General features: G+C 41.0%; 65 protein-coding genes, 8 tRNA genes and 1 other RNA gene (1 of these 74 cut by a window edge). 13 read left to right on the forward strand and 61 right to left on the reverse strand.

What is annotated here, in order from left to right:
• The 10 genes from U9M98_02725 to U9M98_02770 all read right to left on the reverse strand — a co-directional run.
• A partial coding sequence (locus U9M98_02725; protein MEA2020611.1) for a hypothetical protein occupies window positions 1–1018 on the reverse strand: 1018 nt, incomplete at its 3' end.
• A gap of 230 nt (window positions 1019–1248) precedes the next feature.
• The gene (gene thpR, locus U9M98_02730; protein MEA2020612.1) at window positions 1249–1797 is read right to left on the reverse strand and encodes an RNA 2',3'-cyclic phosphodiesterase; all 549 of its coding nucleotides are present in this window, start codon (window positions 1795–1797) and stop codon (window positions 1249–1251) included.
• A 42-nt stretch (window positions 1798–1839) separates the two neighbouring features.
• Complete coding sequence (gene recF / locus U9M98_02735; GenBank protein ID MEA2020613.1) at window positions 1840–2970, reverse strand: DNA replication and repair protein RecF; 1131 nt, start codon at window positions 2968–2970, stop codon at window positions 1840–1842.
• A 49-nt stretch (window positions 2971–3019) separates the two neighbouring features.
• Window positions 3020–3835, reverse strand: coding sequence for a bifunctional DNA-formamidopyrimidine glycosylase/DNA-(apurinic or apyrimidinic site) lyase (gene mutM, locus U9M98_02740; protein MEA2020614.1), 816 nt, complete (start codon window positions 3833–3835; stop codon window positions 3020–3022).
• A gap of 28 nt (window positions 3836–3863) precedes the next feature.
• Entirely contained in the window at window positions 3864–4991 is a 1128-nt protein-coding gene (locus U9M98_02745) for a glycosyltransferase (protein ID MEA2020615.1), read from the reverse strand.
• A gap of 17 nt (window positions 4992–5008) precedes the next feature.
• Window positions 5009–5941: a 5'-3' exonuclease H3TH domain-containing protein gene (locus U9M98_02750; protein MEA2020616.1), complete on the reverse strand. Its 933-nt coding sequence runs from the start codon at window positions 5939–5941 to the stop codon at window positions 5009–5011.
• Window positions 5934–7826 carry an ATP-dependent zinc metalloprotease FtsH gene (gene ftsH / locus U9M98_02755; protein MEA2020617.1) on the reverse strand — a complete coding sequence of 631 codons (1893 nt, stop codon included), beginning with the start codon at window positions 7824–7826 and terminating at the stop codon, window positions 5934–5936. The genes U9M98_02750 and ftsH overlap by 8 nt, the downstream gene beginning before the upstream one ends.
• A 309-nt stretch (window positions 7827–8135) precedes the next feature.
• Window positions 8136–8212: transfer RNA gene (locus U9M98_02760), tRNA-Met, on the reverse strand.
• 94 nt (window positions 8213–8306) lie between these two features.
• A tRNA-Met gene (locus U9M98_02765) sits at window positions 8307–8384 on the reverse strand.
• A 185-nt stretch (window positions 8385–8569) separates the two neighbouring features.
• Window positions 8570–8938, reverse strand: coding sequence for a septum formation initiator family protein (locus U9M98_02770; GenBank protein ID MEA2020618.1), 369 nt, complete (start codon window positions 8936–8938; stop codon window positions 8570–8572).
• Window positions 8939–9139: 201 nt separating this feature from the next.
• On the opposite strand from U9M98_02770, the gene U9M98_02775 reads away from it, so the two are divergent.
• Window positions 9140–10015, forward strand: coding sequence for a tyrosine-type recombinase/integrase (locus U9M98_02775; GenBank protein MEA2020619.1), 876 nt, complete (start codon window positions 9140–9142; stop codon window positions 10013–10015).
• Between the two features lie 11 nt (window positions 10016–10026).
• On the opposite strand, the gene U9M98_02780 is transcribed toward U9M98_02775, so the two are convergent.
• From U9M98_02780 to U9M98_02820, 9 genes are all read right to left on the reverse strand, one after another.
• Entirely contained in the window at window positions 10027–10215 is a 189-nt protein-coding gene (locus U9M98_02780) for a GIY-YIG nuclease family protein (protein MEA2020620.1), read from the reverse strand.
• 217 nt (window positions 10216–10432) lie between these two features.
• Window positions 10433–10509 (reverse strand) — tRNA-Ile (locus tag U9M98_02785).
• Window positions 10510–10623: 114 nt separating this feature from the next.
• A complete protein-coding gene (locus U9M98_02790; protein ID MEA2020621.1) occupies window positions 10624–10911 on the reverse strand; it encodes a hypothetical protein in 288 nt (95 codons plus the stop codon).
• A 115-nt stretch (window positions 10912–11026) separates the two neighbouring features.
• Entirely contained in the window at window positions 11027–12070 is a 1044-nt protein-coding gene (locus U9M98_02795; protein ID MEA2020622.1) for an aromatic amino acid transport family protein, read from the reverse strand.
• Between the two features lies 1 nt (window position 12071).
• The gene (locus U9M98_02800) at window positions 12072–12290 is read right to left on the reverse strand and encodes a hypothetical protein (GenBank protein MEA2020623.1); all 219 of its coding nucleotides are present in this window, start codon (window positions 12288–12290) and stop codon (window positions 12072–12074) included.
• A 33-nt stretch (window positions 12291–12323) separates the two neighbouring features.
• Window positions 12324–12494, reverse strand: coding sequence for a hypothetical protein (locus U9M98_02805; protein MEA2020624.1), 171 nt, complete (start codon window positions 12492–12494; stop codon window positions 12324–12326).
• Window positions 12495–12524: 30 nt separating this feature from the next.
• Window positions 12525–12992, reverse strand: coding sequence for a YbaK/EbsC family protein (locus U9M98_02810; GenBank protein ID MEA2020625.1), 468 nt, complete (start codon window positions 12990–12992; stop codon window positions 12525–12527).
• Complete coding sequence (locus U9M98_02815; protein ID MEA2020626.1) at window positions 12993–13607, reverse strand: 2-oxoacid:acceptor oxidoreductase family protein; 615 nt, start codon at window positions 13605–13607, stop codon at window positions 12993–12995. It lies immediately after the preceding gene.
• Between the two features lie 85 nt (window positions 13608–13692).
• Window positions 13693–15540: a thiamine pyrophosphate-dependent enzyme gene (locus U9M98_02820; GenBank protein ID MEA2020627.1), complete on the reverse strand. Its 1848-nt coding sequence runs from the start codon at window positions 15538–15540 to the stop codon at window positions 13693–13695.
• A gap of 120 nt (window positions 15541–15660) precedes the next feature.
• Between U9M98_02820 and U9M98_02825 the strand changes: the two genes are divergently transcribed.
• Complete coding sequence (locus tag U9M98_02825) at window positions 15661–16203, forward strand: inorganic diphosphatase (protein MEA2020628.1); 543 nt, start codon at window positions 15661–15663, stop codon at window positions 16201–16203.
• Between the two features lie 3 nt (window positions 16204–16206).
• Here the strand turns inward: U9M98_02825 and trxA are convergent, their stop codons facing one another.
• The 12 genes from trxA to U9M98_02885 all read right to left on the reverse strand — a co-directional run bounded on the left by trxA (window position 16207) and on the right by U9M98_02885 (window position 26883).
• Window positions 16207–16527 (reverse strand): thioredoxin, encoded by a 321-nt coding sequence (gene trxA / locus U9M98_02830; protein MEA2020629.1) that lies wholly within the window; start codon window positions 16525–16527, stop codon window positions 16207–16209.
• 47 nt (window positions 16528–16574) lie between these two features.
• Window positions 16575–17687 carry a YibE/F family protein gene (locus tag U9M98_02835; protein MEA2020630.1) on the reverse strand — a complete coding sequence of 371 codons (1113 nt, stop codon included), beginning with the start codon at window positions 17685–17687 and terminating at the stop codon, window positions 16575–16577.
• 56 nt (window positions 17688–17743) lie between these two features.
• Entirely contained in the window at window positions 17744–19090 is a 1347-nt protein-coding gene (locus U9M98_02840; GenBank protein ID MEA2020631.1) for a hypothetical protein, read from the reverse strand.
• Between the two features lie 262 nt (window positions 19091–19352).
• Window positions 19353–20252, reverse strand: coding sequence for an ATP-binding protein (locus U9M98_02845; protein ID MEA2020632.1), 900 nt, complete (start codon window positions 20250–20252; stop codon window positions 19353–19355).
• 56 nt (window positions 20253–20308) lie between these two features.
• Entirely contained in the window at window positions 20309–21766 is a 1458-nt protein-coding gene (locus U9M98_02850; GenBank protein MEA2020633.1) for a hypothetical protein, read from the reverse strand.
• 40 nt (window positions 21767–21806) lie between these two features.
• Window positions 21807–22979, reverse strand: coding sequence for a cation diffusion facilitator family transporter (locus U9M98_02855; protein ID MEA2020634.1), 1173 nt, complete (start codon window positions 22977–22979; stop codon window positions 21807–21809).
• Between the two features lie 42 nt (window positions 22980–23021).
• Complete coding sequence (locus U9M98_02860) at window positions 23022–23939, reverse strand: P-loop NTPase (GenBank protein MEA2020635.1); 918 nt, start codon at window positions 23937–23939, stop codon at window positions 23022–23024.
• 2 nt (window positions 23940–23941) lie between these two features.
• On the reverse strand, window positions 23942–24265 hold the full coding sequence (locus U9M98_02865; protein ID MEA2020636.1) for a NifB/NifX family molybdenum-iron cluster-binding protein: 324 nt from the start codon (window positions 24263–24265) through the stop codon (window positions 23942–23944).
• Window positions 24262–24708, reverse strand: coding sequence for a NifB/NifX family molybdenum-iron cluster-binding protein (locus tag U9M98_02870; protein ID MEA2020637.1), 447 nt, complete (start codon window positions 24706–24708; stop codon window positions 24262–24264). Before U9M98_02870 ends, U9M98_02865 begins: the two co-directional genes overlap by 4 nt.
• A 244-nt stretch (window positions 24709–24952) precedes the next feature.
• The gene (locus tag U9M98_02875) at window positions 24953–25435 is read right to left on the reverse strand and encodes a DUF134 domain-containing protein (GenBank protein MEA2020638.1); all 483 of its coding nucleotides are present in this window, start codon (window positions 25433–25435) and stop codon (window positions 24953–24955) included.
• 81 nt (window positions 25436–25516) lie between these two features.
• Window positions 25517–25804, reverse strand: coding sequence for a DUF5320 domain-containing protein (locus U9M98_02880; protein ID MEA2020639.1), 288 nt, complete (start codon window positions 25802–25804; stop codon window positions 25517–25519).
• A 236-nt stretch (window positions 25805–26040) separates the two neighbouring features.
• Complete coding sequence (locus U9M98_02885; GenBank protein ID MEA2020640.1) at window positions 26041–26883, reverse strand: hypothetical protein; 843 nt, start codon at window positions 26881–26883, stop codon at window positions 26041–26043.
• A gap of 360 nt (window positions 26884–27243) precedes the next feature.
• On the opposite strand from U9M98_02885, the gene U9M98_02890 reads away from it, so the two are divergent.
• Window positions 27244–27585: a cupin domain-containing protein gene (locus U9M98_02890; protein MEA2020641.1), complete on the forward strand. Its 342-nt coding sequence runs from the start codon at window positions 27244–27246 to the stop codon at window positions 27583–27585.
• A 72-nt stretch (window positions 27586–27657) separates the two neighbouring features.
• Here U9M98_02890 and U9M98_02895 read toward each other — a convergent pair whose 3' ends face one another.
• Together U9M98_02895 and U9M98_02900 are read right to left on the reverse strand one after the other, a co-directional pair.
• A complete protein-coding gene (locus tag U9M98_02895) occupies window positions 27658–28251 on the reverse strand; it encodes a hypothetical protein (GenBank protein MEA2020642.1) in 594 nt (197 codons plus the stop codon).
• 109 nt (window positions 28252–28360) lie between these two features.
• Complete coding sequence (locus U9M98_02900) at window positions 28361–28675, reverse strand: hypothetical protein (protein ID MEA2020643.1); 315 nt, start codon at window positions 28673–28675, stop codon at window positions 28361–28363.
• 179 nt (window positions 28676–28854) lie between these two features.
• Here U9M98_02900 and U9M98_02905 point away from each other — a divergent pair, with 179 nt between their 5' ends.
• Complete coding sequence (locus U9M98_02905; protein ID MEA2020644.1) at window positions 28855–29472, forward strand: sulfotransferase family 2 domain-containing protein; 618 nt, start codon at window positions 28855–28857, stop codon at window positions 29470–29472.
• A gap of 84 nt (window positions 29473–29556) precedes the next feature.
• Here U9M98_02905 and U9M98_02910 read toward each other — a convergent pair whose 3' ends face one another.
• The 17 genes from U9M98_02910 to U9M98_02990 all read right to left on the reverse strand — a co-directional run bounded on the left by U9M98_02910 (window position 29557) and on the right by U9M98_02990 (window position 40493).
• The gene (locus U9M98_02910; protein ID MEA2020645.1) at window positions 29557–30561 is read right to left on the reverse strand and encodes a hypothetical protein; all 1005 of its coding nucleotides are present in this window, start codon (window positions 30559–30561) and stop codon (window positions 29557–29559) included.
• A gap of 212 nt (window positions 30562–30773) precedes the next feature.
• On the reverse strand, window positions 30774–31283 hold the full coding sequence (locus U9M98_02915; protein MEA2020646.1) for a hypothetical protein: 510 nt from the start codon (window positions 31281–31283) through the stop codon (window positions 30774–30776).
• Window positions 31284–31452: 169 nt separating this feature from the next.
• The gene (locus U9M98_02920) at window positions 31453–31977 is read right to left on the reverse strand and encodes a hypothetical protein (GenBank protein MEA2020647.1); all 525 of its coding nucleotides are present in this window, start codon (window positions 31975–31977) and stop codon (window positions 31453–31455) included.
• 309 nt (window positions 31978–32286) lie between these two features.
• On the reverse strand, window positions 32287–32694 hold the full coding sequence (locus tag U9M98_02925; protein MEA2020648.1) for a hypothetical protein: 408 nt from the start codon (window positions 32692–32694) through the stop codon (window positions 32287–32289).
• Between the two features lie 375 nt (window positions 32695–33069).
• Entirely contained in the window at window positions 33070–33438 is a 369-nt protein-coding gene (locus U9M98_02930; protein ID MEA2020649.1) for a hypothetical protein, read from the reverse strand.
• A 59-nt stretch (window positions 33439–33497) separates the two neighbouring features.
• Window positions 33498–33734 carry a GIY-YIG nuclease family protein gene (locus tag U9M98_02935; protein MEA2020650.1) on the reverse strand — a complete coding sequence of 79 codons (237 nt, stop codon included), beginning with the start codon at window positions 33732–33734 and terminating at the stop codon, window positions 33498–33500.
• Between the two features lie 156 nt (window positions 33735–33890).
• Window positions 33891–34133 (reverse strand): GIY-YIG nuclease family protein, encoded by a 243-nt coding sequence (locus U9M98_02940; protein MEA2020651.1) that lies wholly within the window; start codon window positions 34131–34133, stop codon window positions 33891–33893.
• Window positions 34134–34659: 526 nt separating this feature from the next.
• On the reverse strand, window positions 34660–35742 hold the full coding sequence (gene rpoD / locus U9M98_02945; GenBank protein MEA2020652.1) for an RNA polymerase sigma factor RpoD: 1083 nt from the start codon (window positions 35740–35742) through the stop codon (window positions 34660–34662).
• A complete protein-coding gene (dnaG, locus tag U9M98_02950; protein ID MEA2020653.1) occupies window positions 35739–37517 on the reverse strand; it encodes a DNA primase in 1779 nt (592 codons plus the stop codon). Before dnaG ends, rpoD begins: the two co-directional genes overlap by 4 nt.
• Window positions 37518–37577: 60 nt before the next feature.
• Window positions 37578–37668: transfer RNA gene (locus tag U9M98_02955), tRNA-Ser, on the reverse strand.
• 72 nt (window positions 37669–37740) lie between these two features.
• Window positions 37741–37816: transfer RNA gene (locus U9M98_02960), tRNA-Arg, on the reverse strand.
• Between the two features lie 90 nt (window positions 37817–37906).
• Complete coding sequence (locus tag U9M98_02965) at window positions 37907–38467, reverse strand: histidine phosphatase family protein (protein ID MEA2020654.1); 561 nt, start codon at window positions 38465–38467, stop codon at window positions 37907–37909.
• 74 nt (window positions 38468–38541) lie between these two features.
• Window positions 38542–38631 (reverse strand) — tRNA-Ser (locus U9M98_02970).
• Window positions 38632–38635: 4 nt separating this feature from the next.
• A tRNA-Arg gene (locus U9M98_02975) sits at window positions 38636–38711 on the reverse strand.
• A 42-nt stretch (window positions 38712–38753) separates the two neighbouring features.
• Complete coding sequence (locus tag U9M98_02980; protein ID MEA2020655.1) at window positions 38754–39296, reverse strand: hypothetical protein; 543 nt, start codon at window positions 39294–39296, stop codon at window positions 38754–38756.
• Between the two features lie 105 nt (window positions 39297–39401).
• Window positions 39402–39493: transfer RNA gene (locus U9M98_02985), tRNA-Ser, on the reverse strand.
• A 274-nt stretch (window positions 39494–39767) separates the two neighbouring features.
• Entirely contained in the window at window positions 39768–40493 is a 726-nt protein-coding gene (locus U9M98_02990; GenBank protein ID MEA2020656.1) for a ComF family protein, read from the reverse strand.
• Window positions 40494–40618: 125 nt separating this feature from the next.
• Here U9M98_02990 and ssrA point away from each other — a divergent pair.
• Window positions 40619–41035: a transfer-messenger RNA gene (ssrA, locus tag U9M98_02995) on the forward strand.
• Window positions 41036–41275: 240 nt separating this feature from the next.
• On the opposite strand, the gene smpB is transcribed toward ssrA, so the two are convergent.
• Genes smpB through U9M98_03025 form a run of 6 tightly spaced genes read right to left on the reverse strand, consistent with a single transcriptional unit; the run spans window position 41276 to window position 45637 of the window.
• Window positions 41276–41731, reverse strand: coding sequence for an SsrA-binding protein SmpB (smpB, locus tag U9M98_03000; GenBank protein ID MEA2020657.1), 456 nt, complete (start codon window positions 41729–41731; stop codon window positions 41276–41278).
• A gap of 23 nt (window positions 41732–41754) precedes the next feature.
• On the reverse strand, window positions 41755–42873 hold the full coding sequence (locus U9M98_03005) for a hypothetical protein (protein ID MEA2020658.1): 1119 nt from the start codon (window positions 42871–42873) through the stop codon (window positions 41755–41757).
• A 6-nt stretch (window positions 42874–42879) separates the two neighbouring features.
• Window positions 42880–43110 carry a DUF5657 family protein gene (locus U9M98_03010; protein MEA2020659.1) on the reverse strand — a complete coding sequence of 77 codons (231 nt, stop codon included), beginning with the start codon at window positions 43108–43110 and terminating at the stop codon, window positions 42880–42882.
• The gene (locus U9M98_03015; protein ID MEA2020660.1) at window positions 43103–43678 is read right to left on the reverse strand and encodes a PH domain-containing protein; all 576 of its coding nucleotides are present in this window, start codon (window positions 43676–43678) and stop codon (window positions 43103–43105) included. Before U9M98_03015 ends, U9M98_03010 begins: the two co-directional genes overlap by 8 nt.
• A 29-nt stretch (window positions 43679–43707) precedes the next feature.
• Entirely contained in the window at window positions 43708–44271 is a 564-nt protein-coding gene (locus tag U9M98_03020) for a hypothetical protein (GenBank protein ID MEA2020661.1), read from the reverse strand.
• A gap of 1 nt (window position 44272) precedes the next feature.
• Window positions 44273–45637 carry an O-antigen ligase family protein gene (locus tag U9M98_03025; GenBank protein MEA2020662.1) on the reverse strand — a complete coding sequence of 455 codons (1365 nt, stop codon included), beginning with the start codon at window positions 45635–45637 and terminating at the stop codon, window positions 44273–44275.
• A 62-nt stretch (window positions 45638–45699) separates the two neighbouring features.
• On the opposite strand from U9M98_03025, the gene U9M98_03030 reads away from it, so the two are divergent.
• The gene (locus tag U9M98_03030; GenBank protein MEA2020663.1) at window positions 45700–46203 is read left to right on the forward strand and encodes a hypothetical protein; all 504 of its coding nucleotides are present in this window, start codon (window positions 45700–45702) and stop codon (window positions 46201–46203) included.
• On the forward strand, window positions 46200–46679 hold the full coding sequence (locus U9M98_03035; protein MEA2020664.1) for a hypothetical protein: 480 nt from the start codon (window positions 46200–46202) through the stop codon (window positions 46677–46679). The genes U9M98_03030 and U9M98_03035 overlap by 4 nt, the downstream gene beginning before the upstream one ends.
• Here U9M98_03035 and U9M98_03040 read toward each other — a convergent pair.
• Window positions 46676–47617, reverse strand: a complete 942-nt coding sequence (locus tag U9M98_03040) for a decaprenyl-phosphate phosphoribosyltransferase (GenBank protein ID MEA2020665.1) — start codon at window positions 47615–47617, stop codon at window positions 46676–46678. The genes U9M98_03035 and U9M98_03040 overlap by 4 nt on opposite strands.
• Before the next feature lie 70 nt (window positions 47618–47687).
• Between U9M98_03040 and U9M98_03045 the strand changes: the two genes are divergently transcribed.
• Window positions 47688–48140, forward strand: coding sequence for a hypothetical protein (locus U9M98_03045; protein MEA2020666.1), 453 nt, complete (start codon window positions 47688–47690; stop codon window positions 48138–48140).
• On the opposite strand, the gene U9M98_03050 is transcribed toward U9M98_03045, so the two are convergent.
• From U9M98_03050 to U9M98_03065, 4 genes are read right to left on the reverse strand one after another with little or no spacing between them, the layout of a single operon-like run.
• Entirely contained in the window at window positions 48108–49595 is a 1488-nt protein-coding gene (locus U9M98_03050) for an MraY family glycosyltransferase (GenBank protein MEA2020667.1), read from the reverse strand. The two genes, U9M98_03045 and U9M98_03050, sit on opposite strands and share 33 nt — an antisense overlap.
• Window positions 49592–50899 (reverse strand): glycosyltransferase family 39 protein, encoded by a 1308-nt coding sequence (locus U9M98_03055; protein MEA2020668.1) that lies wholly within the window; start codon window positions 50897–50899, stop codon window positions 49592–49594. Before U9M98_03055 ends, U9M98_03050 begins: the two co-directional genes overlap by 4 nt.
• Before the next feature lie 15 nt (window positions 50900–50914).
• Window positions 50915–52423 carry a glycosyltransferase family 2 protein gene (locus U9M98_03060; GenBank protein ID MEA2020669.1) on the reverse strand — a complete coding sequence of 503 codons (1509 nt, stop codon included), beginning with the start codon at window positions 52421–52423 and terminating at the stop codon, window positions 50915–50917.
• Window positions 52424–52472: 49 nt separating this feature from the next.
• A complete protein-coding gene (locus U9M98_03065; protein MEA2020670.1) occupies window positions 52473–53882 on the reverse strand; it encodes a methionine--tRNA ligase in 1410 nt (469 codons plus the stop codon).
• 114 nt (window positions 53883–53996) lie between these two features.
• Between U9M98_03065 and U9M98_03070 the strand changes: the two genes are divergently transcribed.
• The 5 genes from U9M98_03070 to U9M98_03090 form a co-directional block, all read left to right on the forward strand.
• A complete protein-coding gene (locus U9M98_03070) occupies window positions 53997–54305 on the forward strand; it encodes a hypothetical protein (protein MEA2020671.1) in 309 nt (102 codons plus the stop codon).
• A 102-nt stretch (window positions 54306–54407) separates the two neighbouring features.
• On the forward strand, window positions 54408–55151 hold the full coding sequence (locus tag U9M98_03075; protein MEA2020672.1) for a glycosyltransferase family 2 protein: 744 nt from the start codon (window positions 54408–54410) through the stop codon (window positions 55149–55151).
• A gap of 261 nt (window positions 55152–55412) precedes the next feature.
• Complete coding sequence (locus U9M98_03080; GenBank protein MEA2020673.1) at window positions 55413–55742, forward strand: glycosyltransferase family 2 protein; 330 nt, start codon at window positions 55413–55415, stop codon at window positions 55740–55742.
• Between the two features lie 16 nt (window positions 55743–55758).
• Window positions 55759–56127, forward strand: coding sequence for a hypothetical protein (locus U9M98_03085; protein MEA2020674.1), 369 nt, complete (start codon window positions 55759–55761; stop codon window positions 56125–56127).
• Between the two features lie 14 nt (window positions 56128–56141).
• On the forward strand, window positions 56142–56614 hold the 5' end (the start) of the coding sequence (locus U9M98_03090) for a valine--tRNA ligase (GenBank protein ID MEA2020675.1). 1603 nt of this gene lie beyond the right edge of the window; the window shows 473 of its 2076 coding nt (coding positions 1–473); it begins with the start codon at window positions 56142–56144; the stop codon falls past the right edge of the window.

Genomic DNA, 56614 nt, shown 5'->3' on the forward strand with positions numbered 1-56614 from the left:
AATAATCGCAAATGTAATTTGCATTTGCTCCAATAATTGAAATGCGATCAAAAAAATACAGCGAGGCATCGTATAAATTCAACATATAACGAAAGGCTGCTTGGAAAGTACCAATTGTTAAATCTCGAACCAAAGTAAGAGCAACAAGACTTACTAAAATTGCACGAAAAACTAGCTGACCAACAAATGAGAAAGAGAAGCCCTTTATATATTGATCAAACTCTTTCCGTAAAACACCTTCACTAAGCTCTTCAGCAACAGAATTTCTAGATTTATAAAGAAAATCAAAAGTTTTATTTACCTTAAGTTCGGGAAAATTGCGAAGCCTTGTAACCTGCCGGTAAAGATTTTTAATAAACTTATTTTTTTCTACTACGCCTTCCAGAAAACCGCGCTTCTTCTTCTTTGTACCATATTTATAAACAACATCAGGAATAACTGGAACAATAGCACCCAGAGACAAAAGAGGATGAATTTCTACAATAAAAACCATTGCACTGAAAACTTTAATCAAACTGTGAATAACTTGCCGAGAGCGAATGTATGTATCCCAAATTCTACTAGCAGCATAGGTATTTACATTAGAAAAGAGATCTTGAAATTCAGAACTTTCCACGTCACCCATATTCAAGCTCGATATCTTCCTAATTATACTGTTTGGAAAAACTTGATTGTTAAAAATTGTTTGGAGTCTTTTTTGTAAGTATTGCTTGACAGACTTAAAGAAATTAACAAGCGTCCAAATCAAAAACAAAAAGAGAAAATACTTAAAAGACGAGGAAGCAAGATAGGTACGGAGGGAAAACTCTGCCTGTGAGGTCACATAGGTCACAGTTTCATCCAAAAAACGCCCAAACACTTTAATCTCATACATAACCAGGAAAGCATCTGCAAAGAAAAAGAGTGCTTCAAAAATTGCAGCCCTTGGCGCAGTATCATAAACTAATTTTAGAGCTTGAAAGGTATTCGCAATTTTCTTTTTTCGCTGGTGGGTAAGGAAAGGCAGATTATTTAGCACAATTTTAGGTTACGGGAATTATGAAAGAAATACAAGAAGGAAAAGTAATTAGTAATGGGTAGAAAGAAATTGGAATAGCAAATATGCTACGAATAAAGATGATTGCTACTTGTTGTTAATTGTTAATAATCTATAGTTGAAAAGAAAGATGGGAAGTCTCTCTTGAAAAAAGTAGATGGAATATCTCTGGTATTAAATTCCAAGTATTTTTAAATTCAAATTTCAAAATATCAAATCCCAAGCTGGAATTCAGCTAGAGTAGTATATTCCGCGCCCTTAGGAAGTAGTGTACTCTTTTTCAAAACAATTGTTCCAACGCCCAGAGAAAATGGAGCTACTTCAAAATCATCAGGAATATGTACAGGACCAGTTTTTACCCTGGCTAATGTTATATGAGGGGGGTTAGGATCCGCATGTTTAACACCAGCTTCGCGCAAAGATTTGGAAACAGCTTTTTGCAATTTTCTAAACTCTGCAAAACCTTTTCCTGCGTTAAGGACAATTACGCGAGGTTTTCTAGAAGTTGGAAAGCACTCAACTTTTGAAAAACGGATAGTAAAGGGATCAACCCCACTTACCGCAGTGGCAACAGCATTCTCCAAACACGCGAGTCCTTCCCTTTCCAACTCTCCCACAAAGACAACAGTAAGGTGAAGAGCGTTTACCTGCAACCAGCGAATATTTCCCCCACAAATAACAGCCTTACGAATCTTACTCTGAGTTTCAAGCAAAGTCTCCCTATTTTTTCGCAGAATATCAATAGCTAAGAAAACACGCATTAATAAGTAACTAATACTAACTTTCAAGGGAGGTTTTTCCCATCAACCTTCCAAACCAAGTTCTATTACCCTCGAACTATGCAATAAACCTGAGTTAAGCAGGTCTGGTTCTGCTGAAGTAACTAAAGATTGCTGACGAGGAAGCACCTGCAAAACTTTTTTCCGGTGTTTTTGGTCAAGCTCAGAAAAAATATCATCCAAAAGTAAAATTGGTTGCCTTTCTGTGTTTTGGGAAACTACAGCTAGCTCTGCTAAAAATAACGCTATCACAGCTTCTCTTTGCTCGCCGCGAGAACCGTAGATAGACAAGTCTCGAAGTTTGCTACCATTCACCTCTGAAAAATTAGGACGGACAAACAGAAAATCATCCCGGTGTGGGCCCCACAAACTTGTGGCTCGGGAAATTTCTTCAGCTAAACGGTCACCATAAACATCTTCTCGCAAGCGAGAAGGGTCGTACCTAAGTTGGATCTCCCAACCCAAGTTCTCCAACTCTCTGTTCAATAAACCAATCAGATGTTCCCTTTTCTGAAACAGAACTTTTCCCAAAGAAAAAAGTTTTTTATCCCAAAAGTGAAGTCTCTTCTTCGGCACGTCAAATTCTTTTATCTGCCAAAGCACCTTATTTCGATTACGGACAATCTTGTCATACTCCTTTAGAGATCGGTAATACTTGTAATCTAATGAAGACAAAACCCTATCCAAATAATCACGACGAACACTAGGGCTGCCGAGAATTAAATTCAAACTCTCAGGGCAAAAAACAACTGTTCGCAGCTTATTTTGAAAATCTGATTTAGATTTTTCTATCTTGTCTACTTTAAAAACCTTACGAGTAGCCCCCTCACATTTTTCAAGAAAAACTTCAAACTTAGTAGCAACTGAATCAGCAGCCACTTCACTCGAAACTGAAAAATCCACCCCTACTTCAGGAGGCTTATACTCAAAATTAACCCAACCTTCAACCCGAGCCCATTGTTTCCCAAACAGTATAAGCTCCTCACCCACAGTAGCCCGCAAGGGTTCGCCTTGAGACAATAAATAAATAGCCTCCAGAAGGTTAGTCTTACCTGCAGTATTAGGACCCACAATTACAGTAACATCGGGATCAAAGGAAAAAGATTTTCCCCCATAGTTTCTAAATTGAGTAAGAACTACTTCTTGCAAAAACATGTAATTAACAAAGCTAATAATACGGGTCTATAGCAAGACAAGCACAAGTTTATCCTTGTTGACAATGAGGACAGAAAAACGTACTCCTGCCCCCCACCTTAATTCGTTTTATCTTACCACCGCAACGGGAGCACGTTTCCCCCGCCCTTCCGTAAACTTTAAAATAACGCTGATACTTCCCCTTCCTACCATAAGCATCTCGATACCACTGATCAGAAGCACCGCCAGTCTCCATTCCTTCTTTTAGTACTTGTTCCAAAGATTTATAAAGGTTTTCAATCTGGGAATCTGTCAGTTGTTTAGCCTTTTTCTCGGGATTTATTTTGGCAAGAAAAAGCGCATCATTTGCATAAATATTTCCCACTCCTGCTATCTTCTTTTGATCCATTAAAAGGTTCTTTACTGCTGCCCCACTGTTGGAAACAATTTTCTTAAACTTTTTTAAAGTCAAATCTTTAAAAGGTTCTGGTCCGTAGTCATTTAAAATCTCCTCTACAGTCTGGTTATTTGCTAACTTTATATAGCCAAACTTCCGCGCACTTGCAAAACGCAATTCTTTACCTTTTGGTAATTTAAAAATGACTGAAACATATTTATCCTCTGGATCTGATTCGTCCCGAAAAAGCAATCTTCCTGACATCCGAAGATGGCACAAAAGATTTTTGGAGCCAGAAAGGCGGAAAATAAGCAGTTTTGCCCTTCTTCCAACTTTTTCAAACTTCTCCCCCACCACAACATCCCGCACCTCTTCCGGATCTGGCTTAAGAAGGCGTTCATCCTTACAAATAATTTCCCTTACCTCTAGCCCAGGAAGCTCCCTATCCAGCTCTCTTCTTATTGTCTCTACCTCAGGTAACTCTGGCATTGTTCTTGCAGTAACAGCTAAAATAACCCTAACCGTGGCTTTCTTGCAAAATCTCCTTCTCAACAAAAGAACTAAAAGTACTTTTGAATTTTTCCTTCGAGAACTTTTTTGCCTGGCTCAGACAGTCACCCACCCGACAATAAAACGACTCTATCTTTTGTAGTGCCTCAATTAAAGAATCCACACTTGGCTCTTCAAAGAAGATCCCAGTTTTTCCAGGAATCACAGTTTCTCTAAACCCACCACTCTTCAAGGCTACTACTGGCTTTCCGTAAGCCATTGCCTCTACTGGAGTTAAGCCAAAATCTTCATCAACAGCTGCCACAATCAAAGCTCTACAACCACCATATAGTAAAGACAATTCCTCCTCTGCCACCCTTCCCAAAATTTCCACTGTCGGACCAGCAATCCTCCTTAGCTTCTTCAACTCGCTGCCAACTCCCGCCACTTTCAAAGGTTTTTTAAGCTGATTACAAGCCTGAACAACAAGTTCAACATTTTTATAGGTTTCCAACCGAGACACAACTAAAAAGAACTTGCCATTAAGGTCTTTCCACCGTGCTCGTAACTCATCATTACTAGGGAAGTCCTTAGGCAATTCTACAGGAGGGTAAATCACCTTGGCTCGTCTCCGCCAAAACTTCCTTACACGTTGGGCAACATTCTCTGAATTAGCAACAATGTAGTCAGGACGCTGCGCTGAACAGAAGTCCCAAACCCGAAGTCTATGGTCAAGAGGAGAAACTAAAAGCTGACCCAAAGCAGACCTGCGAAGCCCAGTCTCAGTTCCATAACCATACAAAAATCTTGGAGGCGTATTACAGTAATTAACATGTGTCTGATTAGGTCTGGATAAAACACTTTTTGCAAAGTAGCCAGTAGATATAACCAAGTCAAAATTACTAAAATCCATTACTTCAAAGACATAAGGAACTAATGGTACACCTACTTTAGGAAAAGCGTTCCAAAACGGTAATTTTTGAAGAATAGATGTTCTAACATCTTTTTCTGCCAACGCTGAATCTGCTTCTAAAACAGATTTATCTGCTACTGAAGTATAAATAGGAGCATCTGACCAAATCTCTGCCAAGGCAGAAAGAACCCTTTCTGCCCCACCAAAACGATTTAAATAATCGTGAACTAAAGCGACATTCATAATATAAAGACGAGATTCTACAGTAAGTCCATCTGCTTGCCCCCATTTTCTTCTGGAAGCATTTTGAGAAGAGACTTAAACTCCAATTTTGAAAAAACCTCCCGAGCTCTAGCCGGATCATAACCACCAAGTCTACACTTTTTTAGATCCAAAGTTATGGGGACATCTACAACAATAGTTGCAAGTTGCTTAGACAAAACAGCTTGTTCCGCAGATTCTGCTAAAAGCTTTCGTACTCGCTTAGACTTTACCATTTCTAAGTTTTGATAAATTTCTTCCATAGAATCAAATTCGGAAAGAAGTTTCCTTGCTGTCTTTGGCCCTATCCCTCTAACACCAGGAATATTATCACTGGGGTCACCACGCAAGGACTTATAATCATCTATCTTCTCGGGGGGAAACCCAAACTCTTCTTTGACTTTGTCCCTAGTCCAAAGTTTATCCTTCTTTGGCATATAGACCCTAGTACCATTCCCAACCAACTGCAACATATCCATATCATCAGTCACGATAATGGTTTCTCTGATTCGCTTTGATTCGCTTTCTGATTCGCGTTCATTCGTGGAGTTCGCTTGCTCTGCAAGGCTCCCAATCACGTCATCAGCTTCGTATCCTGCTACCTCAAAAATTGGGATACCCAACGCCTCAACAACTTCATAAACTAGAGGAATCTGGTCAGCCAATTCTGGATCCATTTCCGGGCGATGCTCTTTATAAGGCGCAAATTCTTGGTGCCGAAACGTAGGTTCTGCTGTATCAAAAGAAACTGCTACAAAAGAAGGTTCAAATTTATTCAAAACAGAAAGGATGATCCGAGTAAACCCATACGCAGCATTGGTCTGTCTACCGTTTGAAGTAATCAAACTTTTAGGAAATGCGTGATAAGCCCGGTGGAGAATAGAGTGTCCATCCACAAGCAGCAATATTTTCCCAGTTTCTGCGCTATTCATCTTTCTTCTCCCCTACTAGTTTTTCAAACTCATCACCACTTAAAGTTTCTTTTTCCATAAGCTCATCCACTACTCGCTGCAGCTCATTGCTATACTTTTTTACCAAATCTTCTGCCTTTTCATAGCAATCCTCAATAATTCTCTTTACCTCCTTATCTACCTCTTTTCTCATCTCCTCCGAGTATTCTACCTTTCCCCCAACTGGAGATCTGTAAGGCCAGTTCCCTCCTTCTCCCAAATACTCCTCAAAGGACATAGGTCCCAACTTACTCATCCCAAACTTAGTTACCATTTCTCGAGCAAGCTGAGTGGCCTTTTCAATATCAGAAGAAGCCCCAATACTAAACTCAGAAAGATGTACTTTTTCTGCAGCTCGCCCTCCCAATAAGGCAATAATTTGCGCTAGAAGGCGACTCCGTGTTTCGTTGTACCGATCAATCTTAGGAGGAATCATAGTAAATCCAAGAGAAAGTCCCCGAGCTACTATTGAAACCCGGTGCACCGGATCCATCTTAGGCAAATGATGAGCTACCACAGCATGACCAGCCTCGTGAAACGCGGTAAGACGCCTCTCCTCTTCCGATTTCAACCTCTTTCGCTGCGGTCCTAATTTAACTTTAGTTGCAGCCTCTTCCAAATGCTCCGAACCTATCTTCTCTTTACCCCCACGCGCTGCTAGAATAGCAGCTTCATTAAGCATATTTTCAATATCTGCTCCAGAAAACCCTACTGTGCGCCTTGCTAACTCCTCTACATTTACATCATTTGTAAAGGGCTTACCCCTCATATGAATTTTCAAGATGCCTTTTCTCCCTTCTATATCAGGAAGAGTTAATATAATTCTCCGATCAAACCGACCTGGACGGACCAAAGCAGGATCAAGCATTTCAGGCTTATTGGTAGCACCAAGAACAACTACCCCCGCATTAGGTTCAAAACCATCCATTTCGGTAAGAATTTGATTCAAGGTTTGCTCTTGTTCGCCCTGAGACATAAAAGACATACCTCTATGTCTACCAATAGTTTCAATCTCGTCAATAAAAATTAAGCTGGGGGAATTTTGCTTTGCTGTTTGAAAAAGGTCTCGAACCCGCGCAGAACCAACACCTACCAACATTTCCATAAATTCGGAACCAGCCACAGAAAAGAAAGGAACCCCAGCTTCGGAAGCAACAGCTCTAGCCAGCAGTGTCTTTCCAGTTCCAGCTGGTCCTACTAACAAAACCCCTTTTGGAATGCGCGCACCTAACTTGCGGTACTTATCCGGATTTTCCAAAAAGTCAACCACCTCCCGGAGCTCTTTCTTTGCCTCATCAACACCAGCAGCATCATCAAAACTCACCTGGGGTTGATCTTTACCAAATAAGGTTGCTTTGCTTTTACCAATGGAAAACAATCCCCCCGAACTTCCCTTCCCTGCCTTACGAAAGAGAATAAAAAAGAAAACAAGCATTAGAACAACTGGGAGAACGTTAATAATAAAATCTAGCCAAGAAAACTCTGTTGGGGGTTCAACATTAATCTCACCAGAAATTTTATCTGGTGAGATATCTTGCGTTTCCAAAATCTCAAGAAAACTGCGACCTGCCTCCTTCCGAGAAACTACTATATCCCCATTTTTCAGCTCCAGCTCCAAGGTATCACCAGATACAGTAACCTGCTTTACTCTTTCCTGCCTAATCAAGTCTAGCGCTTGAGTAAGAGACTTTTCCTCCTGCGGTTGCAAACCACCGGATGAAAATGAGAAAAACAAACCTAACAGTACGAGTGCTAAAAACCCGTATAGGATAATGTTTTTTAGGTTTTTGTTACCCTTACTTTTATTTTTGAACAAAGGAGAGGAAATCTTTCTTTTCATATCTCCTAATGATGTGTCTTTTTCCATTTCAACTTTCTATTTTAGCAAAAATAAGGCGGGGGAACAATGTAATGTTGAGGACAACACCCTGAGCATTTGGTTTATCCAGGTCAGAGTTACCACCCCATTATGAATACCTCACTAACACTCGTTTCCCCAACAAAAAACTTTTGGCAGTTTTACAAAATACCTTTGCCCCACCTACGCTTCCGTCAGGGCACTCTCCACCGGGAGTTGGTCCGCCACCTCTGTATCTCGAGGATACACCCCGACGGGAATCGATCTACCGATTCTGTATGTCGGGTGGTGGGCACGCTTAGCGTGCCACGCCGAGCGTGGTGGCAGGGGAGGGAATCGAACCCTCGACCTCCACTTTATGAGGGTGGCGCTCTAGCCATCTGAGCTACCCTGCCCGGAATCGCTGCCCCGTTATCCAAAACTCGCTAGCGCTCGTTTTCAACAGGGCATCCCGACGGAAGTTGCCAAAGGCAACTTTGGATGTCGGGATGGTTGCGGGGAGAGGGAGTCGAACCCTCCGACCTCGAGGTTATGAGCCTCGCATGCAGACCGCTACACTACCCCGCACGTATCTGTAATTTTACCACTAACAAGGCTTTTTCGCAATAGTCCGGCACTAATTCTCGTTATAACAAAAGGATGGGGGGTCCTTTTGCATTTTTATTGCTGTCCTATATTCAATATCCCTTATTCCCTATTCTCCTATTGGCATTAATTCACGATATTAAATTTACATCTATTCGCCACCTCAATTACCACCCAAACACATGTAGCCATTCCCGCCAAAATTTCAAGCCTCCAGTCCCTCTTCTATCTTCAGGAACTTCTTCCTCTTGTTCCGAATCTGGATAAATAAAAACCCTTTCCCCCTCCTTTACCATACCTAAGCTTCTTCTTGCCTGTTCCTCCACATACTCCAAGCTTTGCTTTTCCTCAATTTCTGAATACAATTGCCTATCTTGCTCTTCCAAAAAGGCAGTTTCCTTCTGCAAACTACGTACGCGCCGCAAACTTTCCAAATTATCCCAAATAGCCCGAACCAAAGAAACCATTAACCCCAACAACAGAAGAACTATAAGCAAATCCTTCAGCATGGTTTTTGCATTCCTTTTCTTCCCCATAGTGAGCTTAAATTATCACTGCCGGACCAAAGATACAAGCAAACCAGGACTCTACAAAAAAGCAACTCATAAACTTCAAATTTGCTACTACGCACTACTAATTGCTAGTTACTAGTTGCTAAATCACTAACTATTCACTCAACTACCCTCTAAAATAGATTTATTGACATCTACCAGATACCTTGCTATAATTTTTGAGCAATGGCTAAATTACGAGAAGCCCGAAAAGAGTTCATAAACTACCTGGAAGAAAAAAATAGAGCAGAAGCAACCGTCTTGGCTTACGGAACAGACATCCGCCAACTTATAGAGTACGCTGAAGAGGAAGAAGATAAGGAAAACCCAGATGAGTTAACTTACGAAGACCTTACAGGATATCTAGATGATTTTCGTGACCAAGACTACACAAAAAAATCAATTTCCCGAAAAATTAATTCTATCCGAACCTTTTTCCAATTTTTAAAAGAAAAAGGATACATAACCCAAGACCCATCTAACAAGTTAACCCACCCCAAAATTGAACCAAAGCCACCAAACATCCTTTCCGAAACTGAGTACCGCGCTCTGCGCGATGCTTGCCGCAACGACAAGCGTATGTACGCTATTGTAGAATTACTCCTTCAAACCGGAATTAGAATTGGGGAATTACGCAAAATACAGCTTCAAGATATAGAATTTTCGGAAGAAAATGGGAAAGGTGTTCTACATATCCGACCTTCCCATCGAAAGCCAGCACGAAACATTCCTCTTAACCAGCGGGCACAGGACGCAATTAAAGAATACTTAAAGGTACGCCCAGAAGCAAACACAGATATCCTCTTTGTTACCCGCCCTGGAAATCCCTACCTAATAAGAAATATCAGAGCTGCCATGAAAAGATACTTCAAAAAAGCTGGTTTACCTGACGCTACTATTAATGACCTCCGACACACATTTATTGCCCACCAACTTAAACAAGGTGCAGATGTTTCATACATTTCAAAAATTGTTGGTCACAAGAGATTAACCTCTACTGAAAAGTACCTTCAATACATAGAAAGACCAGAGGAAGAGAATAATGAACTAGAAGAGCTTTAATTGTTGTCTTCTTATCCTTCCAAAAAATCTTTTAACATCTTTCGCAAAGTCCTCCTCCCGTAACCAGACTTCAAATACTTCTCGAATCTTTCCGCATCTGATTTCAAAGGAAGTGCTATATAACAAATCAATTGGTAGGGTCTATGCTGATTTGTATAGCGGGATTTTCCATCGTTGTGCTCTTTTACCCGTTTAGCCAATTTAGCTGTAGATCCAATATACAGGGGGAATAATCTTTTAAACTTCTCAAAACGTAAACGTAATACACCAGGTAACTACGAGGTATTATACAAAACTAAAATTGGCAAGGCCACGTTAAATTCGAAGGGACGTGAAATCCCTTGCGGGATTAACGTCCCACTGTGAAAATCAACGAATCGTTTTCGGACTACGTCCTCACCTCTTCGAATTTTCACGTGGTGGGCCTGCCTGGATTCGAACCAGGGACATCCATCTTATAAGGATGGCGCTCTAAACCACTGAGCTACAGGCCCTCAATGAGCCACCACGCTCAGCGTGGTTGGTCGAATTGAGCCCCGTACCTGAAAGGATGTACCCCACGTGGTACAAAACCCCTATGTGGTTCGGGGCGGTATTGGTTAATCTGTTCAAGGTGTGTCCTTTCTTTTCTCCCTTAACTCCTTCAACTTCCACATAAAAAGCTTGGCTTTGCTTTTTTCACCTTCCAAGTCCTCACAATCTAAACTCTTTACAAAAGCCAATGCATCTTCCAGTCTTGCACGAGGCTCCTCCTTTGCCAACTTCATATACAAAGAACGGTGCTCCAAATCGTCTAGTTCAGACGCTAACCGGTACCCAAAATCTTGAAACTCGTACTTAATGTGTTTGGATGGCTCAAGATCCTCTTTTTTTAGGATATCACCAACTTTTTCCACACTGCTATTATAACATAATAAACCAAGTAACTTCAGCTATTCTAACTCTATTCATATTACCTAACCCTTTGTTGAAAATTACTAGAACAGTATCAGCGCCCAAGTATATTGTTTATCAAGAGTTTAAACAGTAATAAATGAGGAGAACAAAAACCCAACTGAACCCTATTCCTACACTCCCAACAAAACTGAGAATTGAAATAAAGCCCAATCTTAACACAAGTGCCAAAACCAGAGGCGGAACAACTGCTAAAAGCCATGAAATACTAAGAGGCACCTCAAAATCACGGTAAAAGACCTCCCTCAGCGAATAGCTAAGCAGCAGAAAAGAACTACCCAAAGCTAGAACGCCAATTAAGGGGGCCATTACTAAAGAAGGACCTCCCACAGCAGCTGCCAAGCCGGCCAAGGCAGCAGGAGTAACCCCTTTTTTCGAGATAACAACCACAGCAGCTGTAAACAAAAAATAAAGAACAGTTACAACAACTGATGCCAAGTTTACAACTATAGACAACTGCTCCGGACGTTCTCTTAAAATTTCTTCAGCTTCAGGAACAGCTGAAGTGCCACCAAATGCAAAAATAATAACCCCGAGCAAGGAACCAAATTCTCCTATACTCAAAGAATTACTTTCCAGTAAAGCCTTTAAAGCTCCAACTGGGGGTTGAAAGCTAGCCATAGAAAAAAGAAAAAAAGAAACAATTAATCCAACAAGACAAAGAGAAATCACAAGTTGGCCCCAAGAAGCTACACGCAATCCAAAAAAGAGAAGTAATGCAAGCACCAACCAAAAGAGGAATACAGCTAAACCCCGGGTTACAGGAAAAATTGAAGTAAGAAACTCACCACCCTGCACTAAATAAGCAGTAAGAGCCCCGTAGAGTCCCAATATTAAAAAAACAAAAGAAAAATATTCTCCCCACTTTCCCGTATAAATAGCAGCATAACCAGGTAACTGATGATCCCCGTGGGTGCTATTTATAACGGAAACGTACAACTGATTTACAACAGTACTTAAAATACTTATTAGAAGAAGCAAAGAGGAAAAAACAAAAAAACCCAAATTGTAAGCAACATAAGGTAACGCAAAGATACCAGCACCAATAATAGTACCAACAAGAGCGCTTACTGCCCGGAGCTTAGCTGCCTTATTTTTCATCTTAAAGCTCCTCTTTCCTAAAAGCTTGATCTTGCTTTCGGTCAAACTTTCTCAAAAGATTCCATAGCTCGACTACATGCTCCTTTTTTTTATCTCGAAGCTTAGCTAACACTTCTCGAACCTCGTCATTTTCAGAAGCATCGACAAAATCCTGGTATCGATTTATAATCCCCAACTCCTGTCCTATACTTTCGCGTAAAAATCGGACATCAATATTCATTGATAGCATCACCTCCTCCCACCTTTAAAGTTCCTATTCCTCCATCCGTACATACACAGAAAACCCAACCAAAACTGCTGAAATTAGTAACCACTGGGTAGAAGCCAACCAGATATCCTGAAAGAAAGAACCAATAGTAGCAAAAATAACTCCAAGGATAGAAAGACCTATTAATAATCGAGAGAAAAATCTAATTTCACTCACAAGCTTTCACCTCCTTTCGAACCCAAACAATTAATCCGAGAAAACACTTTTGTTTATGTCATCCACAATATTTTTCAGCTCTTCCAAACCAATTTTGAAGTTAACATTACTAGCACCTGCTGCTGCCCACAAAGGTTCGTGCTTATCAAATCCTTCTAAAATAACCGTTCCTAACGGGCGTAGATGACCAAAAGGTGGAATTCCTCCAATAGAATGGCCAGTTGCTTCTTTTGCTTCTTCTGCCTTAGCCATTCGAACACTTTTCTTATTCAATATCTCCTTTAACTCTTTAAAATCAACTCTTTTATCCCCCGGACAAAGAACAATCACAAACTTATTATCTGCTTTAACAACCAAGGACTTAACAATATTTGAAACCGGCACCCCGTGTGCTTTAGCTGCTTGGGCTGCAGTCTTGGTAGAACTTTCTGACACAGAAAGTTCAAAATTCAACCCTTTTTGTTCCAAAAAATCCTCAAATAAATCTACAGACATCATTTAGTCCTGAACCGCAACCTCAAAGACTTTGCGGTTCAGATCCAAATATTTTCCCCTTAACTTATTCTCAATTACCTGCCAAACCGATTCTCTTTTTAAAGGCAAGAGAGACATTCCTAACGCCCTTGCCAACATATAAATATTTACTGAAAAAATATCACCAGTAAGAGCTCTAACTTTCTTATCAGCGTCAACCACCTCCATACCCTTAAGCTGCTCCGTCAAACTCTCTTCTGCCTGGATCAGATCCACACTAGATTTATTTCTTCCCTGGGCAGGGCTAAAAAACTTGCTGTTTGCAAGAAGAAATGTTTGGTTACTCCCATATTCTAATGCTACGCGAGCTGCCTCACCAAACTCCAAAGCTATAATTAAGTCTGCTCCCCCTTTTGAAACTAGGGGGGAATAAACACTTTTCCCCAGCCGAACATGAGTAGCTAAAGAACCTCCCCGTTGTGCAAGACCGTGAAGCTCAGCTTGGCGTACTTCATACCCCTCCGCTACAACAGCATAAGCTAAAATCTCAGCCAAAGTCAAAACACCCTGACCACCATAACCAGCAACGATTATGTTGAAAGCACTATTTACTTGTACTTCTTTGTCATCATGTTGCATGGTTCAATATTAAACGCGCGAACAATATCGTTGCCGAAAATTACAAATTACAAACATTTGGAGCTTGCAATTTATTATTTGGTGCTTACTTTGCTGGTTTAACTGAGTTTGGAGCTATCTGTTTACAATACGCGCAGCCCCAACAAAGCTCGGGATCAATATATAGCTTACCTTTATCCTCCCTTATTGCTGGGCAGTCAAGTTTTTTGAGCTTTTGGTTATCTTCCTGACTCACAATCTTAAACTTAGGAGTATCTTTGCCTGCCCTAGCCATCTCCCTTACTACGGCAAGCCTACATTTTCCTTTAGCAACCAACACAGACACTCCTGGCGTTGCGTAAAGCTCTTTTATCTTTTCCTTTGTGTCTTCAAAATTATAAACGTTTGCAACCTCCACCCTCTCAGCACCAACTGCCCTAGCTACATCCTCAATAAGAACTTCTTTACATTTCTCACCGCCTGCTCTTTCTCCAGTACCGGGGTGTGGTTGCTGTCCTGTCATAGCTGTTAACCGGTTATCCATTACTATTACCAAAGCATTGCTATTATTAAAAACCATGTTAGTTAGTGCTGGTATTCCAGCATGGAAAAAAGTTGAATCCCCAATAAAAACAAGGGGTTTTTCTTCACTCACTTTAGAAATACCATGCGAGATTCCCACACCTGCGCCCATTGCCACAATAAAATCTTGGTTCTTGTAAGGTTCTAGAGCTCCCAGCATATAACACCCAATATCACCACCACAAACTTTATCCTCGCCTAAAGCTTGTTTCACAGCCCAAAAAGTAGCCCGGTGAGGACAACCAGCACAAAAGGTGGGGGGTTTTGAAGCTGCATCAGCCAAAGTTTTAATTTCCGGGAACTTGTCCAGCAGCTCCCTAGTACTTTCTGCTAGAGATGCCCCCGCAAGTTTTACAACCGCTTCTTTAATCATCTCTGGTTTATACTCCCCTACTTCCGGAAGCCAATCTTTACCGTGTATTTCCAACCCAGAGTTGGAATCCTTTGCAATTCTTTTAACTTCGGATTCAATAATCGGATCCAGCTCTTCTAATACAAATACTTTCTCTTTTCCCTTCATAAACTCCGTGATCATCTCTTCAGGAAAGGGATAGCTCATACCAACCTTAAAGGCAGGTATCTCCACCTTTAAAATACTTAAAGCTTCTTGCAAATATTCCCAAGAAACACCACTGGCGACTACACCAACCTTACTACTGTTCCCAAAAGTTTTGTTTAAACCCTCCTGATTGGAAACCTCTTCCCGAATCTTACTAATTTTAGAAAGCAACTTCTTCTTCAACTCTAAAGTGCGAGCACTCCCAACCTCAAATCCTCCTTCCGGTTTTTCAAACCTTCCTTGAGACTCAAAACTACCTAAAGGTTTCAACTCTACCAAACTTCTAGTATGAGATACTCTTGTTGTCAGACGAACAACCACTGGAACCTCATAATCCCAAGCAATTTCAAAAGCTCTTTTTGTCATATCCTTCGCTTCCTGAGAATTTGCCGGTTCCAAAGTGGGAAGCTTCCCCATCCATGAATACCAGCGTGTGTCTTGTTCTGTCTGAACAGAGCTCCAACAACCGGGGTCATCTGCTACAACAACTACCAAGGGGCATCCAAAATAGGCAAGTGGGAGAAGTGTGTCAGAAGCTACATTTACTCCATAATGTTTCATCCCAACCATAGCCTTAACACCGGAAAAGGCTGCTCCTGCCGCAGCCTCCAAAGCCACTTTCTCATTAGTACTATATTCAAAATAAAATCCTAATTTTTGGAAAACTCTTGAAAAAGTATCGCCAATTTCAGAAGCGGGGGTGCCAGGATATGTAGAAGCAAAACCAAGCCCAGACTCTAATGCACCGCGAACCACAGCCTCATTACCTAAAAGCAATTCTTTATTTTTTTGGGATAGTACAGGTGTGGGCATCTATTCTCTAAAAGTATAACATGAACACCCCCACAAACAATGCTCTCTAGGCACGGGCATCTAGACCACCCTTACAATACTTTACCCGCAGGTAATTTTTTTGTTAAAATCAAGTGCATAATGGATAACCAAAACAATTTGTTTCATAAACTTTCTCCTGGACCAAACCCACCAAAAGAGATTCATTGTTTAGTAGAAATATCAAGGGGTGGCAGTAATAAATACGAATACGACGAGAGTATTGGAGTTTTTAAATTGGACCGCGCTTTATATGGATCCGTATTCTACCCTACTGAATACGGATTTATCCCCCAAACATGGGGAAAAGATAACGACCCTTTAGATGTAATGGTCCTCTCCACTTTCACAACTTTTCCCGGTTGTCTCTTAAACGCTTGCCCAATTGGACTTTTAGATTTAATTGACTCAGGAGAAAAGGATAGTAAGGTTATTAGTGTAGCTTCTTCCGATCCCCGCTTTAAAGACACAAAAAAACTGGAAGATCTCAGTTCTCATTTTAGAAAGGAAATAACCAACTTTTGGCAAAATTATGCTGAGCTACAGGCAGAAAAGAATATTAAAATTGAAGGATGGAAAAGTATCGAAGATGCTTACCAGGCAATCGAAGCTGCTATCAAAGATTACAAAAATAAATTCCAGTAAAAACTACTTCACCAGTTCATCAATAAGTGCTTTTATATTACTCCGAGAGTGTACACCCACTAATTGATCCACTTGCTCTCCATCTTCAAAGAAAAGCAAGGTAGGGATACTCATTATTCCGTAAGCCTCAGCAGCCTGAGGATTCTCGTCAACATTTAACTTTCCCACTTTTAACTGGTCACCACACTCCTCACCTAACTCTTCCACTACTGGGCTCATAATTTGACAGGGACCACACCAGGGCGCCCAAAAGTCAACAAGAACTAAGCCCTCAGCATCCAAAACTTCTTCTTCAAAATTTTCATCATTAAGTATTACAACCACTGCTTTACCCAATATACAAGCCTAAACTTATTTGTCAAGTACCTTTTTTAAGATTGCGAAGAAAAAGGTCGGGGAAATGCTTTTACAGCAAAAAAAGTAGTCACAGGCACAGCAAAAATTAGCCCAATACTGCCTACTAGAGTACGTACAATTTCTTCTGCCAAGAATTGGTTATTTATTACCAGAGACAAATCCTGAGAAGTATTGACAAAAAGTAAAAGAAGGGGAAGAGAAGCTCCTGCGTATACAAGTATTAGAGTATTTACCATAGAAGCAATATGATCCCGACCCACGTAAAGCGCATTGAAAAACAACTCATTACTTGGGAGCCGGGGATTTGCCTCCCGCAATTTTTGAACCACAGCAGCCTGCGCAACAGTAATATCGTCCAACACCCCTAAAACACCGACAATTATCCCAGCCAAAACCAATCCCTGAAAATTTATTTTTCCAGGAACCATAGTCTGAAGATAAGCTGCTTCCTCCGAAGAGTATCCTGTAAGATGCGCTATGTTTGAAAATAAAGATGCAAGCCCAATCGTAACTATCAAAGAAAGAACTGTGCTAGCTGCCGCAACTAAACTCTTCTTATTCATCCCGTGCGACAAAAAGAAGGTTAATGGAATTATAGCTAGAGACGCTCCTGCAACTACCAACACAGGATTAGCTCCTCCTAGAATAAGAGGACTAATCCCTTTAAAAATAACAAGGAAGGACATTGCCATACCTATAAGAGAGGTCAAACCACGCCAGCGAGCCACTAGGAGGGTAACTATTACAAAAATAACAAACAAGGAAAGCAAAGCATTGCGCCGCACAAAACCTTGAATATAAAATTCCGAGTCACCCGAAAGATTTGTTGTTTGGGCAACCAGAACACGATCACCTTCTTTGTACTCCGAGTCACCAATCCGTTGAGTAGAACCACCACCCAATACTTCTACCTCTTCTCCCGCCCGGTCCCCACTCTCTAACTTAACTACAAATATCTGGGCTTCCGGATCACCTTGGTTCTCTTCTTGATCCAAAACATTTACTACCCGACCCTCCAAAACAGTTTCTTGCGGTAGCTCATCTGCTGCTAATACAAAGGATGGTAATACAAGAGAAAAAATAAAAATTATAGTTATAAACCGGAGTAATATATTGCTTTCAAACATAACCTAATTATACACCTAAATAAATCTTAAATATTTTTAATTGTAAAAGGGACTTGTTAAGGGGAAATCTCGTTCAAAATTTCATTTTCAATTTCTGCATTAAAGCCGGAAAAAGCACGGTCGTTAACAAAAATAATAGGATAGTACCCAAAGGAGGGAGAAACACCTTCGCTCTGTTTGTACAAATTCTTCCACTTATTTAATTCTTCCCAAAAATCAGATTCAGAAGTAAGGTGTTCTTCCACAGAAACATCCAACTGCTCAAAAAATTCTACTGCATCCTTGCACATAGGTCCCTGATTATTGTGAAACATTATGACCCGTTCCTCTGTTCTTACTTCGGAACCACCGCGAGGCTTTTCTTCTACCCCACCATCCGAAAGCTCTTCCACTGCACAAGGGTTGCTTACCTTTTCCTCATCCTCATATGGTATTAAGGGACGAGTCTTTTCCGGTGTATAAGGAGCATTTTTGTTAATAGGAATCTGCCAAAGAGGTAATACCCAGTCTGGGTTTGCCATAATCTGATCTAGAGTAACCCAGTTAATATTAGCTTCAGCCCAGAAACTCTTCCACATATCTAGCCAAGGCTTTAAATACCCCCCAATATTAGTATGTGTTACAGGTGTAATCCGATGATAGGGACCATAACGCTCCTTTTCCTTTTCTTCCAAAGGAAGTAAAGCCCTTTCTAACTCCGCACGCATATTTTCAGGTGTCCCTGCCCGCTCAAAATAAGAGTAATCGCACAATGACCCGTACTTAAATTGGACAGAGGGGATGTTGGAGACAGAAAGGATCTTTACATTATAGCCTTCTGGTTGAAAAACCGTAGCCTTAGTATCAGTCACGCCTCGTGCTGTAATGTATGGAATACCTAAATCTTCCGCCGCCTTCACAGTATTCATATCCGAAGCAAAATACCGCGAGTTAACTATCCGTACTGGTTCACCAGTACATGCTTCAATTCTGTCAACCATGCCTTTAATTCTTGCCTTCTGTTCCTCATAAGAGACATCCCAAAAGGGTTCTTCAACATTACAACCCACAATCTCCACATTGTGCTTAATTATCTCTCTTATTTCAGAACAATGCTCTTCAACAAATTCAGGAGTAACCATTAAAAGACCTGTAACACCGTGCTTTTCCATTTCATTAACAAAATTAACCAAACCCACCGTGTCTTTGTATTCAATCAAAAACATTATTCCCTCCGGACTCAGAACTTCCTGACTTTCACTCAACTCCAAACTCGGAGAAGCATCCCCCTGCATACCTCCATCATCAGCAGTACTGCTCTCGCACGCAACATAAATAATAGAAAATATCGAAAGCACAAAAATAAGGATGGATAAAGATACTATAATTAAGAAGTTGTAATTGCGGTGTGTAGCATCCAACATTAGATTGGTAAGCAACTGCCTAAATTGCACAAACAATTAAGAATTATTACCCGTTTAAAATTTACTACTTGGGTTATCCTCTGTCAAGAATCTGACCCGTTTTCCGCGAACCGCCCGCCCACTGACGAGCTGCACACCGCTATATAATATAACTTTCGCCCCTTTTCGAACGGAGGTGTTTCTTAACACCGTAGTGAGAACTCAAAATAGGGCGGCGGGCACCTTTTTAGCGATGCGGAACGTCCCTTACGATAGATTTAGGTTATAAACATTTCGACAGCTTTTCAAAAATTCCTCTTAGCTCCCCCACCGTATCCAAACCTGTTTCCAAAACGGGGGTGATGTTAGAAATGGCTTTAAAAACGCCCTTATCGTAAGAAATTTTACCTAATATTTTACCTTCAAAGTCAGATTCAATCCGCGAACTAAGATCACTGTTAATATCCCACTTATTAACAACCACCCCGAAAGGTACACCAAAGTGATTAATAACTTCCAATACCCGTTTTAAATCGCTGAGTCCCGAGGGTGTTGGTTCTGTAACCAAAACAGCAAAATTTGCATCTTTAATAGCAGCAATTACTGGACACCCCGTACCTGCAGGAACATCAATTAACAACATTTCGTAATCATATTCCTCCGCCCTAGCCTTTATCTCATCCACAATTTTACCTGAACCCGTCTCCCCCGGTTTAAGCTGTGCAGAAACTAATGGGAATCCGTAATTCGTCTTTCCTTTAATGCGAATTTCCGCATTTTCCACTGGTTCCATTTGGATTGTCCCTTCCGGACAAACTTCCGCGCAAGCACCGCAACCCTCGCAAAAATATTTGTTTAACCGAGAGACAAGTCCCGTCCTCTCGGAAAGGACGGGACTTTCAGTTTGTGTATTTTCAAAAGAGAGAGCACCAAACTGACAAATATCAACGCATTTACCACAACCTGTGCATTTATCAGAATCAATTACTGGACGGCTATTAGTAGAAAGAGGCTCTACCAAATCCCAATCCTCCCCCTCCCCCAACCAAAGATGTAAATTAGGGGCGTCCACATCAGCATCAACAGCAACTACTTCTTCAATACGAGAAAAAAGAATCGCCAAGGAGGAGGCAACCATACTTTTTCCTACCCCACCTTTTCCAGATGCAATAGCAATTTCCATTAGAATTACAAAACAGAAAAATTAAAAAAACCAACTTCGCAAAATAAATCTAACAGTTATATCCAACCAAAGACCATTGCTAGCCCCAAAGCAAAAATTAAAATACCAGCAACCAAATGTAGGTAACGGATATTTCTATCTTTCCAGCCAGAAACATCCTCAACAGTAGCAAAGCCTTTATAGCAAACAAGCGTAATCAAAATCATTGGAAGAACGAAAATAAAATTGTAAAGAAGCATCCAAGGCAAGGCTTGTACAAAATCTAGAGTTGAAAGAATCCCCCCACAAATAATATAAGGGCCTACAGTACAGGGGAGCAGAAAAACAGTTACAAAAGCCCCAACCCCAAAAGCACCAGCAGGTGAGGTTAGCCTATCAACAAGTTCTTTTACCTTGGATCTTAGACCCAACGGCATCTCTGTACCAAAACTGCCCGGGGAATAATCAACAAAATCTTTAATCTGTAAAATACCAAGAAAAATAGCTACTCCGCCCAATATCTTGTAAAGCAAAAGCCGAATGTTAGTTAAAGCACTTACCAATTTGAAAAAACGGATAATAATCAGCCCATAAAAAAGATACATTACAAACACAGATGTAGTAAACGCCAGCCCAGCCCAAAGAACAGCTTTTCGATTTTTTGGATTGCGCGTAAGTATGGTAACAAGGACCAGCGTTAAAACTGCTAAAGCGCAAGGGTTAACTGCATCTGCAGCTCCCAATGAGGCTATTTTTGCTAATGTTAACGAACCGCCAGGATCTTGGTCCTCTACAAATTCACCCTGGACCTCGCCTGCAAAACTCTTAACCATGTCTTCGGTCGAATCACCAAAACTGATACTACCAAAATCTTTCCGGTCCCACTGAAAAACCCAACCGTCAACTTGAACAGCCTTACCAAACTGTACCGAAGCACCTGAAAGCGCGATAGGCGTAGGAATTACCTCTTTATAATTATAGGCATCTAGCACAACATTAATATCACCAGATAGCAACTCTAGAGGGACCCTATCAGAAGAGGATTTTTCAAAGCTTTTCCTAATCAGCACCCTATCTTTAGACCAAATTTTAACTAACCCAGGAAGATCTGAAGATTTAAGATTCGCTATCTCCTTCCTATCACCATTAAATAGGGGAACTTTTTCTTCAGCCTGTAGCCTTAACTGAGAGGACTCAATATTTGTAATGTTTCTATCGCCCAAAAAAACTGAACCGTCACCAAAAAGCAACGCAGGCACACCTGGACGAAACCCATAAAAATCAGCATATTTACTAAAGACAGGAGCGTTAGCTGTTCCCTGCTGATAAATCTCGTATTCAAAAACAATTAGTTGGGGATTTTCTTCCAGAAAAGAGCCTAAAACAACAGGGTCGGACTTTGCACAATGCGTACAGCCTACACCAGTAAAATAGAGGGCACCGGTAGCTTTCTCCTGTGCAAAAGCAGCCTGCCCCAAAAAAACAATTGCTAATGCCAATAAAAGGAACCCTTGTAGTAATTCTTTGTAGCTCATTTGTAAATAGTTAACTTCTCCTAAATTAAAATCTTAATTTCTAAAACTCCAAGTCCCGTACTATTATACCTAACTTCTTAAGCGCATCCAGGGCATTATCACCAATTTCCTTGGTTCTAACTTCATCTGCGCCTACTGCTCGTGCAAATTGCACACCATGACCACGCCCAATTTTGAAATAGGGATTCTCCACTACAACTCTTTGTATCTCCTTCCCATTTTTATAATCAGTCACCAAATACTCAGGAGCACCAAAATCTTCGTAAATCTCTCCTTCCCGGTAAGGTGTAAGAACTCGACGCCCTTGCTTGTCTGGACCAATCTTGTCCAAAGGCTCATCACACTTTCCTCTAAACATCCTTATCCTACGACCTTCTCCTTTGATTTGAATCGTCACATATTCTAAGCGCGAGACCTTATCAATCAAAGTTCTCTGCAAATCATGAATTAAATCATCTACCCGACCCATCTTTACATTCTCGGGAATCTTAATTTCCAGCTCTGCCGAAGTCCGAGAACCAATTTTTCTTGTTTTTAAATCCACCACCTCTACCTGCTCTTCCGCACAAATTTTTCGAATCTCCTTTTCTGCCTCTAAATCTGCTACATCCAAAAGGTTCTCTCCAACTTCTTTACCCAACTCAAATGTTTCATAAAGAATATAAATACCCACACCAAGTGCTGTAAGACTATCCGCAATTGGAAAATACCGTGCCAAGCCTATTCCAAGAAAAGCAGCCCCAGAAGAAAATACGTCTACACGAGAATGCTTGCCATCTGCAATAAGCGCTAAGGACTCTTGCTCCTGTCCAACACGAATCTTAAGCCGCGCCATCACCTCATTTACAACAACAGAAGCTGCCATTACAACTAAAGAGAGAAGTCCACTAATAGGCTCATATTCTCCTGCCAATAAAGAATTTACCGCTTCCCTAACAATTTCAACACCAGCCAATCCAATAAAAATAACCACGATTAAACTAGCCAACACCTCTGCCTGACCCCAACCGTATGGATGACGCTTGGTTGGCTTTTTCTCAGCCACTCGTATTCCCAAATAAGTTATTCCTGAAGAAACAAAATCAATACTAGAGTGTAAGCCCTCCGCAACCAACGCGGAACTCCCCGCTGCCAAACCCGTAACTGCCTTGGCTATGCCCATGACACCGTTTACAGCTGTACTAATTATAGAAACTGACTGTTTGCTTAACATTGTTTATCGTGAGCGACCCTTCGTCACTCGCAGGCCCGCTCCTCAGAATGATTGCATAAAATTTCCTAACTGTCCTTTAGAATACATTTCAACTAACTTTCTTGAATAAGGAATTTCGTATTCAACTCGGGCATCGAATTCTTCTGCAATACAATCGATAAGTTTGCGATTACCTAGATCAGCTTGGTTTAAAACTATTTTTGCAGGTACCTCTAATTTTTCCAAAAGTTCCAAAATGAGTTTCAAATCGTGAGCACCCAGTGGGGTAGGCTCAGTAACTGCATAAGCCTTATCCACTTCCCAAAGGGCTCTAATTACGGAACAGTGTAAGCCTGGCGCTGTATCTAATAGTAAATAATCTGCTCCTACTTTCTTCGCAAACTCCTCTGCATATTTCCTAACTTCAGCAACAACAGGCCCTGTTTCTTCTACTATTCCTACTGATCTTCCTGTAACTAACCAGTAAATTTGTTTTTCCAAACCAGCCGATTCCTCAACCTCCGAGGCTTCTGCAGATCCAACCTCGGAGGTTTTCCTCGACTGGTCTACAAAAACCTCTCCGGTTACCTTTTCTTCAACTTCAATTGCACCTACCGGACAAATGCTCCAACACAAACCACAGCCTGCACAAAGCTCCAACATAAAAACAGGGTAGCCTTTTTTTTCCTCTCCAGAATCTGACTTAGTTTGGGGCTGAAAAATCGCGTTGTCGGGGCACTTTTGAACGCATAACCCACATTTAGTGCACTTTTCCTTATCCAACTTAGGAAATTTTGCATAAACTCTTTTCTTCACATCTCCCAACTGCAACCCCAACAAGAGGTAATCGTTCGGACACTCAACATCCAAATCTGCAAGAACAACTTTCTTGCCAGCACTCCTTAATTTATTAGCTAACAAAATAGCAAAGGTGGATTTTCCAACCCCACCCTTGCCGCCTGTTATTGCAACAACTTCCATATTTAGAACCTAGAAAGAACGCTGTCTTTAAACCTCCTTATATTATCACGTATAAGCCCTTCTTCCGCTTTAAAAACGCTAATACTTAGTTCCTCGAACAATTTTGCTGCTTTATGCCCTAATCCAAAACAAACTACATCTGTCACCTCATGCTGATACAAAAATCTTGGTGGCAAAATTTCCTTCCCCGCTACTTCTGGGTTTGCGTATATTTCGTTACTACCACTTTCCATATCGTAAACCAAAAAGTTTTGAGCCCGCCCAAAGTGTTCCGCAATTTCCGCGTCAATATTATCACCATTAGTAGAAAACGCTACCCTAGTCACATATTCCCCCTCCTTCTACCAATATGTCCTTTTCCGCCCTTAGCAGCCGGACCCTGTCCCGAACCACTACCTGGGGGACCAGACCCACGACCCCCACGAGAAGAAGCAGGTTCCACTAACGTTAACTCCCGCGCATTAAAAGCCTCTAAAGCCTTCTCTCCAGTTTTACCCGCAGCACCTGCATACGCTTTTATTCCAAACCTGTCAAGAGCAAAAAGAGCATTTGGACCAACATTCCCAGTAATAACAATATCGCAACCTGCTTCTGAAACAATCTGAGCAGCACCCACACCTGCTCCCCGAGATGCTCGATTGCTTGGATTCTCAACAACCTTTACATCTTCACCTTCTGTGTCAACAATTAAGAAATAAGGACAACGACCAAACCGAGGGCTAACTGGCGCTTCTAAATTTTCACCTGTCGATGTAATACATATATTCAATGTAAATCACCTCCAAACTAACCCAAAAATCCTAAATTCGAAATCCTAAATACTAAACAAAGCTTAAAATTTCTAATTACACTAAGTGAACTAATTAACCTAATCAAACCACAATGACCCAATTTCTAGTTCTAAAGCTTTAAAAAAATAGTTTCGGTAACTAGAGAAATTGGCTATTGATCAGAATAACCTGTCTGCCGACAAGGCAGGTTAGGAATAATTAGACTAATTAGGTCAATTTATCCTAATTCTTCCTTACCATCTTTGTCCCACACTTTGGACACTCAACTTTAGGACAAGGAACTCCTGCTTTATGGGCAACAGTATGACCGCAACTAGGACACTCACAAGTTCCCCCCGGACCAGCAGCATAAGGACCACCCATTCGCCCACGACCACCACCTCTACCTCCCCGCCCTGAGCCTTGTCGAAGGGTAACCATCTTGTAATCACCCCCCTTCACACTAATAGCTTTTCCCTCTACAAGAGCTTCGGCAATTTTCCTTCTACCTTCCGCAAGCACACGATGTAAGGTACTTTGGGAAATGCCCATTTGCTCCGCTGCTTCAGTTTGGTTCGTTCTTTTTAAATCAGCTAGACGCAGCGCCTCCAACTCTTCTAAACTCAAATCAACCTCTTCCAGCTCCGACAAAGGCACACCCCGAGGTTTAAAATAAGTAACATCGGGATTAAACCTAATTTTCCTTACTTTTTTTGGTCTTGGCATATCAAAAGATCCCTATGACAAACTAATAATACCTACGCCCGCCAAGCCTTAAAAAATTTTTAAGGCTGAGGCGGGTTCTTTTTACTCCTTGTCTTGCAATTCGCTTTCGTATTCCTTAAGAGCCTTTAACTCCTCTTCCAAAAATCTCCTATACTCTCGAAGGTCTTCTAAACTTTCTTTCTTAGAATAAGCACGGCCTCGTCCAAAAAAACCTCCCAAACGCCCCATACCGTACCCCAACCCGCGCCGTAGCCCAAACCGCCTAAAACCAAAACCCCGCCGAAATCCTAAACCCCCACCGCATGGTCCCAAGCCTCTTCCAGTTAATGGGCCTTCTCCGCGAGGTCCTGTTCCATCAAATCCTGGCATATTTTTTTTCACCTCCTTATTAGAGCTTCTTAATGAGTAACACAAATTTAGAAGCTCTTATACCCCTCGAAGCCTTGGCGAAGTGGGGTTATGTCTCCACAAAGCGCCCAAAGCAACACGAGGAAATAACCAATAAATAACTACCAATATTATATTGAATAATTATTCACTTGTCAATTTGTTCCATAAGGTTTAAAAGAGGATTCTGCCAGGAAATCTCCGCTTGCCTACCCTTGTTAATCAAAACTTACAGTGTAGCCTCCAACACCATTAGCTACACGAAGGTAAAAGTAAGGAGAGTCAAAACTTTCACCAAAAGTAAAACTTTCATATGCTGTAGAACCAAGGTCATCTACATACCAAATTTCCTGCTGATCAGAATCTAAGATTTGAACAGCCATATCTTTAGAATCTTGTTCTGTAGCAAAGGTTAGTTCTTCCCCTGCTTCCGGAACTACTCGGTACCAGTCATCTTCATCAAAATCCCCTACCACCCCCCGAAAAAGATTCTTCTCAACCGCAACTGCAGTAGCTGCGTCTGTTCCAGCATCTCCCCCAGATTCCCCGTCATTCTGACTTTCAAAACTAATTTCCAATTCGTAAACACCAGGGCCAAAAGAAACTTGTAAATAATAGGTTCCTCCGGACTCACTACTCATTAACTTAGCAGCTTCTAAAGGTTCTCCCGGAAATATACCATCCTCAAACCAAATTTCTTCTTGTTCAGGATCCAAAAGTTGCAAAGCCATAGGCTGTGAACCCGCACTCGGGGTTAAAGAGAACCGCAGTAAATTTCCGTCGGGAACAGTAAACTTAAAACTATCTTTATCCCCATCACCTAAACTACCCTTTACAGTTCCGGAACTAATCTGGGTAGCATCAACGGGTTTGTCGTTAGGTTCCAATTCCTCCATATCTCGAGTGGATTCTGTGGTGGTAGGTTCCTGCTCTTCAAAATGCTGCGAAGGCTCGCGCAAGAAATACCAATAAACTAGAAAGGATGCGCTTAACAGAAGAAAGATAGCTACAAGTAAGCTAATAATTGGAGATCGCTTTTTCCCAGAAGTGGGAGAAGTCATAATTCGCTGTCCCCATAGTAACTGAGAAACAGCTTGGATGTCAAGCTAACAGCAAACCAAACAAAATGATTCTTAATTGAAAAAGTGAGCCAGCTCCAGTATTATCTAATTAATAAATATGGAAAAAGAAGCAGTAATTGGAGTGTGCGGTTTAGCATGCTCCGAATGTCCAAAATTCAAAGCAGACGAATGCTTCGGCTGTAGCCCAAAAATACCTGCAGATATTTGTCCTTTGCCCTCGTGCGCTAAAGAACGGGGAATTAATCTTTGTTTTAAGTGTAAAGAATTTCCGTGCAAAAAGAATTACAAAAAAGGACCAATAGTTTCTGAGCTTTTGGACTACTGGAAAGGAGATTAGCTGTGAAAGTCTTGCACAAGAATCAGTCTGAAAAGCACGAAAACAGTACAACATGCATTGCTTACGAATATCCATTAGGTGACAAAGATATCAACGGAGCTGTTATTGAGCTGTCTGGCCGGTACCCAGACGAGGGACGTGTTATAAACCACAAGTGCAAGGAGTTGGCGTATATCATAAAGGGTTCGGGGCGCGTTGTGGTAGAAAGTGATGAAGTAAAACTTCGACCCGGATCCTTGATTCTCTTTGAACCTGGCGAGAGATACTTCTGGGAAGGAAATCTAGTAATGTTTGTCCCCTGCACACCGGCATGGTACCCAGAACAACACGAAGAAGTTTCTTAATTCCCCTTAAAGCGTAACGAGGCAGGTTCCCTCAGTAGCCATAAGCCAACCTGAGGGGCTGCCTCTTTATAATCACATTCCTTCCGGCATTAAATCCTCAGCCTGGTTTTGCAAATCTTCCAAATTACCCTGCATCATCTCTTGCATATCCATAAACTCAACATTGCTTGGGGGGTTAAATTTGCCCGCAGAAACTGTTGCTGGGCGACAATTATATTGCACATCAGTTGGAGGCTTTACAGCACCGACCTCGGAAGTACTACCGTCACCAGTATCGCTTTCCCCTTCCGCATACATCGCTTCGCTAGTGTCGTAACACATCTTAATTCCTTTTGCCTGGCCTTCGCTCCAACTCCACATACAATCATCCTTTGCAATAACTTTGGCTACTTGGCCTTCAGCATTAACTTCCGTATAAGTCTGGTCTCCCTTTACCCAAGAAGTTCCCGAATTTCCTTCCGCCTCCCAAGTGCACTTAAGAGACATTCCTAGCCCCACCATTTTTTGAAGAGTTCCTGTATAAGTCTTACTTTCCTGTGCCCTTTCACTTTGGGAACTAGGACCTCTAACAGTAACAGGCTGCCCGCCCGAACGTCCCAGAAAATACCAAGCGCCAACACCAGCCACTACTAAAACAGGCACTAAAATTAATAATATTTTCTTCACTTTTGTTCACCCCCTTCCACACGAATTGAATATAATTTCTAACATAGAAACCAACATGTCAAATTTAAAAGGAAAATGGACATGGTGAGTCTCTACCAACCAATTCCCACTAAACAAACAGCAAGAGGGCAAGGAGGAATATCAAGAAAAAGAAAACCCATGCAGCTGAATAAGCAACTAAACGAAGTGCGCTTTTTGGCTCCCCCTTCTCCCAAAACAACTTAATAGGGTAACCTAAAACAATAAGCGCACAAATTAAAGCGGAAAGAACAAAAAGAAGTAAAACAAGGAGAGGTCCTAAATAATTTGGAGCTACCCCAAAAACCTCGTTACCTTTCCAGAAGAAAAGCGCAACTAGTCCACAATAAAAGAAAACACCCAGAGCTTGTAAAAACCCAATGAACGGTAAAGAAGGTTTTTTCATAACTTACTCACGAACTTCAGACAACCCTAACCGCAGAATAACTTAATTCTACTGGAACTTCAGGAGAAAAGCAACTGAAAAGGAATAAGACAAAGCCCTTCACCTTACCAAAGGAGGCTTCAATATCTCCACACTTGCTTAGCAAACAAGTCCTACGCAATGTGATAAGCTAACCAATAATGAATATCTTTTCCTTCTTCATTAAAAAGAACATCATCTTTGTTCATGTTCCAAGAACTGGTGGTTCATCGATCGAAAGACATATTTGTTGGAAAAACAACTTCCCTGTTGTTGGACACGACACTAGAAAACCAAATTATAAATACCTTAAAGACCGGCCAAGACTTTATAATAAAGACAACTTTATCTTTACATTTGTAAGAAATCCGTGGGATAGATTAGTTTCTGCTTTCTTTTATTTAAATGAGGGCGGAGGCAATCCAAAAGATGAGAAGGACAGAAAAAAATATCTTGCAAAATACGAAGGAAATTTTAAAAAATTTGTAAAAGATGCATTTGCAAACAAAAAAATCCTTGAGCAGATCCATTTCAAACCCCAATACAAATGGATTTGTAACAATAATAAAGAGCTATTAATAGATTTTGTCGGGAAATTCGAGAATTTTAATAAGGACTTAGATAAATTGTCAAAAAAATTAGAAATAGAGCTTGACTATCCTCCCGTTTCAAATAAATCAGATCATAAGTTTTACCGCGACTACTACGACGAGGAAACAAAAAGAATAATTAAAAATGCTTATAAAAAGGACGTAGCATTATTTAACTATAATTTTTAGAGGTGGCTAAATAAAGAAGGTAGGTTCATATAGTAAATGGGGTTTGGGTGTTCTCAGCAAAATTTAGTTAAACCGTGTTCAAGGTCAAGCTACGGAGGAGCTCTTGTTTAGGAGATTTTTCACAACAACAAAAAGAAGAAAAAGGGCAGAACCCGCAATAAATATAAGAGTAATGTTTGACGTATAACCCAAAAATGAACTTACAGTAACGGAAACTAAATCATCACGAACAGGATTCAAAGCAGCAGGTTCCGTCTTTGGCAAGGCCGGAAGGACTTGCAAAATATTAGAGCTCACCCAAGTTTGCACAGTAAAACTAACTACTGACCCAACCAAAAGAATAATACTTAAATTCTTCAAATAACCTAGCGACCTTTCTTTGTTCAAAAGCAAAAGAACAATAAACAATAAAGCAGTAATTGCCATTAGCCCCCACATTACAATCCGAAAGACCTGATAACCTCTTTGAATCCCCGCGAACTTATCCTCCGCTTCCGGGGGCAAATTTTCTGACAAATCAATCCGGTCGGGAACATTTGCTGTCATTCCCGAAATCTGCTGGTGGAACTCTGGCGGTAATCCGCCTTGTTTCAAATGCGGTGGAATGCATTCTAAACTCCCAACATTACTTTCCGACATTTTCATTAGCTGTTCCCTACTACAAACCGGTAGCTCTTGGAGCTTCGCCTCGAAAGCCCGAACAAAGTTCTGGCTCAGGCCCTCTTTAACAAGCGCTAGATTTATATTAACCGCAAGGTTCGCATCCTTACCCTTTAAGTAAGCAAAGATATTATCCAAATTCTTCTCTACTTCCCCTTCCAACCAGCTGGCGGGAATAGATTGTGCAATAACCTCCCCTAGAGCATCTTTGGGCAAGGGAATCTGTTCTGCCATTGGAGAGTCACCACTTTCTAAAAGCAAGCTGGGAATAACCTCCTTACCAATACTCTGATAGAAATTAATCTCCTTTAAATTCTTGGTGTGGAAAGAAGACTGGAGGAGAGTGTTTTCAACCGAAAAAGTTAAAATGCTTAAACCAAGGGCAACAAGAAAGAAAAAATTAAGAACAAAGGACAAAAACTTCCCCATTAATCAGTATTATAGTAGCTCAACAACACAGAACTATCAAGGTTAGATGCGAAGGAGGTTAGTGCCTGGTGTTCGGAGGTGTGTGGTGAAAAATAACAGTACAGTAATAATATACAAAATCGAGCGGGGGTATCACTCATTATGAATAATGAATACCCCCGCAGTGGGACGCAGAACACTCAATTAGCTATTATATTGGAGCCATCAATAGTTCAGGATAGTTTTCGCCGAATCCATGCGAAAACCTCTGTAGGAACACGATCGGAAGCGCCACCAATATGAGTCTCCAAAAGACCCGAGGCAAGCTGCAAGTCCATACGTTGTCCGTGTCCCAAACCTATCTTCTCATCCCCATCAAAGAATATATAAATAGGGTTGAACGCACTGGTCTGTGGATCAGGCACAATCCGTAACGAATAGGTATGCTCGTTGACTATAACTTCGATCTCACTAGGATATGCCTTAGAAGCAAACATCCCCTCTCCAACACCGGTATTTGCGTGAAAAACTACCAGTGCATCGTCCAGAACAATTTCCGTTCTTGTTGCCCTGCTTCCAGGATCTCCATAAACCTTTACAAGGCCATCTGCAAAAGTCTCCAAAACTTCTTCAACCTGCCGAGACGTGGGCGCAATAGCGTTTAAGGCTTCTAGATCCTTCCGAGCCTTGTCCACAGCAGTACCGTTATTCACAACACTACTCCTTCCGGGCATTGTACCCATATACAGCACATCACCAGTTATTACTGCTTATTGAGTTACACCGAAATTATAACAAATTTGGGGGCAACCCACAATTTTATAGGGTAACGGGAGCTGGAGCAAAAAACACGAGCGAGCATATCATCGCCATGGGACGAAAAACATACTCGCTCTACAAATATGAGCCGATCTAATGCGGACAGCGTCCGTGTCGACAGACCAGAAGCGTTGGTTCTTCCTCTACACCACGAGTAGGATAAGATTCAAACAGGTGAAGACGATGCGCCAGGTTAGGAGTCAGCCGCTCTTTCAACTCCTCCAAACCCCCGTTCTCCAGAACCTGATATTCTTCCAGTGTGAAAACCACATAAAAGAGATTGTTCACATAGGCAGCAGCCTCCATCTTCTCAATAAGTTCCGCAGTCCATTCACCGGGGAAAGCTTGAACCCCTTGACCAGGACCAATCACTAAAGACGCCTCCCACACCGCACAAGGCTTTCCCCTCACTGAGGGAGGGGCCGCTAATTCCAATACATCGTGAACAACAAGGTACGAGCGTTCACCGGCATACATAAGAAGGAGTATATCCCCTTCTGGAAGTCTAACTACGCTGTAAGCCTCATCCACTACACCCTCCCCAGAGAGCGCGTAGACCACATAGCTTCTGGTAGGATACTCGAAGAAAACTTTTCCCAGCTCATCCTTCGCGTGCATTTGGTTTCTCCTTACTCAAGATAGAAAGTTGCCACAACACCAGAAATGTTCTAAACAGTCCACCACACTCGTAACTTGTTCCCGGTTGGGTGTTCGACCAACACATATTCCGTCTCGGGTACGCCACGATCAGAAGGTGCACTATGCACCTCGCATCCTTCGAAAACGTAGCCTCACACAAACACGGTGGCTGTGCCATCTTTATTCCTCTCAACATCCCCGCCTTGTGCTTGCACCCAACGCGGTATATCAACATAACGAACGGCTACTTCCGGTTCCATAGAGACTCCTTTAACAAGACTGGTCTAACTAAGTCACGGGTTTTGGCGGTAAGCGTTTGGATGGGCCCCAACTTGCCGCAAAAAGAACATCCCTACGTTCTTCCGCACTCAATATAATCTGGGTGCGTTCTGAAAACACATCCCTCTGAGCTTCCCTCAAGACCTGCAGAACAACCCCCATCAGATCAACAACTTGATTTCTGTTCAAGTCGAAAGTACGGGAAGGATAGATGTGTACTGTAACAACTATAGCTGCCTCGGCAGAATAGATAAAAGGTTCCCTCCATTCAAAAGCAACCTCCCCTAAATCAATCCCCAAAGTATTAGAAACCACATTTCGGATCTTCAATCCTAGTCCTTCTTTCAGCGATGTTGAGACATCAACTACCTCCGGAGCAGAAACTAGTGAAACACAAACTCTTAATGAAGCGTGCATTTTTCCCAACTCCTTTCTCTAGACGTAGAAAGTTGCCCAACTGGGCAGCGTAGGAAATGAAACAAACTTGCAGTAACAACTATAGCAAATGGCAAGGTAGTTAGCAACTTTATAAGATATTTTAGCAGTTGGGCAGGTTACTAGCCAAACAATAAGAAGGAGGGAAAGAAGAGCAACTCCATGTGGTGACTAGTGTTCGAAACTATTTTGAGAAGCTTAAATTAGCAGTAGCTGAACAAAAAAGAGAACGGGGGTTCAAGTCTACATACGAAAGTAGACAAGATTTCCCCCGTTCGGGTTAAGTTTGTGCGCAATCGCGTGTTACGAGAACCAAAGGTATTTTCCTACTAGGCCATGGTTTCTGCTACAGTGGGCTCAGGAATGTGCCCGTAATTCAGGGACTCCCTCTCTTCTCCGCTTGAAGTAGTCTTCGCCGGATAGCTGGTGCGTATCAAGACACACTTTAAGCACATTACCTGTTGGGTGCGTAACGATCGCGTACCAACGTTCTCCACCAGTGAACAGGGTCCTCACAAGTTCTTGACGCACTTCACAGTTCCGGAAAAGAAAACCCCACACAAAAATATCCGCAGTGCCATCCTCATTTCTTTTAACATCGTTCTCGTGTGCTTCGATAAGTCGCGGGCTTTCCTCCGTATAACGAACTTCCTCAACCGGTTCCACTTTTCGCTCCTTTCTTAAATAACGAATCGATAAGCTCCAACCAATACGGGCTAAAAACACATATCTCTGGGGTAACAATAACAAATTTCGGGGTAATTTACAATTTTATGGGGTAGCGATTAGATTAGATGTTTGTTTCTAAAAGCTACCCCTGAACCTGTTTTGAGATAGGCTTCAAATGATTCTGCTTTTTCTTTCGATTCAAAAGCTGTATAGGAAACTAACCGGCAAGGTAAAAAATTCTTAGTAGAGGGGTTCTTGCCAGATTGATGCTCTTCCAATCTTCTATCAAGATCATATGTTGAACCGGTATAGTAATCTCCGTTGGAAAGGTTGAGGATATAAACGTAGTGCACAAACCTATTGTATCAGATGCCCTACTTCGTCCTCCTTCGCTAAAGCTTCGGACGACTACGTACGGCACTCATAATTCCTAAACTCGCAGACTCGTTAAGGAATTATGGTGGCTCCGGGGGTGGTATACTTCGGTCAGAAGCTACGTACTACCTGAATCACCCCCTACGACCGGAAGAGAAGTCCTTCTCCAAGGCTACGGAAACTAATCGTTTGTATGCAAAAGCTTTCCCTGACCCAGTCTTTAAATATTTTTCGAAGTTTCTTGCTTCTTTTTCCGTTTGAAAAGCACCATACCAAACTAAATCCCATGGCCTATGTGGTCTAGTAGATTCTACCTTCCCATCATTATGCAACTTGATCCTGCTTTTCAAATTATCAGTCGAACCGTAATAAAAAATAGGGGACTTTTAACTTAGAAGTATATAGCAATAAAACATTGGAAGGATGCAAAACCGTACTACATCAGAACTTCGTAATGGCATACCAGTTCGTAACGCCCTGTCGCTCAAAGCTTTGGAAGCGTAGTGGACCTTCTCAAAAAGATGGCATGCCAGTCCGTAGCCTTGGCGAAGGATGGCTCCGGGGGTGGGATTCGAACCCACAACCTAGGGCTTACACTTAACCTCCTGCTTTCACAAGAGAGTGGACTATCTCATTATCATATTTCGATATGTAATCGAAACGTAGATACTGGGCACTTGAAGGTGTAATCACCTAGTCTCTGAACCTTCTCTGTTTAAGAAAACAGAGCTTGGCTGCGGATTACCATAATCCCTATAAGGATCTTAGGCTTCCCGACAATTCACCCAGTTGGCATCTTGAAGTTTCCTTCAAGAGCTGCGCTTCTGCACAGGCCCGCGCGCTACCATTGCGCCACCCCGGAACGTACCTATATTTTACTTTAAATTAAGGCTAGAATCAACTTTAAGAAGAACTACGCAAAAAGCCTTTAAGCTTTTTTGCCCTAGAAGGGTGTCGGAGACGGCGTAGAGCTTTAGCTTCAATTTGGCGGATTCGTTCTCTGGTTACGTCAAATTCCTTTCCTACTTCTTCTAATGTTCGGGGTTTACCGTCTTCTAACCCAAACCGAAACTCCAAAACTTTCCGTTCTCTGGGATCCAATGTAGAAAGGACCTCCCGAATCTTATCTTTGAGTAAAGACTGAGAAGTAACATCTTCAGGAGAAATAACTGTTTCATCTGGCAAGAAATCCTTTAAGCGTGAGTCCCCCTCCTCACCAACTGGAGCTTCAATCGATGCCGGACGACGACGGATTCGCTCAATCTGCCGCGCCTTTTCAATATCAACATCTTCCATTTCTGCCGCAACCTCTTCTGGTTCTGGCTCACGATCTAACTCCTGCTCAAGTTTCCTAGCTACTTTCTTATATTTATTTATAGTCTCAATCATGTGCACCGGGATTCTAATTGTCCTTGCTTGGTCTGCAATTGCTCTAGTCACTCCCTGACGAATCCACCAAGTAGCGTATGTAGAAAATTTGTAACCCTTTCTCCAATCAAACTTTTCAACAGCACGCATAAGTCCAATATTTCCTTCTTGGATAAGATCCAAAAAGGAAAGGCCCCTTCCCGTATATTTTTTTGCAATAGAAACAACCAAACGGAGATTTGCCTGAGTAAGATGCTTACGAGCTTCCTCATCTCCTTTTTCTACTCGCTTTGACAACTCAACTTCTTCTTCAGCAGTAAGAAGGGGAATTCGTCCTATTTCCCGTAAATACATCTTCACAGGATCAGAGTAACTTTCATTTTTGACATCATCTAGAGAAAGCTCCTCCTCGATTTCCTCTCGGGTTTTCTCATCTTCAGGCTCTTCGAGGACATCAATTCCCTCCTGAACAAAGATTGTATACACGTCGTCTAAAAGCTCAATATCGTCCTCTGCCTCAGGAAATACAGCTAATACTTCTTCCTGAGTAACATAACCTTTTTCCTTACCTTCCTTTATTAATTCTTTTGCTCCAGTTTTTTCTCTTAAATCTTTCATTGTAATTTGCGTGAGTATTTACTTAGCTTTTCTTGTAGTTTTTCTATTTTGTCGTATTCTCCCGCCTCCTCCGCAACAGCAATTTCCTTACCCAGCTTCTTTATCTTTCTCCGAATCTTCTCTTGCTTCAGTTTATGCAAACCTACCTCTAATTCATCATCCAAATCTTCCAGTGCGAAATTAAAATCTTGCAAAACTAAATCTTCCAGCAATTCCAAAAGCTCTGAATCCTGCTCAATTTTAGCACGGAACCCCTTTAAAATAAAGTCCTCGTTGTCACGATGGTAACTTTTCAACCTTTCAAAAAAAGTGCGGAGACGAGGATGAGAAAAATCCTCCCGTCCCAAGCGATGGGTAAATGCTTCTGCACGATCCTTAGGGGCTCGTAAAATAAGAGCCAACATGTAAAATTCTTTTGATGGATACTCTCTTTGTTCAAAATATGGCTCTAAATCCGACTCCGACCTGTTTTTGTAGTCCTCGGACCGCGCAGAGGGGGCTTTGGCTAATGCCTGCTCTACAACCTCTAATCCCATCTCCAATTCAGAAGCTAGCTTTTGCACATAAGCAGCCCTTTGAATATCATCGAAAATATCTTTCAAAACAGGAAGCACCTCTGCTGCCACCTTTTTCTTACCTTCTGGTGTTTTTTGATCGTACTTTTGTAGTGCTTTCTGGATGTAAAAATCGTAAACCGCAACTGGCTGCTCAACTAATCGTGACCACTCAGAAGGCGCTTGACGCGCACAATCATCTGGATCTTTGTATTTTGGGGGAAGGACAACCACCGAAACATCCAACCCCTCTTTCTCTGCCAACTCAATACCCCGGCGAGTAGCTGCGTTACCTGCTAGATCTGTATCAAAACAAATGGAAATACTGTCCGCATATCTCTTAAACAAACCGATCTGACCCGGAGTAAGAGCAGTACCTTGCGAAGCTACAATATTTTTGGTACCGCGAGAGTAAGGCATTAAAAGATCAATAGGTCCCTCTACAACCAAAGCTTTGCCTGATTCACGAATAAATTTTTTACTTTGAAATAAACCATACAGATACCTACTTTTACTAAAAACTAGGCTTTCAGGAGTATTCATATATTTTGGACCTGTTTCCTCTTTAAGTGCCCGACCAGAAAAACCCACTACGTCCCCGCGGTAGTTATGGAGGGGAAACATAAGTCTACCACGAAACCTATCATAAAACTTACGGCCAGTATCCTTACGAATAACTAAACCACTTTCCACAATTTCTGAAAGAGTAAATCCTTTACTCAAGAGAAACCTACCTAGACTTTCCCAGGACTGCGGGGCGTATCCTAACTTAAAGTCCTCAATAATCTCATTTGGCAACTCTCTTTCCCCTCTTACATAATTTAGAGCTGCGGTTCCAACATCATGCTCTGTAAGGAGGTAATGAAAAAATTCTTGCGCTAACTGGTTAATCCGCAAAATCTTTTCTTTGCGACCCTCTTTCGGCGAGGGTTTGTAATCTTTAAGCTCTACACCTGCTTGGTCTGCTAAAGTTTTCAAAGCTTCACCAAAATCAACACCTTCCATCTCCATTAAAAAATTGTAAACATCCCCAGCCTTGCCACAGCCAAAGCACTTGTACATTTGTAACTCGGGGGAAACCATAAAAGAAGGAGTTTTCTCCTCGTGAAAAGGACAAAGCGTTTTATAGTTCTTACCAGCTTTTTCTAAATTCAAATAGCGGGACACAAAATCAACTATATCTATCTTTTCTTTAATTTCTTGAACTTGGTCTGTAGCCATCACAATAATATTGTATCAAAATCTGGTTTTTCTCAAACAAATCAAAGTTTACTCAAAAGCTGGCGGAGGGGGTGGGATTCGAACCCACGTGTGCTTTTAAACACGCTTGCTTTCCAAGCAAGTGCGATGGGCCAGACTACGCGACCCCTCCATAACACAACTTAATAATACCATAAAACCATACCAACTACGTGTTCACAGCAAAAAATCACGCGAAAAGTTATGGTGCGCTTGAGAGGGTTCGAACCTCTGACCTGCTGCTCCGGAGGCAACCGCTCTATCCACTGAGCTACAAGCGCCAAACAAACGCAATTTTTTACGAGGTTTCAAAGTTTTAGAAGTTAAGCACCCTTAACTAACAGGTTAATTTTATCAGTTGAATAATTAGATTACTCGTTGTAAATGTAAGGCTTACTATTAAAGAGTCTTAAAAGGTAATATCCCTGAGGTCTGTATTCCAAAACACTAAGACTTGCTGTATAAGTTTGAAGGCGAACTGCAGTTTCCAAACTCATTTTTAGTGTTAAAGCTAAAGTAGCCCGAATCATATTTCCGTGACAGACTAGCGCAACAGAGGAACCAGCATAATTCTCCCGAACATCTTCTAACACACCTTCTACACCTTCCTGAGCCTCCACCAGTATCTTCGCCATTTCCAAGCGGGTTTCATCCTCAGAAAGGTCTAAGGGATCTGTCCACAAAGGAATCTCGCGCAGACGTGAGTCTACCCTCACGGAAGAATCACCAGCCAAAACAGCGGCTGTATCGCGCGCTCTTTGATAGGGACTACTATAGTAAGCAACTATTGGGTAGTTGCTTAAAAATTGGGCAAGGTCTTGAACTTCTTTTCTACCATGCTCACAAAGACCATCTTCTGGCTTTTGCGCACGGGGGTCAACTCCAGTATCCCCGTGGCGAATCAAAAGTATTGTTGTTGAACCACTAGTCATCTATAAAAAAACTCCCCAATAAACAACTCTAAACATTAGTTAGCATCCAGCAAAATTAAGCTTATAAGCGCTGATGGCGGTGGGGGCGAGATTCGAACTCGCGTGGGGATAAATCCCCCCTCGGTTTTCGAGACCGGGCCATTTAACCACTCTGGCACCCCACCTAAATGGTGTCCCCGGTGAGACTCGAACTCACAACCTTTGGCTCCGCAAGCCAACGCTCTATCCATTGAGCTACGGGGACATCAAAATAAATCCAAACCACCCATTAACTACAAAAAACCAATCAACTCAAACCAGTCTTATCAGAAAGCCAATGAGCAGAACGCTCCATCCAGTCAGTTGGGGGCTCAGTGACAAACTTCAAGTGCTTAGCTAATACATTTTTTATGCGGTGCTCATCTGTCTCCCCCAAAAGCATTATTAACTGCCCAGGAAAACCTCTTTTCAAAGTAACAACAAGGACACGTTCCCCTCCTAGATCCCTAAACCAAAATTCATCTAAATCTTTCCACGGGTACAAGGTTCCAGAAAAAGAAACCCCGTCTACTGTAATTTTATGGTGCAAGGTCTGGGGTTCTTTTGTGGAAAGCAAATAACTTACAAATGTAATCGCAAATACAACTCCAAGTAAGATAAATTCGCGCAGGAAAAGAGCTACAAAGCTAACTAAAACCACAATCACAGCTACAGTAGTAAACCAACTTTTATCGCGCTGTTTAAACGGTCTTTCTGAGGCTTCCCAATCTAATAGTACATCATCCTCACCCTTTTCATGGGCAGAGAAACTTTCATAATTTTCACTTTTTTCTATGCTTTGTTCTTCCATCTATTAAACTAATCACCTCCTTCTGTTCAAATACCTTATCCCCACAAATCAGGCGCTGCAAAGTTCTAGCCCATCCTAGCAAATCGGGATTGGGACAAGACATCGTGGCGGAAGGGGTGGGATTCGAACCCACGGTCCCGATAAATCGAGACACTGGTTTTCAAGACCAGCGCTTTCAACCACTCAGCCACCCTTCCACTAACCACTAAATCAAATTCCTGGTTTTTCCCGTAAACGCAGCCAAAAAGGCTACTACGGGATTAATTCGGCCACCGCATCAGGCTCGCCCAAGCTCACCTTCTGCGGGCCTCATTGAACAAGACCAGCGCTTTCAACTCCGCCTACGCTAAGGCTTCGGCGGACTAATTCGACTTTCGATTCTTCCACCAGATTGGAATAATCGAGTCTCATTGAGCACTCAGCCACCCTTCCACTAACCACTCTAATGGTACCAAGAATTGTTTAAAATTACTAGTTACCACCATGCGCTATAACTAGTACCCACACACTTCGAGCTCCCTTTTTCTTAAGCATTTTAGAAGCTTCAGAAAGGGTAGCACCTGTAGAACAAACATCATCAACCAGAACAATGTTTTTACCTTCTAAAGCACTTGAACAGGAAAAAGCACCTCGGACATTTTTCTTTCTTTCTTGCTGGTTTAGCTTAGTTTGGCTTTGCGTATAGTGAGCACGCTTCAATCCCAAGAACGACACGCTCAAATCCAACTGCTGCGCTAAATATTTTGCGAAAATCTCAGACTGATTAAAGCCCCGCTCCCAAAGCCGCAAAGGGTGCAAAGGTATGGGAACTAGTACAGTATCAGGCAAAAAAGAAATGGAACTATATGCCAACCACAAAGAAACTAAATCTGCAAATCTTGAAAACAACGCCCACTCACCCCAATATTTTGCCCGACAAATTGCAAGCCGCAAGGGACCTTGGTACTGAAACGGAACCAAAAGTCGATCCACACTGTAACGAGTTGCACAACCAGGATGAGTGAAGCCTCCAATAGCAGGTCTTCCGCAAACTAAACAGTACTGAAACGGAGCGTAAGATAACTTATCTTCGCATTTGGGACATAACCAAGACCCAAACCGCCTGCAGCCCACACACTTTCGGGGAAAAAGAAAAGAAACTAAAACTTTCCCCAACTTATCCACAATTGCTCTTGTTGCTGTATTAATGGGTATCATATTTACAAAGTGTTATAGTATTAATAATTTTGGTCTTGTAGTCTTATTAGTTGCTTTGGTTTTCTGTTTATGCTATAATTCCCCTGATTGAAGAAGTCTTTTCTTCGTGCACTCTAACAACTCGTGGGGATGACTTGGTTTCGATTGAAAACAAGTTCTAGATCTTCAAGCCGAGCAAACCTCGTTAATCTTTAAGTCTCCCAATCTATTGGGAGCAGGCAAAATAAATGCCAACTTATTCTCTAAAGTAGAGGAATCAATTAACCGATTTGCGTCGGCACTTGTTTCCCCTACTCCTCAGTACGCCTTAGCGTAACCTGAGGTGTCCGCTTGGCTTTCTCCCGATGAAGCCTTGCCGGGCATCATCCAGTCGGGATGCGGTATAAAAATCTGGTTTTGTTTTGTACCAAAGAACTTATAAACCACACTCAGGCATGTGTTTGTTAGCTTTTACCACCTGAGTATTATTAAAGCTAACTATGCTTGTAAACTGATCTAGAGTAGTTTTCGAGACGGGGGTTCGACTCCCCCCATCTCCACCACGCTTAGCGTGGTGTAGGCCCGCTTAGCGGGCCCACCATGGAAAGCTTTAAGGATCGGGAATTTGGAAGCCTTAGTCGAATAGGACAAGAGATCTCCCCTTTCAGTACCTAACTCACCGGTACAGATATAACCACAAGTTAAGCCGGACAAACATGGTAACCCTTTTTTAATTTATCAAGTTACGACGCAACAAAGAAATCCCGTCGTTTGACGGGATTTTGTGTTTCCTCAACCCACATTTATTTTTTCAATTCATCCTTCATAGCCCTTTCCGCATCTCTTTGCATTGCCTGTTCTTTTAGCTCTTCTCGCCGATCCCGTCGTGTCTTTCCTTTACAAATCCCTAACTCTAACTTAGCTAAGCCGCTCTTCAAATACATCTTTAGAGGAACGATAGTAAAACCCTTTCGGGCATCAATACCCACCAAGCGCGCTATTTGGCTTCTTCTCAAGAGGAGCTTTCTCTTCCTTTGGGGGTCAAATGCGTCTCGAGGTGCCTTAGGATAAGGATCAATTCTCATTCCCAAAACATATGCTTCCTCACCAATAATTTTCACGTAACTAGAACCAAGGCTAACCCGCCCCATTCTAATACTTTTTATCTCAGGACCTTTTAACTCAATACCAGCTTCTAAGGTTTCCAAAACTCTGAAGCGGTGGTATGCCCTTTTATTAGTTGTAACAATTTTCACCATGGTTAGTTCCTACGCACAACCTATTATTCAAGCAAACCCATAAATAATTTGTTCTCTGTTACAAAGTACAGATACTTCTCATCACTACTAAGTGCAAGATCCCGCGCGTTCCTAAGTTTATCTGTTCTAAACTGGGCATCTAACACTCCGTATTTATCAAATTTAAGCACCCGAACATTTTTTGGATCCAACAAGTATAAAAAATTAGAATTTTGCCATCCAGCCATAGCCGCGATTTGCTCCAGTGGTAGATCCAACTGGGTACGCACATAAAAATCTTGCTCCACTCCCCTCCTAAATTTATAAAAGCTTTCCGACCAAATATAAATATCGCCATCAATTAGCATAAGGGAATGACCCCCAACTTCTATCTCTTCTCCTAACCAAGGTACATAATCGTACCCGAACACGCTAGGGTAAAATTTAAAAACTTGATTCTGGGCTGAGGAAAGTACATAAACCCAATCAGAAAATAGGGAAACATCTGTTACTTGCCACCCACTATCTAAAGATTGAACTTCCCCTAGCTCCAAACTAGGTTGCAATCTTGCAAACCCTTGCGTCCCCCAAACTAACATGCCTTCTTCACTTGCGGAAAGTCCTTCCAAATTTCCCGGAAAAGAAAGGGATATCGTTTCTACCACCGGTTGGGAAGCGGTCAAATTAGAAAAATGCCAAAGCTTAGAACTTTTCTTATCCAGTAGAAGCAGAGATTCACTCCCAGGCACAAAAACTACAGACACTAGGTCCGTCTTTTCTCCTATACTTGAGAAGTCAAAAACTTTTCTTACTGTTAATTCTTGAATTTTAAGAATCTGATTCTCAATCTCCAGAAAATTTTCTCGCACATCGTTAGCCCGCCGCTCTGGAATACCCAATCTCTCTGCCCGCAACAGTTCCTCACGACCCAAATTAAGGCGCTCCCGAGCTTCCTCATCATCCAGCCCTACTAAATCTTGCGCAATTTTCAAACTTTCCTCTGCCTTCTGCATTGCAACTAAAGCTTGCTCTCGCCTAACAACGTTGCGCTGCTTAATCAAAGTAAAAATTACGGAACCAAGGAAGATTAAAGAAAGGAGCACCAGCAGAATAGTTGTAGATCTTGTAGATACATTTTTAGAAGATTTTTTTTGGTACTCCATTAAATATCAAAAAATTAAAGCTATTGTAGCAGCAAAAGCTAAAAAAGCAAAAATAAAATTTATAAATCCAACAGCATATACCCAACCAGAAACGCTAGTCTTTATGTTCATTACAAGAAGATGTATTTGCCGAACTGCTAGCAATGAAAATACTACATAAAAGAGCACCAAAACTCCCAAAATGTATTCTACTAAGGTAACAAGATTAAATTGCAAAGGAATAACTTCTTCAATCATACAATTGGGCAAGATCTGTAATCAAATCATGGACTTGTGCCGGTCGCGGAACAGCAATAAAATCAAACTCACGCGCTTCTGCAGCTGTCTGTACATATATGTCACCATAATTAAAAAGTGTATGGGCAGCACCGCTTACACTATAGGTAACATCTTGAATCTGAGATAACTCAGTCTCCGAAACACGAAAGAAAAGGAGACCAAAATAATCCAGATCCACTATTTTCCGGTCAGTAACCAAATAAATATTGAAAAACCACGAAAGAAAGGATAATAAGGCGTAACCACAACAAAAAAGATACCAAAGAATACTGAGTAATATCCTTACCCTAACTGGGATAAAAACGTTTTCAAACAAGGTATTTTCAAGAATTAAGACAAGCGCAAAAGGGAACAAGATTAGGAAAAGCAGAACCAACAACCAGGGTAGGTTTGTTATGGGATGTCTTCTTAGAAGAAGTAAAACCTCCTCCCCAGGCTCCTGAGCGGCAAAGTTAACATCACCTGGGTTTTCTGTATAAGCAGAAAGGGCTGAGTTCCTCTTTTGCTGAGAAATCCTATCCTTCATTTGGCTACTATTATAGCACGAAAGGGTTTTTAGAGCTCCTGATAAAGGTTTTCAGCTTCTGGGTATGGGTCTTTTAGCTTTAAGGCTTGTTCAATTGCTAACTTTGCCTTACTCCTCTCGCCAGCTAAACTGTAAGAAAGTGCGCTTAGATACCACAAATTAGGGTCAGTGGGACACAGGTTTAAGGCCTGCGTAACATATTTTTCTAACTCCTCCTGGTACCTAGAGTCAATCTGCGCCAAGATGTAATAAGTTGAGATAACAGACTTCAAAGTAACCAGATTTTGCGGGTTTAGCTGAACAGCCCTATCTGCTTCTTGCGAAGCATACATGCTAAAATCATCAGCATTTGCTCCCACCTTAGCTAAAACTGCATGTCCTCTTGCTAAATCCTTATAGTAGCGGGGCTCCCAAGGCCACAAATTTGTAGCTTGTTCCAAAACCCACACACTTTGGGCCATGTACCCTCTTTGCGCTAGGACACGACCCCGCGCATACTTTAAATCTGCCAAAAACCTTACTGCTATAGCACCCAACAAATTAATAGTTAATACAGTTGTTATCATTAACAGGAAGCCTTGTTTCTTTTTCATATCAGTAAGCACACGCAGCACATAAAAAAGCTGGGTAAAGCCAAAAAAGCAGTGCAGTGGGAACCACGGAAAATCCAAAAAGGTTGGTGACAAGCAAACTAAGCCAACCACAAAACGCAGCACGCTTTAGATACTGGATCCTTCTTTCCCCAAGGGCACCTAACCCTACAATAGCACTGTCTTTGCCCAACCCCCACCAAACAAAAACTCCAACATACGCTAAGTAAGAAAGAAGGCCAAAGGCACCTTGCTCAGTAAGAACATCCAGGTACTCATTGTGCGCTCGGTTATAAAGAAACTCCCATTCAGATGTTTTATTTAATTCTGAAGGCCTATGAGGCAAAAAGGCATAAGCAAAGGTTTCCGGACCAGTTCCCACCAAAAATACCTTGGGAGAGCTTTTCCACACATCGAGAGCTCCGCGCCAAACAATTTTTCGTATTTGGGCAGTATCACCTCCTCCAGCAATATTAAGTTCCGAAGCATACACCTCATAATTTCCAACTAAATGCCTCCAAGCTCCCTCTATTCTTTCTAAGTAAGGACCTGAATAACAAGTAATTATAAAACCATAAGCTAGTGCCAAAATAAAAACAGTCCCTTTTGGGTAAAAGCTCCGCGCTTGAATAGGAAAAACAATAAAAAAGAATCCCACAACTACAACAAAGCCCAAAAGCCCTGACAACGAGTAAGTAAACCAAAAAGCGGTAAATGTAATAACTGACAACACGAAAAACACTATTTTTAAAAATCCCTTTCTTTCCGCAAAGTAAAAAGCCCAAGACAAGGGAATAACCATTAATAACCAAGCAGCCAACCAATTTGGCTGACCCAAGAAAGAAAAAACGCGGGAAGCAGAATCCTGAACCCAATACTGGTTGTCAATTCCAAAATGTTGAAGAACAGCATAAATACTAACAATAAAACTTGAAAATACTAACGCAAAGCAAAACTTCACAAACACCTCTGGCTTAGCTCCAAATTCAAAAATATACACCAAGAAGAGAGCAAGGTAAGCTCCAACACTAAAAAGTCCTCCGTGAAACCGGGAATAATAGCCAAAAATAGAAGTATAGATGTGCATAGAGAAAACTACCGAGAAGAAAAACCAAACTAAATGAACAAAAAGTAGAGTTATCCACGGTACTTTTTTGAAAACATGTTGTAGAGAAGGAAAAGAAGTAAAAAGAGATCTAATAGTAAAGCAGGCAACAATAAGCACTGCTAAAGCATAAACAAAAATCATCTTTGGAAACTCAAAAAGCTCATATGTCCAAGGGCATATTAGTAGGGGTGTTATAAAAAATAACAGTATATACAAAACGTAAATAGTCTTGTCGCATATTGACACTATCTGATTTTCCATAGTATGCTTAGAATAACACTACTTGCTGCAAAATGTAATTTAAGGGAAGTACTTATAAAGGCATGATTTCCAAAACCCTGCTCAAATTAATTGATGAAGCTATCCTTCCCGCAGTTGTTGTTATAGCCGGGAAGGTCTTGGGAGTAGCTATTCTCTCTATACACATCAATGTGCCGTTTACTCTAGATTTGGGTACTCTAGCAGAACATCACGCTGCCACAATAAATAAATACTCCAACCTTTTTTCCTACAGTGCAGTAACGCTAGGTATGGTTTTTATCCTAATCCGCTCTTACCTTTTCCATACAACACATATAAGTCCGAAAATAACGCTCCGTTTGTATGACCTAAACCTTACATCACTAATTGAAACCACCTACGAGCTGTTTCACCAAGCAGTTGTTTGGCTTTCATATCAATGGCTTCTAACTATTTTGTTTTTATTACAATCATATTGGAACCTTGTTTCTTGGGAATATTCGCTTGCCATTTTATTTGTGACTCTAATATTTACTAGCATATTCATTATTGATGTCGACCGCGAAATAAAAATTGCTAAATCATGAACCGAATAACCAAATTCCTCACAAATACAGCCTTAGCAAGCATGTTAGTAATCTTAATCTTAGGCCCTATTGGAGTAGTAGGTTACATAAGTGGGATGGACCCCACTCTTGAAGTAGGAACTTTTCTCGGAGCTAGAATTAATTCCAAAGGAGAAGTTCTTCAGAAAATTAAAGAAGGCATCAGCAAAAAAATTGCAGTTAAAACTTTCTGGGGACAACAAGCTACTTACAAACGTGCTATCAGCCTTAAAAACAATACCAATGCCTCCCAAACATACCAAATTGAAATAATGAATATTGAAGGAAAACGTTCCGAAGATCAAGATATAGTTGCCTACTTCAGTCCCAATCAACAACCAGAAATAACTTTGGACCCCAAACAATCGTGCTGGATAGACATCATAATTACAGCACCAAGCCTACCAAACCTAGAAAGCTCCCTAACTCAAATAACACTAACTATCTGGACACTCTAAAACAAGTCATTACCTCCCAAAACATATACAATAACCCAAACTGCTAACGCCCAACATAAAACTGATAAGAGTAAGGGTACGTCCGAAAGCAAGACTTCTGCCGGAGATTCTCCCTCTTTCTTTTCATAAATTACGTACAAATACCGTGTTACACCATAAATTACAACAGGTACAGTCAGCAACATCCACTTGGGCTTGGCCAAAATGGAAGGTAATAACTCTTGGAAAGCACTAGCAGTAGGTGATGTTTGAAAAGCAAAAAGCGAGTAAGACAAGATTGTAAATGCAGAAAAAGTGGAAATAGCGGAATCTAGCAAAGTATCAGGGTAATCCCTCAACGCTGCTCTAGCATCAAAGGTTTGCCCTTGTACTTCCAACAAGGTCCTTTCAGATCTCCTCTTCCCAAAAGCCATAAGAAGAGACAACCCAATAGTAGTTAGAACCAACCACGAAGATATTGAGACAGGAACTACCAAAGCACCTGCAAAAACTCGAAAGATAAAACCTAGCGCGATGGTAAGTGCATCAATAATTATAACGTCCCGCAAAAAACTACTATAAGCAAGCTGTAAAACCACGTAAGCAAAGACGACAAGAAAGAAATAGTGCGATAATTTAAAAGATAAGGGAAAAGCAATAGCTAAGAAAATTACACAACTGATTAGAGCTATAATTGGAGAAAGCTTCCCACTAGCAATAGGGCGGTGCTTCTTTACAGGATGCAGTCGATCCTTTTCTCTATCCATTACATCATTAAAAATATACATTGCCGACGACACTATACAAAACACAACAAAACCGGCTGTTACTCGCAAAAAAGTTTGTGGATCAAACAAATTACCAGCAAGAAATGCAGCACCAAAAAGAATAACATTTTTGAGCCACTGACTTGGCCGAGCTGATATTAAAATAAAACGTATGGTTTTTATTAAGGTCATTGGCACACTTTTCAAACTTTGGACTGTCTATTTGAATTTTAACACTACCTAAGCTAGTATACCACTTGCCATGATGTCTACAGTACACACTTTTGTTGGAATTGCTATGGGACTAAAGGTCACACCATGGCCGCTAGCCTTAGCACTCTCCTTTCTTTCTCACTTTGCTCTGGACCTGATACCCCATTGGGACTTTTTTAGTTTCAAAGACGAAATTACTAAAAGGGATAAGATAAACGCAGGACTAGATGTTTTTACAGGTTTTGTTCTTGGTAGTATTTTCATAATAAACGCGTTACCAGACCTAAAACAAGCCTTGGTTCTCGCAGGAACTTGCGCTTTAGCAAATCTACCCGATGCTCTTGAAGCACCTTACGTTTTCTGGGGCAACGAAAATTGGGTTACAATAACAACCATGAAGATTCAACACATTTTCCATGGCAGGGCTCACCTCCCCTGGGGAGTTATAACGCAACTTGGTATATTAGCACTAGCAATTATCCTGCTTATCTTTCCAAAATAAGAATTTTGAAAATCCAGACCGCCCCCAGTTGACAACAGTTAAGACAAAGGCAACTAAACCTCCAGCCATTAACAGTGTTAAAAAGCGACCCTTTTGTACAGTATGCAAAGCCAATAAACCACAAATAAAGGTAAGAGCCCAATAAAATAAAGCTACTTGTTTTTGGCTTAATCCTATTTTCAACAAATGGTGATGAAAATGGGCAGAGTCCCCCCACACTGGCGAAGTTCCTTTCAAGACTCTTCTAAAAATAGCAACTACAGCATCTAGAGTAGGTACCAGCAAAACCAGCACAGATGTAGCAACTTTTGCTGTAGATAAAATAGACAAAGCTGCAATAATAAGCCCACAAGAAGTTGCACCAAACCCCCAAAGAATTTTAGAAGGGTGCCAACTAACTGGCAACAAACCTAAGGCAGCACCCCCAGCAACAGCAAACAAAACAGCAGTTCGTACCTGCATAAGGTCTCCGTTAGCAACACGTAAAGATATTAGACTTAAGAAAATGCAAGTTAAAAATACAATTCCCGAAAACTGTCCATCTACACCATTTGACCAGGAAAGCATATTCATGACCCAAACAATCCAAAGAATGGCAACCAAACTAGCTAAAATAAAAATACTATGCTGTCCAAAAAAATTAACTGTAACCTGCAAAGCATCCAAGCGCACCACACCACCTAATGGATTACGAAAAAAAGGCACGCTTACGCCAAAGGATACTACTACCAAAGCTGCTAAAATTTCAGAAAGCAGCCTCACATAAGGATTAATTTCACGGAATTTTCCAGAAGCCCCCCGATCATCAATAACACCAATAACTGCCATCAAAATAGCTCCTAGCCAAATACCAAGTAACTTGGTATCTACAGGCACCACTAGGAAAGAAATAGCAATAAATGCGAGTAGAAATGCCAAAGAACCAGCGCGAGGCAAAGACCTCTTGTGCAAGATTGCAGGATGCCTATGCTGAGTAGGATCATCGACAGCACCCAAAGTATTTGCAAAGATTTTCACAGCAGGAGTTAATAAATACGAAACTGCAAAAGAAGCTGAACCTGCCAAGAACAAGCGCCCTCCAACAGTGATTTGGTAAGAAGATGCAACATTCACAACAATACGAGCCAAGGAGACGAGGAAAGCAACTTGGGTAGCTGTTGCCAACAACACCACAGCAAGAACCAAATCTAACTCACGGTTATTCCAAAGAACATTGATAAAAACTAAGTTTAGCAAAAGGACACTAGTGGCTATTATGGGAAAAAGATACAAAAGTGATACAGAAACAAGTTGCGAGCTACCCCAAGGTTGGCTATAAAAAAACGGTATCTGCTCTGGCATCACACTGGAAAAGTTTACAACCAATCCCCACAGTAACCACACAAGTAATAAATTAACAACCAACCATACTTTTCCTTTTCGGGTTTTTAAAAATTTGGAGGTTAAAAAATTCATAGCTGTAAATCTTTACAAACATCAGCAGTACAAACAAAAACATTTTCCCTTTCTATATAAAAGTACTCACCTTGGGGGAGGTTATCAAGAACTTCCTTACTTTCAAGAAGAGCCTCTCCAGCATAAGTAACTACACCAGAAGAAAGTACATAGATACTAGGAACAGAGTCGAAAATACGGTTTGCGTAATATTTAACCTGATAAAAATCCAAAATTGTTCCGCACACCAAAGGTTCACCACTACTCACAGCAGCAATACGCTCAATGTGGTTTCTTATATCTAACTTATGCGGATTTTTAAAAATTTGTGCATTTAAGTACAAAAAGGAACTCAAAGTACACGCGAAAAACAACAAAGATAAGCGAGCCGGCACCATTTTACCTATCAATACCGCCATGAAGATACTAATGGGCACTACAACAAAGATAAGGTACCGTAATACAAAAAGTGGCACTGCAACCCACGAAACTAGCAATGTTAAAAAGACAGGAGCCACTATAAAAAGGACTATAGCTACAGACACACGCGCTTCCTCAATCTTCAAAATAAAAAACCGATAAAAAACAACTAAGACTGCCAAATAAAAAATTAGACCAATTGCAAACCTAGAATTGAAGCTAGTAACAGCACCGTCTAGCAAAATCTCACCAAAAAATGTAAACACGTGCTTCCAACTTGGACTCTCAATCCAAAAGTTAGAATAGATGTTACCTACCTGCCCAACCACTGCAACCAACCATGGAATGTAACCAACAAAAATAGCAAATAAAGACAGTAGCAGCGGCTTTACGTGTTCTTTTGCATTTTTACAAAGAATAAGAAATGCAAATAACTCAGATATCAAAGCAACAACCATGAAATTATGAGTATATAAGCCCAAGACAGTTACTAAACTAAAAAGAACCCAACTGTTAGAAATTAGAAAATAAAAACTCAAGCACACTAGAAATGCTAACAGCGTATACATACGAGCTTCAAAAGCGTAATAAAATAAAAAGGGGTTACACAAGGCAAGAATAGCTGCAAAACCACTAATTCGTTTTGAATACAATCTACTAGTTACCAAAAACACTCCTATACCAGTAAGAACAAGAAAAAGTGTGGAGAGGGATCTTACTCCAATTTCACCACTCCCAAAAAGATTTATCCAACCAGATAAAACCACATAGTATAGAGGAGGGTTAAAATCATTAATAGTAACCTCAAGTAATTGGGAAAAAGGAAGCCCACTAAGAATTACTGAAAAAGCCTCATCCCGCCAAAGACTCTGCGTCATGATGTTAGGAGCGATTTTTAAAAACATAGTAAACTAAAAAACTTAAATTTTTTCCGTAACCCAGTATTCTAAACGCTTACCTAACATCAGGCGAGTGTGAGAATCTAATCCGGGAAGAGTAGTCATAAATAATGTAGCAATAGGCATAAGAAACCACTGCAAATAATGTGCTGGCAACTGCCACCAACGGATGCTTTCTGGACGCGGGGGGCGCAACGCGCTATCCAAAAGAATTACAGCACCCAACCCCAAAAGGGAAAATGCTAGCAATGTTTGAGAAACACCCATCAAATTTTGCCCCAGTGTAGTCTGAGCAAACACTGGATTTAAAAGAGGTGGCAAGTTTGCACCCAAAGTAATTAAAAACCAATTTGTAGACCAGAGCACGTGGCTCTCAATAAGCTTAAAAATCCTTAAGGACCTTTCAGCAAGGGGTATTTCAGGGTGTTTTAAGAATTGAACCATAGCATAAGGAATATCAGAAGCACCCCAGGCATGCCGCTTGCACTGTTTATAGCGGTTTACAAGAGATTTAAAATATGTATTCCCTTCTGGAGCATCTACGCTAGTTGGAAGGAAAATAGGTTTTACTTCCACTTGTCCTTGAAAGTTAAAAAAGCATTGGAGAAAAATATGCCAATCCTCGGGAATAATGTCCGTATCCCAATAACCTACTTCATGAATCATTTTAAAACTAGTTGAATAACAAGAATAATTAAAAAATAATTGCGTTGGCTCCTGCAAATCAGATACATGAATAATATTACCCAAAATACCAATTATCCGAATGAAAGCCGGGACTTCCCAAATATTGTTGTACCAAAAGATGGGTGACTGCCAAAACCTGCAGTAACGGTCTGAGTCTTTTGCAAACTCATATGTAAGTGCCTCAAAATACTTAGGATGAAATTGTCCATCCGCGTCGCAAGAGGTAAGAGTAACATTACTCAAATCTATACCCTCATCAGCAAGCTTTTCACGGGCTCTCTGTGCTGCCCAGGCCATGTTAGACGCCTTTCCCACTACTTCCCCCACCAAATTATCAGGATGGAAAGTTGTCCATAAGTTACCAAATTTATCTTTATACCTGCTTTCCAAAATCTGGGCGGTTTTCCGGGAATCCGCAACCCGTTCTTCCATAGCTAACACAACAAAAATTTTAGAATTATCCAAAGTCTGATTCGCTAAAGCATCCAAATTTGCAGCCAACACATTTACAGGCTCCCCTGCATTTGGAATTATAACTACGTGTCGAATAGCATCCCAATCCAGAACTTCATTTGGTTGTTCCTTATAGTAAAGACCTTGCCAATCACAATCTTCTGACTTTTTTATACAGCTATAACCACTTATCCCGTAAACCACAAGTTTTAGTGACCGGTACAGCCAGTAGACATTAAAACCAATAATAAAATAAGAAACCCATCGGGGTATTATAAGAGAACCTAAAACTGGGAATAAGATAACAGCCCAAATAACAAAACCGGGTACAATTTCAAAAGTACGTTTAATACTTTCCTCATGTTTTTCTGCAAACTTACGTACCATCATAACAAGGTTATTGTACGACGAACCCTAACAAGATTCAAATTAAAGCTGCTTAAATCCTAGGAAAAATAGGTTCTGCTGCTTTAATGCCAGGTCCCTGGAATTGCTCTTCAATCTTTCTAGCAGCTATGGGAATAAAAGGTCGAACTAACAAAGCTATTTCCCTAATTTCAGAAACTAAGTGGGAAAGAATATCTTCTAGGTCGCTTTGCTGCTCTTTCTCTCCTAAATAATTCCAAGGTTTCTTCTTAGTAATATAGGCATTAGCAGCACTTATCCTTTGCCAAACCAACTCCAAATACAAATTATATCTAAAACTGCCCATTGCTTGTGCAAGATCCGGAGTCAGAACATCTTGCAAGGACTTCTGGCCCGGCTTTATTTCCACTCCTGCCTTGTCGCAAAGCGTAGCTACACGAGAAACCAAATTCCCCAAGCCATGAGCCAAATTAGAATTATAAACACTTTCTAAATGATCTAAAGAAAGATTTCCATCCTCGGGCAAACTCATACTGCGGCATAAGTAATAGCGAATTGCATCAGATCCAAACTCCTCTGCAAGCTGACTTGGGCGAATTACATTACCCAATGATTTGCTTATCTTTCGCCCTTCTAAACTTAAGAACCCATGAGCATATACAATCTTAGGTAACACATACCCAGCAGACTTTAGCATTGCAGGCCACAAGACAGCGTGCCAAAAAAGGTTATCCTTACCCAAAAAGTGAACATCAGCAGGCCAAAACCCCTCTGGAGCCCCCGAAAAGTAATTGATCAAAGCATCAAACCATACGTATATGGTATGTGCGTTATCTCCAGGAACGGGAATACCCCATTCAACAGAAGGACGGGAGATGGGAATATCTTCCAGCCCCTGATTTAAAAATGCTACTATTTCTTTTCGTCGCGTTCCCGGCTGAACAAACTCTGGATTTTTATCAATATAACTCTTAAGGAAATCCTCGTACTTTGAAAGTCTAAAAAAATAATTCTCTTCTGTAAGCTCTTGCAAATCCAATTCAGGATGATAAGGACAAGCCCCTTCAACCAGGTCTTTTTCAGTAATAAAGCGCTCGCAACCTGGACAGTAAATTCCAGTATACTTATCTAAATAAATATCACCCTGGTTATCTATCTTTTTCCAAAAATCAACTACAGTTTGTATATGATCTTTGTCCGTAGTCCGAATATAACGATCAAAAGATATGTTTATACTTGCTAATTGCTCCTGATCCTGACGACTAATTTTATCTGCCCATTGTTCAAAACTAACATTATGTTCCCGAGCTGACTTCTCTGCCTTCCCACCGTGTTCATCCACACCAGTAAGAAAAAAAACCTCATCCCCTAAAGCCCTGTGATAGCGCGCTAGAACATCAGCAGCAACTTTTTGGTAAGCATGCCCAATATGCAAAACATCATCTATATAATCTATTGCTGTAGTTACGTAAAACTTGCTCAAAGTATACAAATATTAGCACAAAAGTGACAAATATCCACCAAAAAACCTGCTATAATAATTCAAGAACCATTTCAGTACAAAACATAAAGATTAGTGAGGAGGGAGGTTTTTCACATGCAGTACCAAGAATTAAGGAAAAAGCAGCTACGCCAGATTAGAGAAAAGCTAGAAAGAGACCTAAATACCCTTGATATAACCCTTAAATACAAACCACCTACTGAATCTGAACCAGCACACATTACTATAATAGTTAGGGAGAAAGGACAAAACAAAGAAACAACGGTTGAATTCAGCTTTGAACTACTTAAAAGGTTAGGCTTGAAAGAGCACCCACTGGAACGCAAGTTTGAACCAGAATCCTTTACCTGGGAATCTGTAATCCAATTAATACAAACTATGCACAATCTGCAAAAGCAACCCTAGTACTGGTAAAGCTCAAGCCCCCACTAGGGTTGCACATCTATTCATGCTACTATTAAAAGTAATGTTAATTTCTTCACGCTAAAAGAACTTCTACCACTACCTATGAAAGATCAAAAAGTTAGTTGTATTATTCCTGTCTACAACGAAGAAAAAACAGTTGCAAAGGTAGTAGACCTAGCTCTAAAAACACCTCAAATTGGGGAGCTTATTGTTGTCAACGATGGCTCTACCGATAATAGCATCCAAAACCTTACTCAATTTAAAGACCAAATTAAAATTATCAATCTTGAAAAAAACCATGGCAAAGGCTACGCTATAGCACAAGGAATAAGGAAAGCTAAACTTCCCTACATACTCTTACTAGATGCAGATCTAATTAATTTAAAACCTTTTCACATTTCTTCAATCATAAACCCTGTTTTGGAGCAAGATGTAAAAATGTCTGTGGGTGACGTTCTTTCTAATGGTGTACCTCTATACTCATTCCTCTGGCAATTCAGCGGTCAACGCTGCCTCCCCAAAAAAGAAATTAAACCTCTCCTAAAAAAGATTGAGCAAACAAATTACGCTATGGAAATTATTTTAAACGAAGCATTTCGCGATAGCACTGTGGTAGTGCCTCTACCAAGTACTAAACAGTTGCGGGTTAAAAAACACGAAAAGGACCGAAACGCTTTTTTAGGATCTACTGGATTTATCTCTGGAATTTTGGAAATTTCCCAAAGTATAGTTGCACACAAGAGCAAGGAATATCAACAAAAGTTCAATGAAGACTTAGTCAAAAGTATAGCTACTTATCTAAATATAAATGCCCAAAAGCTAAAAGATTTTATCCAAAAATTTTAAGAAAAACTGCTCCTGCAAAAAATATTGCAACAAACCCAGCTAAATGCTATCCTTAAAGGGATATACTGCAAAAACGTTGAGCCTTAGCAGTCACTATGGCTATCCTTATAAGGATACGTTGAGGAAAGAACCCCAAAGGGACAGTAAAATCCTCCGGATATATGGTCCGTAAACCATAAAAATGAGCGTAGTAAGGTTGGTACCGTCCTTGTAATTCAGGGCCCTTGCATAAAGCAAGGGTTTTTTATGTTACAACACCAATTGACTGTATCTGTTATCATACCTGCATATAATGAAGAAGCCACCATCACAACTGTAGTGGGTACTGCTTTAAAAAGTGACTTAGTAGCAGAAGTACTAGTAATTAATGACAGCTCAACAGATAAAACAAGTGAAGTGCTACCCAAAAACAGGAAGAAGGTGCGTCTGCTGACCAACAATCAGAATAGTGGCAAGGGCTACAGCCTTTACCGCGGTTTTAAAAATGCAAAAAGCCCAGTTGTAGTTTGCCTAGATGGAGATCTAATAAACCTAACAAAAGACCACATCCAAAAACTAGTACAACCAATCTTAAAAAAAAAAAGAGGCTGATCTAACTCTTGGGAAAATGCATTTTAACAGGTGGGATAATATTTACCAAAAAATAGCACCACAATTGATTGAAAAATATAAAAATAACTACACACTACTCATAAGTGGGCAAAGAGCTGCCCAGCGTAAGGAACTACTAAAAATAAAAGACTTGAAAACCTTAAGGTACGGAGCTGACTTAAAAATAACAGACCATTTTCTTTCACGTAACAAAAAGGTTAAAAGCGTAAACCTAGAGAACTTATACCATGTAAATAAAACCGAAAAATGGGGGCTGCAGGGTGTTAGTAAGGACCTTAATATGTGGAAAGATATTATTGAAACTGCGTTGGATACAAACACTGAAAAACTCCTAACGCAAGGTTATAAGAAAATAAAGTCATAAAAAAATAGAAAAAAATGAAAAAGAGATATCAACCAGAAAAAACTGAAAATAAAATTTACCAAATGTGGGAAGAAGGCGGTTACTTCAAACCAGAAATTGATAAGAGCAAAGAGCCGTTTGTTATTACATTGCCACCTCCAAACGTGACTGGGGGGCTACACGCAGGGCACGCTTTGTATATATTAGAAGATATTATGATTCGCTATCATCGGATGAAGGGTGACGCTACCCTCTGGGTTCCTGGCTTTGACCATGCCTCCATCGCAGTGGAATATCTTGTTACCCAACAACTAGCAAAAGAAGGTAAAACAAAGCAAGATATTGGACGAGAAGAATTTCTAAAGCGCGCACATAACTTTGCAAACCAGTCAAAAAAATATATCCGAAACCAATTAAAAAGACTAGGGTTTTCCTTGGACTGGTCGCGGGAAGCTTATACCATGGATAAGGAGCGCTCACGCGCTGTAGAAGAGGCCTTCCATCGCCT

The organism is Patescibacteria group bacterium (genome assembly GCA_034659915.1).
Classification (GTDB): Bacteria; Patescibacteriota; WWE3; order JAUXAW01; family JAYEID01; genus JAYEID01.

Excerpts from the sequence above, each read along its gene's own strand:
- thpR (MEA2020612.1), bottom strand. The coding sequence starts at position 1,797 with ATGCGTGTTTTCTTAGCTATTGATATTCTGCGAAAAAATAGGGAGACT.
- recF (MEA2020613.1), bottom strand. The coding sequence starts at position 2,970 with ATGTTTTTGCAAGAAGTAGTTCTTACTCAATTTAGAAACTATGGGGGA.
- mutM (MEA2020614.1), bottom strand. The coding sequence starts at position 3,835 with ATGCCAGAGTTACCTGAGGTAGAGACAATAAGAAGAGAGCTGGATAGG.
- U9M98_02745 (MEA2020615.1), bottom strand. The coding sequence starts at position 4,991 with ATGAATGTCGCTTTAGTTCACGATTATTTAAATCGTTTTGGTGGGGCA.
- U9M98_02750 (MEA2020616.1), bottom strand. The coding sequence starts at position 5,941 with ATGAATAGCGCAGAAACTGGGAAAATATTGCTGCTTGTGGATGGACAC.
- ftsH (MEA2020617.1), bottom strand. The coding sequence starts at position 7,826 with ATGGAAAAAGACACATCATTAGGAGATATGAAAAGAAAGATTTCCTCT.
- U9M98_02770 (MEA2020618.1), bottom strand. The coding sequence starts at position 8,938 with ATGGGGAAGAAAAGGAATGCAAAAACCATGCTGAAGGATTTGCTTATA.
- U9M98_02775 (MEA2020619.1), top strand. The coding sequence starts at position 9,140 with ATGGCTAAATTACGAGAAGCCCGAAAAGAGTTCATAAACTACCTGGAA.
- U9M98_02795 (MEA2020622.1), bottom strand. The coding sequence starts at position 12,070 with ATGAAAAATAAGGCAGCTAAGCTCCGGGCAGTAAGCGCTCTTGTTGGT.
- U9M98_02800 (MEA2020623.1), bottom strand. The coding sequence starts at position 12,290 with ATGAATATTGATGTCCGATTTTTACGCGAAAGTATAGGACAGGAGTTG.
- U9M98_02810 (MEA2020625.1), bottom strand. The coding sequence starts at position 12,992 with ATGATGTCTGTAGATTTATTTGAGGATTTTTTGGAACAAAAAGGGTTG.
- U9M98_02815 (MEA2020626.1), bottom strand. The coding sequence starts at position 13,607 with ATGCAACATGATGACAAAGAAGTACAAGTAAATAGTGCTTTCAACATA.
- U9M98_02820 (MEA2020627.1), bottom strand. The coding sequence starts at position 15,540 with ATGCCCACACCTGTACTATCCCAAAAAAATAAAGAATTGCTTTTAGGT.
- U9M98_02825 (MEA2020628.1), top strand. The coding sequence starts at position 15,661 with ATGGATAACCAAAACAATTTGTTTCATAAACTTTCTCCTGGACCAAAC.
- U9M98_02835 (MEA2020630.1), bottom strand. The coding sequence starts at position 17,687 with ATGTTTGAAAGCAATATATTACTCCGGTTTATAACTATAATTTTTATT.
- U9M98_02840 (MEA2020631.1), bottom strand. The coding sequence starts at position 19,090 with ATGTTGGATGCTACACACCGCAATTACAACTTCTTAATTATAGTATCT.
- U9M98_02845 (MEA2020632.1), bottom strand. The coding sequence starts at position 20,252 with ATGGAAATTGCTATTGCATCTGGAAAAGGTGGGGTAGGAAAAAGTATG.
- U9M98_02850 (MEA2020633.1), bottom strand. The coding sequence starts at position 21,766 with ATGAGCTACAAAGAATTACTACAAGGGTTCCTTTTATTGGCATTAGCA.
- U9M98_02855 (MEA2020634.1), bottom strand. The coding sequence starts at position 22,979 with ATGTTAAGCAAACAGTCAGTTTCTATAATTAGTACAGCTGTAAACGGT.
- U9M98_02860 (MEA2020635.1), bottom strand. The coding sequence starts at position 23,939 with ATGGAAGTTGTTGCAATAACAGGCGGCAAGGGTGGGGTTGGAAAATCC.
- U9M98_02875 (MEA2020638.1), bottom strand. The coding sequence starts at position 25,435 with ATGCCAAGACCAAAAAAAGTAAGGAAAATTAGGTTTAATCCCGATGTT.
- U9M98_02880 (MEA2020639.1), bottom strand. The coding sequence starts at position 25,804 with ATGCCAGGATTTGATGGAACAGGACCTCGCGGAGAAGGCCCATTAACT.
- U9M98_02885 (MEA2020640.1), bottom strand. The coding sequence starts at position 26,883 with ATGACTTCTCCCACTTCTGGGAAAAAGCGATCTCCAATTATTAGCTTA.
- U9M98_02900 (MEA2020643.1), bottom strand. The coding sequence starts at position 28,675 with ATGAAAAAACCTTCTTTACCGTTCATTGGGTTTTTACAAGCTCTGGGT.
- U9M98_02905 (MEA2020644.1), top strand. The coding sequence starts at position 28,855 with ATGAATATCTTTTCCTTCTTCATTAAAAAGAACATCATCTTTGTTCAT.
- U9M98_02910 (MEA2020645.1), bottom strand. The coding sequence starts at position 30,561 with ATGGGGAAGTTTTTGTCCTTTGTTCTTAATTTTTTCTTTCTTGTTGCC.
- U9M98_02915 (MEA2020646.1), bottom strand. The coding sequence starts at position 31,283 with ATGGGTACAATGCCCGGAAGGAGTAGTGTTGTGAATAACGGTACTGCT.
- U9M98_02920 (MEA2020647.1), bottom strand. The coding sequence starts at position 31,977 with ATGCACGCGAAGGATGAGCTGGGAAAAGTTTTCTTCGAGTATCCTACC.
- U9M98_02925 (MEA2020648.1), bottom strand. The coding sequence starts at position 32,694 with ATGCACGCTTCATTAAGAGTTTGTGTTTCACTAGTTTCTGCTCCGGAG.
- rpoD (MEA2020652.1), bottom strand. The coding sequence starts at position 35,742 with ATGAAAGATTTAAGAGAAAAAACTGGAGCAAAAGAATTAATAAAGGAA.
- dnaG (MEA2020653.1), bottom strand. The coding sequence starts at position 37,517 with ATGGCTACAGACCAAGTTCAAGAAATTAAAGAAAAGATAGATATAGTT.
- U9M98_02965 (MEA2020654.1), bottom strand. The coding sequence starts at position 38,467 with ATGACTAGTGGTTCAACAACAATACTTTTGATTCGCCACGGGGATACT.
- U9M98_02980 (MEA2020655.1), bottom strand. The coding sequence starts at position 39,296 with ATGGAAGAACAAAGCATAGAAAAAAGTGAAAATTATGAAAGTTTCTCT.
- U9M98_02990 (MEA2020656.1), bottom strand. The coding sequence starts at position 40,493 with ATGATACCCATTAATACAGCAACAAGAGCAATTGTGGATAAGTTGGGG.
- smpB (MEA2020657.1), bottom strand. The coding sequence starts at position 41,731 with ATGGTGAAAATTGTTACAACTAATAAAAGGGCATACCACCGCTTCAGA.
- U9M98_03005 (MEA2020658.1), bottom strand. The coding sequence starts at position 42,873 with ATGGAGTACCAAAAAAAATCTTCTAAAAATGTATCTACAAGATCTACA.
- U9M98_03010 (MEA2020659.1), bottom strand. The coding sequence starts at position 43,110 with ATGATTGAAGAAGTTATTCCTTTGCAATTTAATCTTGTTACCTTAGTA.
- U9M98_03015 (MEA2020660.1), bottom strand. The coding sequence starts at position 43,678 with ATGAAGGATAGGATTTCTCAGCAAAAGAGGAACTCAGCCCTTTCTGCT.
- U9M98_03020 (MEA2020661.1), bottom strand. The coding sequence starts at position 44,271 with ATGAAAAAGAAACAAGGCTTCCTGTTAATGATAACAACTGTATTAACT.
- U9M98_03025 (MEA2020662.1), bottom strand. The coding sequence starts at position 45,637 with ATGGAAAATCAGATAGTGTCAATATGCGACAAGACTATTTACGTTTTG.
- U9M98_03030 (MEA2020663.1), top strand. The coding sequence starts at position 45,700 with ATGATTTCCAAAACCCTGCTCAAATTAATTGATGAAGCTATCCTTCCC.
- U9M98_03035 (MEA2020664.1), top strand. The coding sequence starts at position 46,200 with ATGAACCGAATAACCAAATTCCTCACAAATACAGCCTTAGCAAGCATG.
- U9M98_03040 (MEA2020665.1), bottom strand. The coding sequence starts at position 47,617 with ATGACCTTAATAAAAACCATACGTTTTATTTTAATATCAGCTCGGCCA.
- U9M98_03045 (MEA2020666.1), top strand. The coding sequence starts at position 47,688 with ATGATGTCTACAGTACACACTTTTGTTGGAATTGCTATGGGACTAAAG.
- U9M98_03050 (MEA2020667.1), bottom strand. The coding sequence starts at position 49,595 with ATGAATTTTTTAACCTCCAAATTTTTAAAAACCCGAAAAGGAAAAGTA.
- U9M98_03055 (MEA2020668.1), bottom strand. The coding sequence starts at position 50,899 with ATGTTTTTAAAAATCGCTCCTAACATCATGACGCAGAGTCTTTGGCGG.
- U9M98_03060 (MEA2020669.1), bottom strand. The coding sequence starts at position 52,423 with ATGATGGTACGTAAGTTTGCAGAAAAACATGAGGAAAGTATTAAACGT.
- U9M98_03070 (MEA2020671.1), top strand. The coding sequence starts at position 53,997 with ATGCAGTACCAAGAATTAAGGAAAAAGCAGCTACGCCAGATTAGAGAA.
- U9M98_03075 (MEA2020672.1), top strand. The coding sequence starts at position 54,408 with ATGAAAGATCAAAAAGTTAGTTGTATTATTCCTGTCTACAACGAAGAA.
- U9M98_03085 (MEA2020674.1), top strand. The coding sequence starts at position 55,759 with ATGCATTTTAACAGGTGGGATAATATTTACCAAAAAATAGCACCACAA.